The 56201-nt window shown below is 71.1% G+C and carries 51 protein-coding genes (1 of these 51 running past the window's edge); 19 read left to right on the plus strand and 32 right to left on the minus strand.

Translation table 11 applies throughout. From position 1 onward, the window contains the following. Positions 1–161 precede the first annotated feature (161 nt). A complete protein-coding gene (locus tag IF655_RS28690) occupies positions 162–1358 on the minus strand; it encodes an FAD-dependent monooxygenase (RefSeq protein WP_199588062.1) in 1197 nt (398 codons plus the stop codon). A 130-nt stretch (positions 1359–1488) separates the two neighbouring features. Here IF655_RS28690 and IF655_RS28695 point away from each other — a divergent pair, with 130 nt between their 5' ends. Continuing rightward, positions 1489–2016 carry a MarR family winged helix-turn-helix transcriptional regulator gene (locus tag IF655_RS28695; RefSeq protein ID WP_199588063.1) on the plus strand — a complete coding sequence of 176 codons (528 nt, stop codon included), beginning with the start codon at positions 1489–1491 and terminating at the stop codon, positions 2014–2016. Between the two features lie 78 nt (positions 2017–2094). Here IF655_RS28695 and IF655_RS28700 read toward each other — a convergent pair whose 3' ends face one another. From IF655_RS28700 to IF655_RS31840, 3 genes are read right to left on the minus strand one after another with little or no spacing between them, the layout of a single operon-like run. Then, a complete protein-coding gene (locus IF655_RS28700; protein WP_199588064.1) occupies positions 2095–3261 on the minus strand; it encodes a BN159_2729 family protein in 1167 nt (388 codons plus the stop codon). After that, the gene (locus tag IF655_RS28705) at positions 3258–3860 is read right to left on the minus strand and encodes an RNA polymerase sigma factor (RefSeq protein ID WP_199588065.1); all 603 of its coding nucleotides are present in this window, start codon (positions 3858–3860) and stop codon (positions 3258–3260) included. Before IF655_RS28705 ends, IF655_RS28700 begins: the two co-directional genes overlap by 4 nt. Then, positions 3775–4140, minus strand: a complete 366-nt coding sequence (locus IF655_RS31840; RefSeq protein ID WP_374100416.1) for a helix-turn-helix domain-containing protein — start codon at positions 4138–4140, stop codon at positions 3775–3777. Before IF655_RS31840 ends, IF655_RS28705 begins: the two co-directional genes overlap by 86 nt. 220 nt (positions 4141–4360) lie before the next feature. Here IF655_RS31840 and IF655_RS28715 point away from each other — a divergent pair, with 220 nt between their 5' ends. Continuing rightward, positions 4361–4948, plus strand: coding sequence for a transcriptional regulator (locus IF655_RS28715; RefSeq protein WP_199588067.1), 588 nt, complete (start codon positions 4361–4363; stop codon positions 4946–4948). Positions 4949–5011: 63 nt separating this feature from the next. On the opposite strand, the gene IF655_RS28720 is transcribed toward IF655_RS28715, so the two are convergent. From IF655_RS28720 to IF655_RS28730, 3 genes are all read right to left on the minus strand, one after another. Then, a complete protein-coding gene (locus tag IF655_RS28720) occupies positions 5012–6208 on the minus strand; it encodes a beta-1,3-glucanase family protein (RefSeq protein ID WP_199588068.1) in 1197 nt (398 codons plus the stop codon). 130 nt (positions 6209–6338) lie between these two features. Beyond that, positions 6339–7619 carry a glycoside hydrolase family 16 protein gene (locus tag IF655_RS28725; RefSeq protein WP_199588069.1) on the minus strand — a complete coding sequence of 427 codons (1281 nt, stop codon included), beginning with the start codon at positions 7617–7619 and terminating at the stop codon, positions 6339–6341. 388 nt (positions 7620–8007) lie between these two features. Next, positions 8008–8463 (minus strand): Lrp/AsnC family transcriptional regulator, encoded by a 456-nt coding sequence (locus IF655_RS28730; protein WP_199588070.1) that lies wholly within the window; start codon positions 8461–8463, stop codon positions 8008–8010. A gap of 93 nt (positions 8464–8556) precedes the next feature. Here IF655_RS28730 and IF655_RS28735 point away from each other — a divergent pair, with 93 nt between their 5' ends. Next, positions 8557–9030, plus strand: coding sequence for a rhodanese-like domain-containing protein (locus tag IF655_RS28735; protein ID WP_199588071.1), 474 nt, complete (start codon positions 8557–8559; stop codon positions 9028–9030). 289 nt (positions 9031–9319) lie between these two features. On the opposite strand, the gene IF655_RS28740 is transcribed toward IF655_RS28735, so the two are convergent. Next, the gene (locus IF655_RS28740) at positions 9320–9670 is read right to left on the minus strand and encodes a MerR family transcriptional regulator (protein ID WP_199588072.1); all 351 of its coding nucleotides are present in this window, start codon (positions 9668–9670) and stop codon (positions 9320–9322) included. 93 nt (positions 9671–9763) lie between these two features. Here IF655_RS28740 and IF655_RS28745 point away from each other — a divergent pair, with 93 nt between their 5' ends. Further along, entirely contained in the window at positions 9764–10546 is a 783-nt protein-coding gene (locus tag IF655_RS28745) for an amidohydrolase family protein (RefSeq protein WP_199588073.1), read from the plus strand. 83 nt (positions 10547–10629) lie between these two features. Here IF655_RS28745 and IF655_RS28750 read toward each other — a convergent pair whose 3' ends face one another. The 4 genes from IF655_RS28750 to IF655_RS28765 form a co-directional block, all read right to left on the minus strand. After that, positions 10630–11370, minus strand: coding sequence for a VOC family protein (locus IF655_RS28750; RefSeq protein WP_199588074.1), 741 nt, complete (start codon positions 11368–11370; stop codon positions 10630–10632). 82 nt (positions 11371–11452) lie between these two features. Beyond that, positions 11453–12823, minus strand: coding sequence for an SMI1/KNR4 family protein (locus tag IF655_RS28755; RefSeq protein ID WP_199588075.1), 1371 nt, complete (start codon positions 12821–12823; stop codon positions 11453–11455). A gap of 111 nt (positions 12824–12934) precedes the next feature. Further along, a complete protein-coding gene (locus IF655_RS28760) occupies positions 12935–15352 on the minus strand; it encodes an ABC transporter permease (protein WP_199588076.1) in 2418 nt (805 codons plus the stop codon). Beyond that, positions 15349–16041: an ABC transporter ATP-binding protein gene (locus tag IF655_RS28765; RefSeq protein WP_199588077.1), complete on the minus strand. Its 693-nt coding sequence runs from the start codon at positions 16039–16041 to the stop codon at positions 15349–15351. The genes IF655_RS28760 and IF655_RS28765 overlap by 4 nt, the downstream gene beginning before the upstream one ends. Positions 16042–16262: 221 nt before the next feature. On the opposite strand from IF655_RS28765, the gene IF655_RS28770 reads away from it, so the two are divergent. Beyond that, positions 16263–17561, plus strand: coding sequence for a sensor histidine kinase (locus IF655_RS28770; protein ID WP_199588078.1), 1299 nt, complete (start codon positions 16263–16265; stop codon positions 17559–17561). Then, on the plus strand, positions 17558–18253 hold the full coding sequence (locus IF655_RS28775) for a response regulator transcription factor (protein WP_199588079.1): 696 nt from the start codon (positions 17558–17560) through the stop codon (positions 18251–18253). Before IF655_RS28770 ends, IF655_RS28775 begins: the two co-directional genes overlap by 4 nt. A 137-nt stretch (positions 18254–18390) precedes the next feature. Here the strand turns inward: IF655_RS28775 and IF655_RS28780 are convergent, their stop codons facing one another. Further along, entirely contained in the window at positions 18391–19635 is a 1245-nt protein-coding gene (locus IF655_RS28780; RefSeq protein ID WP_242488975.1) for an MFS transporter, read from the minus strand. 121 nt (positions 19636–19756) lie between these two features. On the opposite strand from IF655_RS28780, the gene IF655_RS28785 reads away from it, so the two are divergent. Both IF655_RS28785 and IF655_RS28790 read left to right on the plus strand, forming a co-directional pair. After that, positions 19757–20131 carry a helix-turn-helix transcriptional regulator gene (locus IF655_RS28785; RefSeq protein WP_199588080.1) on the plus strand — a complete coding sequence of 125 codons (375 nt, stop codon included), beginning with the start codon at positions 19757–19759 and terminating at the stop codon, positions 20129–20131. A 78-nt stretch (positions 20132–20209) separates the two neighbouring features. Further along, the gene (locus tag IF655_RS28790; RefSeq protein ID WP_199588081.1) at positions 20210–21673 is read left to right on the plus strand and encodes a membrane-associated oxidoreductase; all 1464 of its coding nucleotides are present in this window, start codon (positions 20210–20212) and stop codon (positions 21671–21673) included. A gap of 24 nt (positions 21674–21697) precedes the next feature. On the opposite strand, the gene IF655_RS28795 is transcribed toward IF655_RS28790, so the two are convergent. Beyond that, on the minus strand, positions 21698–22660 hold the full coding sequence (locus IF655_RS28795) for a TIGR01777 family oxidoreductase (RefSeq protein ID WP_199588117.1): 963 nt from the start codon (positions 22658–22660) through the stop codon (positions 21698–21700). Positions 22661–23159: 499 nt separating this feature from the next. Here IF655_RS28795 and IF655_RS28800 point away from each other — a divergent pair, with 499 nt between their 5' ends. From IF655_RS28800 to IF655_RS28815, 4 genes are all read left to right on the plus strand, one after another. Next, entirely contained in the window at positions 23160–24188 is a 1029-nt protein-coding gene (locus IF655_RS28800) for a sugar ABC transporter substrate-binding protein (protein WP_199588082.1), read from the plus strand. 181 nt (positions 24189–24369) lie between these two features. Beyond that, the gene (locus IF655_RS28805; RefSeq protein ID WP_199588083.1) at positions 24370–25365 is read left to right on the plus strand and encodes an ABC transporter permease; all 996 of its coding nucleotides are present in this window, start codon (positions 24370–24372) and stop codon (positions 25363–25365) included. Continuing rightward, the gene (locus tag IF655_RS28810; RefSeq protein ID WP_199588084.1) at positions 25362–26210 is read left to right on the plus strand and encodes an ATP-binding cassette domain-containing protein; all 849 of its coding nucleotides are present in this window, start codon (positions 25362–25364) and stop codon (positions 26208–26210) included. The genes IF655_RS28805 and IF655_RS28810 overlap by 4 nt, the downstream gene beginning before the upstream one ends. Positions 26211–26357: 147 nt before the next feature. Then, positions 26358–27389, plus strand: a complete 1032-nt coding sequence (locus tag IF655_RS28815; RefSeq protein ID WP_199588085.1) for a LacI family DNA-binding transcriptional regulator — start codon at positions 26358–26360, stop codon at positions 27387–27389. A 169-nt stretch (positions 27390–27558) separates the two neighbouring features. Here IF655_RS28815 and IF655_RS28820 read toward each other — a convergent pair whose 3' ends face one another. The 3 genes from IF655_RS28820 to IF655_RS28830 all read right to left on the minus strand — a co-directional run bounded on the left by IF655_RS28820 (position 27559) and on the right by IF655_RS28830 (position 32235). After that, the gene (locus tag IF655_RS28820; RefSeq protein WP_199588086.1) at positions 27559–27981 is read right to left on the minus strand and encodes an Hsp20/alpha crystallin family protein; all 423 of its coding nucleotides are present in this window, start codon (positions 27979–27981) and stop codon (positions 27559–27561) included. Between the two features lie 116 nt (positions 27982–28097). Then, a complete protein-coding gene (locus tag IF655_RS28825; protein WP_199588087.1) occupies positions 28098–31397 on the minus strand; it encodes a TIM-barrel domain-containing protein in 3300 nt (1099 codons plus the stop codon). Positions 31398–31611: 214 nt separating this feature from the next. Next, positions 31612–32235 (minus strand): TetR/AcrR family transcriptional regulator, encoded by a 624-nt coding sequence (locus IF655_RS28830; protein ID WP_199588118.1) that lies wholly within the window; start codon positions 32233–32235, stop codon positions 31612–31614. 74 nt (positions 32236–32309) lie between these two features. Between IF655_RS28830 and IF655_RS28835 the strand changes: the two genes are divergently transcribed. Continuing rightward, a complete protein-coding gene (locus IF655_RS28835; protein WP_199588088.1) occupies positions 32310–32732 on the plus strand; it encodes a hypothetical protein in 423 nt (140 codons plus the stop codon). On the opposite strand, the gene IF655_RS28840 is transcribed toward IF655_RS28835, so the two are convergent. Then, positions 32710–33534 carry an SMI1/KNR4 family protein gene (locus IF655_RS28840; protein WP_242488976.1) on the minus strand — a complete coding sequence of 275 codons (825 nt, stop codon included), beginning with the start codon at positions 33532–33534 and terminating at the stop codon, positions 32710–32712. The two genes, IF655_RS28835 and IF655_RS28840, sit on opposite strands and share 23 nt — an antisense overlap. Before the next feature lie 201 nt (positions 33535–33735). Here IF655_RS28840 and IF655_RS28845 point away from each other — a divergent pair, with 201 nt between their 5' ends. Continuing rightward, entirely contained in the window at positions 33736–35580 is a 1845-nt protein-coding gene (locus IF655_RS28845; RefSeq protein WP_199588089.1) for a glycoside hydrolase family 76 protein, read from the plus strand. Positions 35581–35667: 87 nt separating this feature from the next. On the opposite strand, the gene IF655_RS28850 is transcribed toward IF655_RS28845, so the two are convergent. From IF655_RS28850 to IF655_RS28870, 5 genes are all read right to left on the minus strand, one after another. After that, positions 35668–36687, minus strand: coding sequence for an ABC transporter permease (locus IF655_RS28850; protein WP_199588090.1), 1020 nt, complete (start codon positions 36685–36687; stop codon positions 35668–35670). Beyond that, positions 36684–37649: an ABC transporter permease gene (locus IF655_RS28855; RefSeq protein WP_199588091.1), complete on the minus strand. Its 966-nt coding sequence runs from the start codon at positions 37647–37649 to the stop codon at positions 36684–36686. The genes IF655_RS28850 and IF655_RS28855 overlap by 4 nt, the downstream gene beginning before the upstream one ends. Then, positions 37642–39183, minus strand: a complete 1542-nt coding sequence (locus IF655_RS28860; protein WP_199588092.1) for a sugar ABC transporter ATP-binding protein — start codon at positions 39181–39183, stop codon at positions 37642–37644. The genes IF655_RS28855 and IF655_RS28860 overlap by 8 nt, the downstream gene beginning before the upstream one ends. A 144-nt stretch (positions 39184–39327) precedes the next feature. Then, entirely contained in the window at positions 39328–40410 is a 1083-nt protein-coding gene (locus IF655_RS28865) for an ABC transporter substrate-binding protein (protein WP_199588093.1), read from the minus strand. Between the two features lie 159 nt (positions 40411–40569). After that, positions 40570–41607, minus strand: a complete 1038-nt coding sequence (locus tag IF655_RS28870) for a LacI family DNA-binding transcriptional regulator (protein ID WP_199588094.1) — start codon at positions 41605–41607, stop codon at positions 40570–40572. A gap of 218 nt (positions 41608–41825) precedes the next feature. Here IF655_RS28870 and IF655_RS28875 point away from each other — a divergent pair, with 218 nt between their 5' ends. Continuing rightward, positions 41826–44405, plus strand: a complete 2580-nt coding sequence (locus IF655_RS28875; protein ID WP_199588119.1) for a PA14 domain-containing protein — start codon at positions 41826–41828, stop codon at positions 44403–44405. Positions 44406–44474: 69 nt separating this feature from the next. Further along, positions 44475–46871: a beta-L-arabinofuranosidase domain-containing protein gene (locus IF655_RS28880; protein ID WP_199588095.1), complete on the plus strand. Its 2397-nt coding sequence runs from the start codon at positions 44475–44477 to the stop codon at positions 46869–46871. 33 nt (positions 46872–46904) lie between these two features. On the opposite strand, the gene IF655_RS28885 is transcribed toward IF655_RS28880, so the two are convergent. Continuing rightward, positions 46905–47210 carry a hypothetical protein gene (locus IF655_RS28885; protein WP_199588096.1) on the minus strand — a complete coding sequence of 102 codons (306 nt, stop codon included), beginning with the start codon at positions 47208–47210 and terminating at the stop codon, positions 46905–46907. 424 nt (positions 47211–47634) lie between these two features. Between IF655_RS28885 and IF655_RS28890 the strand changes: the two genes are divergently transcribed. Further along, positions 47635–48906 carry a cation:proton antiporter gene (locus IF655_RS28890; RefSeq protein WP_307815095.1) on the plus strand — a complete coding sequence of 424 codons (1272 nt, stop codon included), beginning with the start codon at positions 47635–47637 and terminating at the stop codon, positions 48904–48906. Positions 48907–48914: 8 nt separating this feature from the next. On the opposite strand, the gene IF655_RS28895 is transcribed toward IF655_RS28890, so the two are convergent. From IF655_RS28895 to IF655_RS28925, 7 genes are all read right to left on the minus strand, one after another. Beyond that, a complete protein-coding gene (locus IF655_RS28895; RefSeq protein WP_199588097.1) occupies positions 48915–49574 on the minus strand; it encodes a response regulator transcription factor in 660 nt (219 codons plus the stop codon). Continuing rightward, complete coding sequence (locus tag IF655_RS28900; RefSeq protein ID WP_242488977.1) at positions 49571–50665, minus strand: HAMP domain-containing sensor histidine kinase; 1095 nt, start codon at positions 50663–50665, stop codon at positions 49571–49573. The genes IF655_RS28895 and IF655_RS28900 overlap by 4 nt, the downstream gene beginning before the upstream one ends. Positions 50666–51255: 590 nt before the next feature. Then, positions 51256–52146 (minus strand): YihY/virulence factor BrkB family protein, encoded by an 891-nt coding sequence (locus IF655_RS28905; protein WP_199588098.1) that lies wholly within the window; start codon positions 52144–52146, stop codon positions 51256–51258. Next, positions 52136–52705, minus strand: a complete 570-nt coding sequence (locus tag IF655_RS28910) for a hypothetical protein (protein WP_199588099.1) — start codon at positions 52703–52705, stop codon at positions 52136–52138. The genes IF655_RS28905 and IF655_RS28910 overlap by 11 nt, the downstream gene beginning before the upstream one ends. Continuing rightward, on the minus strand, positions 52705–53745 hold the full coding sequence (locus tag IF655_RS28915) for a DUF6286 domain-containing protein (RefSeq protein WP_199588100.1): 1041 nt from the start codon (positions 53743–53745) through the stop codon (positions 52705–52707). Before IF655_RS28915 ends, IF655_RS28910 begins: the two co-directional genes overlap by 1 nt. Then, a complete protein-coding gene (locus tag IF655_RS28920; RefSeq protein ID WP_199588124.1) occupies positions 53742–53927 on the minus strand; it encodes a hypothetical protein in 186 nt (61 codons plus the stop codon). The genes IF655_RS28915 and IF655_RS28920 overlap by 4 nt, the downstream gene beginning before the upstream one ends. A 90-nt stretch (positions 53928–54017) precedes the next feature. After that, the gene (locus IF655_RS28925) at positions 54018–54503 is read right to left on the minus strand and encodes an Asp23/Gls24 family envelope stress response protein (protein ID WP_199588101.1); all 486 of its coding nucleotides are present in this window, start codon (positions 54501–54503) and stop codon (positions 54018–54020) included. Between the two features lie 269 nt (positions 54504–54772). Between IF655_RS28925 and IF655_RS28930 the strand changes: the two genes are divergently transcribed. Together IF655_RS28930 and IF655_RS28935 are read left to right on the plus strand one after the other, a co-directional pair. Continuing rightward, complete coding sequence (locus IF655_RS28930) at positions 54773–55357, plus strand: sigma-70 family RNA polymerase sigma factor (RefSeq protein ID WP_199588102.1); 585 nt, start codon at positions 54773–54775, stop codon at positions 55355–55357. Beyond that, positions 55354–56106: an anti-sigma factor domain-containing protein gene (locus tag IF655_RS28935; RefSeq protein WP_199588103.1), complete on the plus strand. Its 753-nt coding sequence runs from the start codon at positions 55354–55356 to the stop codon at positions 56104–56106. The genes IF655_RS28930 and IF655_RS28935 overlap by 4 nt, the downstream gene beginning before the upstream one ends. A 90-nt stretch (positions 56107–56196) precedes the next feature. Here IF655_RS28935 and IF655_RS28940 read toward each other — a convergent pair whose 3' ends face one another. Then, positions 56197–56201, minus strand: partial view of a DUF1295 domain-containing protein gene (locus IF655_RS28940; protein WP_199588104.1) — the 3' portion only. 802 nt of this gene lie beyond the right edge of the window; the window shows 5 of its 807 coding nt (coding positions 803–807); its start codon lies beyond the right edge, outside the window; it ends in the stop codon at positions 56197–56199.

Consider the following 56201-nt stretch of genomic DNA (forward strand, 5'->3'; position numbering starts at 1 on the left):
TGCGTCGACTGGGGCGGCCAGATCCACAACATCTACATCCAGATCACCGGCTCCAACTGCGCCTCCCTGAAGGAACAGCGGGTCACCACCACCCGCTGAACACCACACACCAGGCCCCGGCAGATACGGTCTTCCCTAACCGCCGGGGCCCGACGCCGCCCTCAGCCCACCTCGGCGTACTCCGGCAACCGCATCGCCGTGTTCGCCGCGCGCCCCTCCGCGCCCGTGAGCGTCGCCGTGTCGCGGAGCGCCTCGTTGCGGGCGGCGAGCATTTCGGGGGTGCTGGGGGCGACGAAGGAGCCGCCCGTTGTCGCCAGGGCCTGGTTCTGCTCGACGAAGTTGCGGGTCAGGCGTTCGTACGCGGCGAACGCCTCGGTGTGGTCGGCGTGGCGGGCCAGTTCGCCTGCCAGGACGTAGGCGCCGACCAGGGAGACGCTGGAGCCTTGGCCTGACAGGAAGGACGTCGCGTGGGCGGCGTCGCCCGCGAGGGCCACCCGGCCGTGGGACCACGTGGGCATGTGGATCTGGCTGACGATGTCGAAGAACAGGTCCTCCGCCTCGCCCATCGCCTCCACCAGCCGGGGAAGGTGCCAGACGTGCTCCGGGAACGTCTTGGCCACCAGTTCGCGCTGCGCGCCGGGGTTGCGGAACGCCTCGTACGGCGGCACCGCCTGCGTGAAGGTGAGGAAGCCGTGCAGGCGGTCCGAAGGCTCGTGGGCGTACAGGACCGCCGCGCGGCCCGGGGTGTTCCAGATGACGCCCTCGTGGGCAAGTCCGAAGTCGTTGGGCAGGGTGAAACCGGCGAAGGTGTAGCCGAGGTAGCGGTGGAACCGCTCTTCCGGGCCGAAGACCAGGCTCCGGGTGTTGGAGTGCAGTCCGTCGGCACCGATGACCAGGTCGAACGTGCGGCGGATGCCGCTGTCGAAGACGACGTCCACCGCGTCGCCCCGGTCGTCCAGGGTCGCGATGGAGTCGCTGAAGACGAACTCGACCCGGTCGCGTATCGGGGTGTACAGCGCGTCGGCCAGGTCGCCTCGGCGTACCTCCAGGTCCAGCCCCTCCGCGCCGCCGGTCAGGGACTCGGGGCGCAGGGAGGCGATGGGGGCGCCGGTGGCGTCGACGAAGGACAGCTTGCGGGTGTCGACGTGCGCCTCGCGCAGGCGCGGCAGGAGACCCATGCGGGAGACGACCTCGCGGGCGGTGCCGCGGATGTCGATGGCGTAGCCGCCGCCCCGTACCGCGGGAGCCTTCTCCACGACGGTGACGTCGAAGCCGCAGCGGTCGAGCCAGTAGGCGAGGGCGGGCCCGGCAATGCTGGCGCCGGAGATGAGGACGGTGCGGTTCGCGGAGTGGTTCACTGCGGGGGTCCTTCCGGAACAGGCCAAAGATACGTACTTTAGGTATCCTTTTTGGGGGTGCAGGCACCCCTGGGACACCTTCGGACCCGAGCATATAGATACCTAAGTTAGGTATGCAAGTGGAGTTGATGTGAACGCCGAACCATCGGACACGCCGTCGGCGGACGTGCTCGCCGTCGTGCCACGGCTCGCGCAGTTGAGCAACGCCCTCAACCGCGGCCGCCTCGCGGAACGCGCGACCGCGGCCGCCGGGCTCTCGCTCGACCGGCCCGCCATGGGCGTGCTCGTCACCCTCCACATGGCCGACCGGCCGCTGCGCGTCGGGGAGATCGCCGAGCGGATGCAGGTCGTCGGCCCGCATGTCACCCGCCAGATCCAGGAGCTCGAGCGCCGGGGTCTCGTACGGCGCATCGCCGATCCCCACGACCGGCGCGCCAGCCTCATCGAGCCCACCTCCGACGGCGCCGACGCCGCCAACCGCTACGCCGCCTCCCTCGTCGGCTGGTTCTCCCAGGCCGTCGCGGACTGGTCCGAGCAGGACCGCAACGACCTCGCCCGCCTCCTCGGACGCCTTGTCGACGACGTCACCGCCCGGATGAACCGCATCGAGCAGGACGGCGGGGACGGCGGGGAGGGGGACCCTCCGGTGGGTCGCTGAGCTGGGGGCGTGACCTCCGTCTCGCCGCCCGGGCCCGGCTCCCCGGCACCGCTCGGGAGCCGGGCCCTCCGGCGCGCCTCAGGTCAGCGGGCCCCGCGTCGCCACCAGCGTGCCCAGCGGCATCGGCGGACCGTCCGTGCCCGACAGGGCCAGCAGGGGGGTGCCGTCCTCCCCGTCGCGGCCCAGATAGCGCCACGAGCGACCGTGGCGGTCGGTGAGGGAGCGGGCCAGGTCGTAGACGCGGCCGCCGAGGCGGTACGGGGTCACCAGCGTGCGGGACGCCTCGTCCAGCAGGCGGGGCACCTCGTGGGCGGTCAGGCGGACCTCTGTGCCCTCGATACGGCCCGTCACCACCTCCGTGTCGCCCACCCGCAGCGTCCGCACGTCCGGCGGCACACCGATCACCGCCAGCCAGTACTCCCAGTCCGCCAGGCCCAGCGCGTGGATGTGCACGCCCACTCGCTCCGCGTCCGCCGTGATCTGCGTGACCTCCAGACGGCCCGCGCTCTCCACCCTCAGCCGCCCCGCGAGCAGCATCGGACCGGCGGTCCCCTCCCCCGGCTCCGTCTCGGGTACCGCGAGCTGCACGTCCTCGTCGGCGGGCGTCGGCCGCTCCGGCAGCGGGCGCGGCACGGGGGCCGGGTCCTCGGGCGGCGCGGTGGGCGCGTGGCGGCGGGTGTGCGGGAGCGTGATCGCGCCCCGCAGCATCCCGGCGGGCGGCGTCGGCACCGGCTCCAGCCGCGCCGCCGGATCGGGCGGAGCCTCCGCGGCGAGCGCCGGGGACATCACCGGTACGGCGGGCTCCGGGACGGCCGCGAAGTCCGGCACCTCGGACGGCACTTGGACGGACGGGACCGCCGGGTCCGGTACGAACACGGCGTCGCGTCCCCCCGACATCAGCGGCGACGCCAACTCCGAAACAGCGGCGACCTCTTGGTCCGGCACATCGGACATACCCGGTGAGACCGCGTCGGAGACAAGGCGGACCTCCGAGGCAGACGCTCTCAAGTCGGCTTCAGATCCGACCCGTTGAAAATGCGCCGGACCCTGACGCGGCGTCAGCCGGACCACTCGCTCGGGCGGCCGGTCCAAACGACCGCCCTCCCCTCGCCCCGCGCTCCCAGGCTCCACCAACCGCCCCTCCGCCCGGAGTTCGGCCACGAACGCGCGCGCCACGCGAGCCAGCCGGTCCGCCAGCTCCCGCTCGATACCGGCCACGCCACTGAAGTCGAAGTCGTCCGTCATGCCGCCGCCCCCGTGTACGCCTTGCGCAGCGAGCCCAGGGCGCGCCACTGCAGCGTCTTGACCGCGCCGTCCGTCGTGCCCAGCGTGCGGGCCGTCTCGCTGATCGACATCTCGTCCAGGAACCGCAGCCGGATCACCGCCTGTTGGCGGGGGGTGATGCCCGCGAGGGCGTCGAGGAGGCCGTCCACGTCGAGCGTCGACAGGACGGTGTCCTCGGCGGTGCTGACCGGGACCGCCCAGGTGTCGCCGATGTGCGTGATCTGGTCCACGAAGGTCAGGCGGCGGGTCGCGGCGACCTTGAAGTGGTCGGCGACCACGTGGTGGGCGATGGTGCACAGCCAGGCGCGGATCGGGGTGCCCGTCCAGCGGAAGGTGGAGATCTTGGACCATGCCTTCACGAACACGTCGGAGGTGAGGTCCTCGGCCAGGGCGGGGTTGGATCTGACCCGGCGACCGATGAACGCGGCGACGACACCGCGGTGCGATCGGTACAGCTCGCCGAACGCCTCGGGGTCACCGTGCCGGGCGCGGGTGATGAGCGCCGGCTCCTTGGGGGTGAGGGAGGCGGGGGCGGGGCCGGTCTGGGGGGAAGTGGTCAAAGTCTGCTCCCGGGTCTGTCAGTTGGGTGGCCATCGCGGCCGGGGGTGCGCCGGGGGGCTCCTGCGACGGGTGCGGGTCGTCGTAGACGAGGGTGTCCATGCAGACGCCATAGACGCCGCGCAGCGTCCACAGCGTCGGCAGGCTCGGCTGTTTGGTGCCGGCCGCGAGGCGGTGGAGCGTCGACCTGCTGATGCCGGTGCGCCGTGCCACGTCGGCGACACTCGCGTCACCGAACTCCCCCGCCTTGTCGAGGAGTCTGGTCATATGGAGACGGAGCATGGTCAAACGACCCCCTCAGGGACGTGCGCCGCGCGGCTGGCCCCCGCGCACGCAACGTATGCAAGTTGCCCAACTCACGTGACGCAAGGGCATTCTGATTCGCACACAGATGCGAGATTGACCTTGTGGCCTGCGGAAATGTGGATCTAGGTGCTTGACCTGCGAAAGTGCACGCATGCAACTCACAGGGCCCGTAGCGCGCTCGCGCTACCCTCCCGACATGCGGAGCACGGAGGATCTCCACGGAAGCCGGGGCGGGCGTCAGGCCCAGGCGCGGCGGGTCGGCGCGTACCTCACCGCGGTCGCGACGGCGGCCGGGTACGACGTACGCCGACGGCAGGGCGGACGGGCGCAGTTGGCGGCCGTGACGGGGCTGAGCCTGACGACGATCAGCCGGACGCTGGACGGCAAGACCCTGCCGCTGCCCGCGCAGTTGGCGACCTGGGCGGCCGTACTCAACCTGGATCACGGCCGGATGCTGATGGAGAGCGGCATCATCCCCGCGCAGCGCGGGCCGAGGGAGGCCGAGCGCGGGGAGCGGCGGGCGGTGTCCCCCGTACGGGAGTCCCTCGTCGAGGAAACGCACGTCCACGCGCCCCACTTGCACGAGGGGCCCTGCATCGACCCGTTCTCCCCCACCGTGTTCTCCGCGCTGGCGTCCCTCTCCCCCGACGAGGCGATGAACGCGTGGGGGATCACCGATCCGGTCCTGCGCAGGACGCTGACCGGGAGCATCGTGCAGGCGGTGCAGTTGCAGCGGGAGCTGGACGCGGCGCTGGCCGGGGGGTTGTGGCACGAGGGCGAGTGACACGGGAGACGGCCGGAACCCCGGGTGCGGGGTTCCGGCCGTCGGGTGCGGCGGAGGGGACGGTCAGAAAGCCGTCAGGGTGAGGGTGAAGCCCGCCGGGGAGGTGTCCTGGATGAAGGACGCGAAGTCGGCGACGTCGTCGAAGGCGAAGCCGTACGCCTTGCCGTCCTTGGTGGCCTCGTGGATCGCCTTGGAGTAGTGGTTGGTCAGCTCGGCCTTGTAGAAGGCGGCCGCGTCGGTGCTGGGCTGCGCGGTGTCGGTGAGCAGCGTGGAGCGGTTGAACCCGGCGCCGAGGACGGCGGCGACGGGACCGGTGGTGCCGTCGTTCGGGGCGGCGAGCTTGCCGTCGCAGAAGAGGACGTCACGGGTGGAGGGCTTGTCGAAGGACACCGAGGCGGGTCCGTCGAAGGTGAACTTGTCGCCGCGCACCCGGCCGGTGAACGTACCGGCATTGGTGGTGATCTTGAGGTCCTTGCCAGTGAAGGTGGACCACACCTCGTCGATGTACGGCGCGAAGTAGTCCTTGGCGAAGATGCCCGCGTCCAGGCCGTGGCCGGGGGCGATGATGCGCTTGTCGTCCACGACGAGACCCGCGAAGTCCTCGACCTGCTTGACGGCGGCGAAGGCGGCGGCGCGGCCGCCGTCGCGGATGGCGCCCGTGGTCTGGTCCTTCTCGCCGGTGAGGCGGATGTTCATCGGCACGCTGAACATGTCGACCATGGTGGTGTTGCAGAACATGCCGCTCGCGTTGTACGTGAACTCGGCGCAGTCGTGCAGGATCCCGAAGTTGGGGTCGGACTTGACCCAGCCGGCCGGGAACTGGAGCGCGGCGTTGCCGTTGCCGTCGGTCACAGCCTTGAACTTGAGCTTGTCGCCCAGCGAGACGTAGATGCGGCCCGACATGAAGGGCAGGGACAGCTTGGTCTCGGTGCCCGAGAGCGAGATGGCGTAGTCGGTGAAGCCGTCGGCGCCGTTGTCGGAGACGGCGATGGGGGCGAGGGTGCCGTCCGGGGTGAGGCGGACCTGCTTGCCGTCCTGGTTGCCGACGACGTAGACGTGGATGTTGCCGTTGTCGAACGAGCCGGTGTTGTTGACGACGGTCACCGGGAGCGCGCCGGAAGCCGCCTTGGTCTTGTTGGCGGGCTGGTCCGCGAGCGCGAAGGGAGCGATGGCGGCAGCGGCGGGGATGGCGACGGCGGCACCGCCGAGGCCGATCATCAGCTTGCGACGGGTCAGGTTGCGCTGGTGACGAGGCGTCATGCGAGGGGCTCCTTGCGGTGGGGACCCGGGGTGGGGCCGGGTGCTCGGTGGGGGGAGGTGAAGTCGCTTGTTGCGCAGGCGGGTTGAGAGCCTGATCGGTACGGGATACGTCCCGCCGGGTCGGCTCGGTTCAGCCCACGGTCCACTTCTGGTTGGCGTTGCCGCCGCACGTCCAGATCTGCAGGCGGGTGCCGTCGGACGACGAACCGTCCTTGGCGTCAAGGCACTTGTCCGCGCCGACGTTGGTCAGGTCGCGGGCGGAGCTGTAGCCCCACTGCTGTGCCTTGCTGCCGTTGCAGCGGTAGAGCTGGACGGCGGCGCCGTTGTCGGTCGAACCGCCCTTGACGTCAAGGCACTTGCCGAGGGCGCGGACGGTGCCGTCGGTGCCCAGGGTCCACTTCTGGGCGTCGGCGCCGTTGCAGTCGTGCAACTGGATCGGGGTCGCGTCGGCGTCGGAGGCGCCCGCGACGTCCACGCACATGCCGCCGATGCCCTTGATGGCACCGGTGCGGGCGGTGCCGCTGCCGCCACCGGAGGTGGGCTGGTCCGAGGCGGAGACGTGGACGTAGTCGACGGTCATCGTCTGCGGGAAGGAGGTGCCGCCGTCGGGGCTGCCGGGCCAGTCACCGCCGACCGCGAGGTTGAGGATCATGAAGAACGGGTGGTCGTAGACCCACTTGTTGCCGTTCACGTCGGCCGGGGTGCGGGTCTCGTAGGCGTGGCCGTCAACGGACCAGGTGATGGCGTTGGGGCTCCAGTCGACCGCGAAGACGTGGAAGTCGTCGGCGAACGCCTTGCCGTCGGGCGCGTTGTAGGGGGCGCCGATGCCGTTCGCGCCGGAGTAGCCGGGACCGTGGATGGTGCCGTGCACCGTGCTCGGCTCGTTGCCGACGTTCTCCATGATGTCGATCTCGCCGCTGTCGGGCCAGCCGGCGCTGCCGAGGTTGTCGCCCAGCATCCAGAAGGCGGGCCACATGCCCTTGCCGCGCGGGATCTTGATGCGGGACTCGAAGTGGCCGTACTTCTGGGTGAAGGTCTGCGCGGTGTTGAGCCGGGCCGAGGTGAACTGGCAGGGTCCGTTCCAGCACTGCAGGCCCGAGTCGGTGTTCTTGCGGGCGGTGATGACGAGGTTGCCCTTGCCGTCGAGCGCCGCGTTGTCCGTGCTCTTCGTGTAGTACTGCAGCTCGTGGTTGCCGTTGCCGTTGCCGCCCGTCTCCAGCGTCCACTTGGACGAGTCGGGCGCCTTGCCGGCCGGGCCGTCGAAGTCGTCGGACCAGGTCAGGGCGGACGCGGCGTCGGCTCTGTGCGCGGCGGGACCGGTCGTGGTGTAGAGGACGGCCGAGGCGAGAGCGGCGGTGATCAGACACACCAGCCCTGCGAGTGACCATCGGCGTGCGCGATGAGCGGCCATGGCGGGAAACACCTTGTCTGTGGGGGGAGTTGCGGGTGGGGACTGTTTCGGGAAGTTGTTGGTCTGTCAGAGGTTGTGCACGGGGAGCCTGTCCGGGCTGCCCTGGGAGTGTGTGCGGCTTCGGGCGTCGTGCGGTGCACACCGGGCGCAGGGCGCTGGGGCCAACTGGGGCCTGAGAGCGCTCTCTTGTGTGCGGGGGCGCCCGCTGGTGGGCCCTGACCATACGCACGTTCAATTGCCCCGGCCAACCGTCGCGGCGGGGCCAAATCCCCCTGAGCTGCGGTTAGCTGGGCAATTGCGTGCGGCGCCCAAGAACGTTTAAGGGCCGATTAACCCGCGCTTAAGAAGGACCGGACCAGGTGGGGTCGGCACCCGCGCGGTGGCGTCGTCAGGAACTCGCCGCGGTGACCGGGCGGTTGGGCAGCGGGCTGGAGTAGACGACGCTGGTGGTGACGGAGCCGAGACCGGCGATGCGGCCGCTGGTCCGTTCCAGGTCGCGCATGGAGCGGGCGGCGACCTTCAGGACGAAGCAGTCCTCGCCGGTGACGTGGTGGGCTTCCAGGATCTCGGGGGTCGTGGCGAGGAGGTCCTCGAAAGGCTTGTAGTTGGCGTGCGGGTAGCGCAGCCGGACGAAGGCCAGGATGCCGAGGCCGAGGCGCTCGGGGTCCACGACCGCGGCGTACCCGCGTATCACGCCGCTCTCTTCGAGCCTGCGGACGCGTTCGGTGACGGCGCTGGGGGACATCGAGACGGCGCGCGCCAGCTCGGCGTAGCTGGCCCGTCCGTCGCGCTGGAGGACCGCCAGGATGCGCAGGTCGGTGTCGTCGAGGGATTCAACGGTCATGCGCGATTATCGCCACGGGATTCCCCGGTGGTGGTCTGTCACGCCGTGGATCTTCGGTTCCGGCCCGGCGGCGTGCTTCGTAGGGTCCTTCCCATGACCGACAGCGACACGAGCCCGGCGCTCCGGGTACCGCCCGCCTCCCCCGCCGAAGCCGCCGCCTTCTTCACCGCGCGTCTGACCTTCCAGGCGGACGTCTCCGACGTGCACGCCTCACTCGAATCCGGCGACCCGGGATTCGTCCTGGTCGACTCGCGTGGCGTCGAGGGCTGGGAACAGGGGCGGATTCCGGGGGCGGTGCATCTGCCCGGCGCCGAAATCCCCGCGCGCGCCGCCGAGTTGCTCAACCCCTCGGTGCCGGTCATCACCTACTGCTGGGGACCCGGGTGCGACGGAGCCACCCGCGCGGCGCTCGCGCTCGCCCGGCTCGGCTACCGGGTCAAGGAGATGATCGGGGGCGTCGAGTACTGGATCCGGGAGGGGTTCCCGGTGGAGACGGCGGCGGGTGTCGAACGGCACGCGGTCGACGGGCTGACGGGGCCGGTCGGGTCTGTGGCGTGCGGGTGCTGAGCGGGTCGCGCCGTCCGGCGTGATGCCTACGGCCGGAGCGGGGTCATGCTGACGGTCATATACCCCTCGTCGGGACCCGGGGCGCGGTTCCAGGGGCGGGTGCGGAAGCTGTGCAGGCGGCCGCGTTCTAGGGCGCACCGGTACCACCGACGCTCCACACCGTCACCGCCCGCCTGCCCCGGGACGCGTCGATGCCCGGCAGGACGAGGCGGCGTTCGCCGAGGTGTGCTACAGGGCTCGGCTCCAGGGCGAAGCTCCAGTGGGGACCGCCCGGCCGAGACGGTCACCGCTAGCGGCTCTCCGCTTCCGCGATGGTCTCCCGCAGGACCCTGCGGGCCGCTGCCAGCTCCTCGGCGCGTCGGTCGAGTGTGCGGAGTTGGTCGCGGAGGGCGTCGAGGATGCCGGGGCAGGGGTGTACGGCGGCGGTGCCGGTCGTGCAGGGCAGGACCTGGCGGATGATCCGCGTCGGCAGTCCGGCGGCGAGGAGGGCGCGGATGCGGTGGACGTCGGCGGGGGCTTCGGGGCCGTAGGAGCGGTAGCCGTTGGGGAGCCGGTCGGGGTGGAGCAGCCCCGCGCGTTCGTAGTGGCGCAGCAGGCGTTCGCCGGTGCCGGTCCGCTGGGCCAACTCTCCGATCAGCACGGGGCGTTCCTCTCGTTTGACCTTCTCATGGTGTCAAGGTCCCACACTGTCCCGGCCGCTCGGCGTTCCGGCAGTCCTCCTGGGAAGGTGCCCATGATCCTCGATGCCCACAGCCACGTCCACGACCCGCTCGGCCCGCATCTGTCCGCACTGGACGACGCCGGGGTGGACCGCACCGTCCTCTTCCTGACCCGTCCGCATCCGGAGCGGGCGACGGACGTGGCCTCGCTCCGGCGGGAGATGAGCGTGCTGGAAGGTGCGCTGAAGGGCGGGGCGGATGACGGATTCGCCGACGCCTGGAGGGAGTTCGACGCGGCGCTCGCCGCGCACCCCGATCGCTTCCTCGGGTTCGGATCCGTCCGGCTGGGGCGTCCAGTCGAAGAGACCCTGGCCGCCGTGGAGCGGGACGTGGTCGGGCGCGGGCTTTACGGCATCGGGGAGTTGACCCCTCCACCGGACCGCGCCGACCTCGTCGAACCGGTGCTCCAGGCGGCCCACGAACACGGCGGTCTCCCGGTGGTCGTGCACGGGTACGCACCCACGACGGCGGCGGACGTACGCACGTTGGCCGGGTTGGCGGCGCGCTATCCGCGAGTGCCGTTGGTCATCAGCCAGTTGGCCGGTGCGAACTGGCTGGAGGCGATCGAGCTGGCCCGGGACACACCCAATCTCCATCTCGAACTCTCCACCGCCCCGCTGGCTTTCGCCGTGCGGCTGGCGATCCGGGAGCTTCCGACGCGTACGTTCTTCGGTTCGGACGCGCCCTACGGCGATCCGGTGGTCGCCCGCACGACGGTGGAGCGGGTGACGCCGCGCGGGGAAGTGCGGGAGCGGGTGCTCGGGGGCAACCTGGCCGAACTGCTGGGTCTGCGCTGACCGTTGGGTCGCGGCGTGGCAGGGCGGGTGACTTCTCGGGCGTTCCCCTAGCGCCGACCTCCATCGCCACCGCGCCCTCCGCGTCAGGGGAGAGCGAGGACGCAGAACTCGTGCCCCTCCGGGTCGGCCAGGCACGTCCACGGAACGTCGCCCTGACCGACGTCGAGGTCGGTGGCGCCGAGGGCTCGGAGGCGGTCGACCTCCGCCGTCTTGTCGTCGCCGGGGTGCGGCAGCAGGTCGAGGTGGGTGCGGTCGGGCACGGTCTTCGCGCCGGGTGTGCGGAGGAATTCGAGGTACGGTCCGCCGCCTCCGGCGGAGCGCAACGCCGCCTTGTCGTCGGTCACTTCGTGCAGGGTCCAGTCCGTCGCCTCGCCCCAGAACCGGGCCATGGCCCGCGGGTCCGCGCAGTCGACCACCACTGCGGCGACGGGCCCGGTGTCGCGGTAGACCTCACGGGGTTCGAGCACGCAGAACTCGTTGCCCTCGGGGTCGGCGAGGACCGTCCACGGGACGTCGCCCTGTCCCACGTCGACGGGGGCGGCACCGAGAGCGCGGAGGCGTGCGACCAGCTCCGTCTGGTGGGTCACGGAGGTGGTGGCGAGGTCGAGGTGCAGCTGGTTCTTCGTCGCCGGCTTGGGCTCCGGGACGGGGACGATGTCGATCCCGAGGACGACCGGGTCGGGCCAGACAAGGCCGCCGGGCGGTCCGACGTAGGTGGTGACGCCGGGGGTGTAGGCGCTCCAGCCGAGCGCCTCGGACCAGAAGTGGCCGAGCGCCCGGGCGTCGACAGCCTTGATGTTCGTCTGCACGAGTCGCAGGGGCATGTCGGGGATTCTATGCGGCGTCCCTATTCAGCCGTTCTGTGTCGCTTTGTGACCGTCGCTTTGTGATCGAGCGGTCCAGTCGCTACAGCGTGCCGTCGATGACCGTCTCGGTGATCAGGGGACGGTCCCAGAGGGCGAGGATCTCGTTGGCCAGGGACATGATCACGCGAGGGTCCCGGTCGCCGTAAGCCCTGATCGCGGCGGCCGACAGCCCGCGCGGGACCGCACCGGCATCGAGCAGCACGCGCCAGTCCTCCGGCGGGAGTTCGAGGAACTCCAGCTCGGTCAGACCGGCGATCTGGAGCGGGTCGGCGAGCGTGCCGGGGTAGGCGGACAGGGTGCGCAGGCGGGGCAGCCCGACGACGGAAGCCAGGCTGAACGGCTCTCCGTCCCACACGCCGAGGCTCAGGACCTCCAGGTCGGGGTGGGCCGCGTCCTCGACGCTCCTGAGGCTCTGATGGTGTACCCGTGCCACGTAAGGGAGTTGGTCCCTGCTGCGGCCGGAGTACCAGTCCCGGCCCGGATGCAGCACCAGATCGGTGAGGGACTCGGCGTAGAGGTCGGCGCCGATGCTCTGCTCGTGGTCGAGCACGATGATCTGCCCGAGGTGGCCGCGCGGGCCCGGGGTCAGGTCGACGGCGATCCGGTCCCCTCCCCCGGTGTCGCCGATGACGATCCATCCGGGAGAGCCGACCAGGTCCTGCACGGCGGCTTCGGGCGCGGTGACGGCTGCCTGCAGAGCCCCGTGCTCCCAGCGGAAGTGCCGGTGCGGTACTTCCGCGACGTGGAGACCGTCCAGGGAGCCCAGCTCGAAGCCGACGGCGTCGAATACGCGTTCCACCTTCTCGTAATCGTCGTCCCAGTCCTCCCAGTTGGCGCGCGTCACCCGGTAGAGCGCCTTGATCTCCTCGGGGAGTGTCACGCCCAGACGTGCTTCCGTGGCGGCGATCTCCTCCTCGGTGGCACCGATCGCGTCGGGTATCCGCTCACGCAGCGTGTGCTCCAGCAACGCGGGGTCCGCGGACGGGGCCGACCGCGCCCTCGGGAAGTTCTCCGGCAGACGGCGCCACGGCTCGGGGACGGCGTCCTCGACCAGGAGCAGCGCGCCCGGGTGGGCGCTGCCGATGCCGGGGTCGGCGGCGGGACCGAGGTCGAACAGATGAAGCGCCGCCTTCCCGCTCGCGGAGATCTCCGCGACGAACGCGACGTCAGCCCTCCCGGCCTCGGTGAGCGCGGCCTGCACCCGCGTGACGGCGTCGAGTTCCTCCTGCATGTCCGACACCTGCATGGCACGGCCGGGCTGTGGAAGGCGCCGGGGCACGGGCACACTCCACGAGCCGTGGCTGATGCTTCCGGCCGCGTATCCGCCCGGCGCCGCGGGTGTCCGCGCGTCGGTGGTCGGCAGGAGCCGCAGCAGCGGCTCCCAGGTGGCGAAGTCGTGTAGCGAGGACAACAGCAGCCTCCGTCGATCCGATCCGATCCGATGATCATGATGGTGGTGGTGATGTCGTCTTGTCGACCTGTGTCCGGTCCTCGATTCGCTCGCGAGACGACCTGCCGGGCGCTACTCGGTGCGCAGTGCCGTCGCCGTACGCACCCTGACCGCCCAGCCCGCCGGGATCAGCGCGCCCAGTACCGCGATCACGACCCCGCCCAGCCCCAGCAGGAGCAGCTCAACGGGCCCGTACACATCGAGGATCGACGGCGGCATTCCAGTGCCCACGGCGTGCCCCATCACCGGCATGACGACACGGTGCAGCAGACAGCCCGCCGGTACGCCCAGCAGACCGCCGAGCGCGCCGATCGCGGTGACGGAGGCGAGCACGAGACTCAGGGTCTGCCGGGGCGACATGCCGATCGCCTTGCAGACGCCCAGGTCGTGGACGCGTTCCCGGGTGTCCAGGACGACGGAGTTGAGCACGCCGAGACCGGCCACGCACAGCAGCATGAGGGTGAGCAGCACCGCGATCGCGTCCATGACGAGGAGAGTTCCCTTCTGATCCGGGGGCGGGGCGGTTGTGGCGTCACCGCCCAACGGCCGTACAACAGACGCTAGTTCGCGGGCGAACGCGTCGGCCGAGACGCCCGGCTTCACCCGGACGAGAAACGAACTGGGCTCGGCCGACGGGAAGTCGGCGATGTTCGCGTGGATCGCCGGATCGTTGCCGGAGGTGTCGAAGGACTCCCCCACGATCCGCAGGTCGGCGCTGTCCTTCTCGTAGGTCACCCGCACCGTGTCACCGACGTGGGTGCTGGTCCGCTCCAAGAAGCGTGCGGGTACGACGACTTGCCCCCTGCCGGTGATCCAGTGCCCGGAGAGCAGGTCGTAGCTGCCGGAGGCGGCGTCGCCTTCGTACAGTTCGGCCCGGACCGGCCCGGAGACACCGGCGACGGCGACCTCGGTCCGGAGCTTGCCGTAGTACGACTCCAGCCCCGCCCGGGACTTGACGGCGGCCCGCACCTTCGCCGGGTCGGCGGCCTTCGGCCGGGACGTGCCGGTCGTGCTGGTGCGGACGGGGGCGGAGCCGGTCGCGCCGTCCCCCACGGGAGGCGGTGGCGGAGGGGCGATGTTGTCCAGCCCGACCGTCGTGACCGTGACCGCGGCGCGGCTCTCGGGGTCCTGCGAGGCGCCCACCGCGCTCAGGGACGAGGTCAGTCCGACCGCGAAGGTCGCCGCGACCGTGCCGGACGCCACCGCGAGCAGCAGCGCGAGGGCACGGACCGGATGGGTGAAGGGGGTGGCGAGGCCGTAGGTCACCGGCCGGGGCAGCGGCAGCCGTCCCAGCGCCCGGTGCGCCCACTGCCCGCGTCCCGTGCGCGGCGCCCGGCCGACCGCGAGGGCTTCGACCGTGTGCAGCCGCCCGGCGCGCAGGGCCGGAACCAGCGCCGCGAGTGCGACGACGAGCAGTGCGGCGGCAGGTACCACCGCGTCCACCCACCAGGCCACCGAGAGCGAGGCCATGCCGTACACCGACGCCGTGTCCGCGAGCAACGGCACCGCCAGGAGGTTGCCGAGCGCCACGCCCGCGGCGATGCCGGCTCCGGCCGGAATCAGCGCCTGGGCCACGTAGGCGCGGACGACCTCACGCGGAGTGAACCCGATCGCCTTGAGAATGCCGATCCTGCGCAGACTGGTGCCGACCGCGCCGCTGATCACACTGCTGACGATGATCACCGACATCACGATGCCGAGCACGCCGAAAGCCATCACGAACGGGACGGTCGCCGCAGCGCCCTGGTCCGCGGCACGCTTGGTGTCCAGCCAGGACTGCGTACCCAGCAATGCCCCCGGCTCCACGGAGGCGGCGAGCTTCGCCCGGCCGGCGAGGATCTGCTCCTTCGTGTTCGCGGAGTGGAAGCGGTAGAGCATCTGAAGCGTGACAGGGCTGCCGAGTGCCGCCAGCGTGTGGACCTGCGCCGGGGTCGCCCAGGCGTCGGCGGACGCACCTGCCGACACGGCGAAGCCGACGACCGTGAGAGCGGGGGCGTCGGCGGTGTCCGACGCCTTGAGGGTGGAGCCGATCTCGGCGGAGGGCCCCTCGAAGGACGCGCCGAGCACGATCTCGCCCGGCTTCCGCGCCCACCGGCCCGACTTCAGTTCCACCCGGTCCACGTCGGCGTCCGGGCCGGACCGCCCGGCCAGGGTGAGCGTCGGCAGAGGGAAGCCGGTCCGGTCCACCGGGCGGAACGTCGTGGCGGGGTACGGTCCCGCGCTCGCGGTGACGCCGGTCTGCTTTCCGGTCGCTGCCAGCGTGGCCGCACTCGCCTTGGCGGGATCGTACTGAGCGGTGAGGTGCGCGCCCTGCTGCTTCGCGAACGCGTGGTCGAAGGGTGCGGCCGCGGCGACCATCAGCGCCCCGGCGACCACGGCCGAGGCCACGGCCATCATCGCGGCCACGGCGATCACCACCGTCTGCACCCGCCGCCGTCCCAGCCCGGAGCGTACGACCCGGCCGAGCGCGCCGGTACCGGACAGGCTCATCGGACGGCCTGCACAGGAGTGTCGAGAGCCACGTGACCGTCGACCAGGTGGATCGTGCGGGTCGCGCACTCCCGCGCCAGTGCCAGGTCGTGTGTCACCAGCACGATGGTCTGTCCGGCGCGGTTCAGCTCCAGCAGCAGATCGCGGACGTCCTGACCCGAGGCGGTGTCGAGCGCTCCGGTGGGTTCGTCGGCGAGCAGCAGCGCGGGCCGGTTGACCAACGCGCGGGCGACCGCGACCCGTTGGCGTTCGCCTCCGGACAGCCGACCGGGGTAGGCGCGGGCGTGCTTCTGGATGCCCAGCATCTCCATGAGCTGACCCGCGCGGGCCGCGGCATCGCGCCGACTTGCGCCGGTCAGCCGGGCCGGAAGCTGGATGTTGTCGGTGACGGTGAGGTCGTCGAGAAGGTTGAAGAACTGGAAGGCCATGCCGATGTGTTCGCGACGGAACTTCGCGAGGGCGTGCTCGCTCAACCGGTCGATCCGTCGCCCGGCCACGGTCACGGCGCCCTCGGTCGGCTTGTCCAGGCCCGCGACGAGGTTCAACAGCGTGGACTTGCCGCTGCCCGACGGGCCCGTCACGGCGAGGGACTCGCCCTTCGCGACGTCGAGCGTGAGCGGTCCGAGCGCCGGTCTGCCAGAGCCGTCGTAGCGCTTCGCCACGCGCTCCAGTTCGATCACTTGCTGCATATGAGTCGTCCGTCCTCACGTTCGCGGGAGACACCCGCCGTTGCCGGTCCTCGGAACGTAGAGCGACCGCGTGTGGGGGCGCGTCGGCCGCGGAACCCCCATCCGGCCCTCCCTGCGGAGGAATTGGCCGCGGACTCGTCCTTGAGGAGTAGTCCCGTGGGCCAATGCCCTGGTCGGGAAGGCGGATGCGGGCCGGGCGGAGTGCGCAGCACAATGCACGGATGGTGACGGAAGACCGGTGCGGCCGGACTCGGCAGCTCGTGGACGCGCTGCGCCCGGAGGCGAAGGGCGCCCCGCTGTCCCGGCGCGCGGTGTGGGCCGATGTGGTGCTCGCCGTCCTGCTGACCGTCGTCGCTCTGTTCGTGGCGGTGCGCTGTCCCGGCGGCGGGCCGGTGGACGTCAATCCGCCTGTGGTGGACGTCGGGACGGGGATTCCGGCGCCGCCTCCGCCGCCCGGCCCTGATCAGGTGCCGGTGGAGGAGGAGCCCGCCTCCGTGCCGTGGGCCCTGGTCGTCCTGTCGACGCTGCCGCTGGCGGCCCGGCGCCGGTATCCGCTGACCTCGTTCGTGGTGGTGCTGGGCGCGGCGCTGGCCATCGGCGGTTCCGTCTCCTGGATCACCGTGCTGGCCTGTGTCGTCGGGGCCTACGGCGCCGTCGTGTACAGCCGTTACCGGACGGCGGCGATCGCCGTGCTGGTGCTCGCCGCCACGCTGTCCGGTTTCGCCTTCCGCCATGCGGAGCCCCTGCTCCCCGCATGGTCCAGCCCGGGATTCGTGCTGCTGGTGGCGGGGATGCTGGCCAGTCTCGTCCGCTTTCTGCATCTGCGGCTGGCGTCCAGCCGGGACCGGGTGGCGGAGCTGCAGGCCGCTCAGGAGGAGGCCACGCGCCGCGCCGTCGAGGAGGAGCGGGCGCGCATCGCCGCCGAACTGCACGACGTGGTGACCCACAATGTGAGTGTGATGGTGATCCAGGCGGGCGCGGCTCGCAAGGTGATGGACATGGCGCCCGAGCAGTCCAAGGAGGCGCTGCTGGCCGTCGAGGCGGGCGGCCGGGCCGCGATGGCCGAACTCCGGCATGTGATGGGACTGTTGGTGGCTCCGGATCACGAGCGGCCCGACGGTCTGGAACCACAGCCGGGGCTCGCGCAGCTCGACGCGCTCGTCGCCCGTGTGCGCGCCGCCGGTACGCCGGTGAGCGTCGGGGTGTCGCTGCCGCGGGATCCGCTGCCGCCGGGGGTGGACCTCGCGGCTTACCGCGTCGTACAGGAGGCGCTGACCAACACGATCAAGCATGCGCGTGGTGCGCAGGCGTCCGTCGTGATCGGTCACACCGACGCCCGTCTGGAGATCGAGATCACGGACACCGGTGGCGCCGGGGATGCTCCCCCGGTGCCGGGCAACGGCCGTGGCCACCTGGGGCTGCGCGAGCGACTGGCCGTTTACCGGGGCGAGTTGACGGCCGGACCGACCCGGTCGGGCGGCTACCGGGTGACGGCCCTCATCCCACGGAGCGCGGAATGACCGCGGACCGGGCGCCACTGCGCGCCGTCATCGCCGACGACCAGGCCCTCGTCCGTACCGGCTTCAAGATGATCCTGGCCGCGGACGGCATCGAAGTGACGGCCGAGGCCGCCGACGGCGCCGAGGCGGTCGCTGCGGTGCGGCGTACGCGGCCCGACGTCGTCCTCATGGACATCCGGATGCCGGAGATGGACGGCATCGAGGCCACCCGGCGCATCCTCGCCGACGCCGCCCCGGACGGAACCCGGGTCGTCATCCTCACCACGTACGACCTCGACCACTACGTCTACGCCGCGCTCACGGCCGGAGCCAGCGGCTTCCTGCTCAAGGACGTCAGCCCCGAGCATCTGGTCTCCGCCCTGCGCCTGGTGCGGACCGGCGACGCCCTCCTCGCGCCCGCCATCACCCGTCGGCTGATCGAGCGCTTCGCCCCTCGCACCGAACCGCAGACCATCGCCCCGCACCGTGACGTGTCCGGTCTGACCCCGCGCGAACTCGAGGTGCTCCGTCTCCTCGCGACGGGCCTCAGCAACGCCGAACTCGCCTCCCGGCTGTTCCTCAGCCCCACCACGGTCAAGAGCCACGTCGGCCGCATCCTGTCGAAACTGGACCTCCGCGACCGTGTCCAGGCCGTCGTCTTCGCCTACGAGACGGGGCTGATCGCGCCGGGGCAGGGTTGCCTGGACGACTGACTCCGGGCGGGGCTGTGCGACATCAGCGTCTACGCGCCGTGCCGCCATCGGGGACGACGTGGCAGCCATCGCCCTGTATCGACGCCATGGCCGCCGCGCGTTGTCGATCTACCTGGCCAAGCAGGGTCAGCGACAGGTCAGTTGAGGCGCCGCTTCGCCCGGCGTCCGCCCGCGAGCACTATCCCGCCGCCCGCCATCGCCAGCCCGAGCAGTACTGCCCCGAACGCCGTCGTCCCGGTCGTCAGCCCGACCGCGTCGCTGAGGTAGCCCGCCAGGACCGGGAGGATGCCGGCCATGAGGTAACCGCCCACGTTCAGCGCGGCGTTGGCTTCCGCCAGGCGTGCCGGTGGCACGGCGGAGTTGAGCAGGGAGAGGCCGCCGAGCTGACCCATTCCCTGGCCCGCGCCCGCGAGCAGCGCCGCGAGGACGAATGCGACGACCGATGCCGTACCGACCGCCGTGATCAGCGCCGTCATGGCCAGCGCGGTCGCCGTGGCGCCCAACAGCAGTACCGTGCGCCGGTCCAGGCGCTGGACGGCGAACTGCACGCCGGTCGCGGCGAGGAACATCACGAAGGCCAGGGCGCCCGCGACGACACGGCTGGTGGCGTGCAGCAGACCGGTCAGGAGCGACGGGCCGAGCGACAGCACGAACGAGGTGGCGGTGATGCCGGGGGCGAATACGGCGATGCCCCGCGCGAGTTGGCGCCCGCTGCCCGTCGGCACGCCGGGTACCCGGATCCAGACGCCATGGGCGGGCACCGCAGGGCGCTTCAACGGCATCCGCAGCACGGCGAGCACCGCCGTGAGCAACAGGACTGCCTCCACCGCGAAGACCGTCACCGTGGGCGCGGGCAGCGTCTCGGAGAGCACCCCGGCCAGGAGCGGGCCGAGACCCGCGCCGAAGACCATCGCGCAGGAGGCGAGCAGGGCACCGGCCCGCTTGCGGTCGGGTCCGGCCACGTCGCTCACGGCGGCCATCCCGGCGGAGACCACGGCGCCCACCGCGATGCCGGTGAACAGCCGGGCCGCGATCAGTGCGGCGACGCTCGTCGCGGTGGCGAAGATCAGGCACGCGGCCAGGGCGAGTCCCAGCGCGGGAAGCAGCACGGGTTTGCGGCCCAGCCGGTCGGAGACCACGCCGCACACCAGCAGGGACCCGAGCAGTCCGACGATGTAGAACGCGAAGACCACGGTCAGCGTGCCCTGGGAGAAGCCGATGTCGCGCTGCCAGAGCACATAGAGCGGGGTCGCCGCGTTCGAGAGGACGAAGACCGCTGTGACCGGCCACGCGGCGAGCCACACCCACCACAGCGGAGCCGCGCTCGCCCCGCCCCTCTCTGTCGACACCGCGCTGACCTGCGCCGTTCGTTGTCCGGGCATGACCGTTCCTCCCGACACCCCTTGTACGAGTCAAGTCGAACTTAGCAGGTAGTACGATAGAACTCGTACAAGGAATTCGATCCCGCCCGAGGAAGCCGGGTCGCGTCACGAGGAGCCGCGCATGTCCGTCGCCGCAGGAACCGCCGCCACTCCCCCGCTGCCGGAGCCGCCCGGTCTTCCCGAGCCGCTGCCCGAGCCCGCGGTGGAGGACTTGCGTCTGGAGACCGTGCTCGCCGCGCTCAGCGATCCGCTGCGGCTCACGATCGTGCGCAAACTGCTGCTGGAGTCCGAGCGGTTCGACCACCCCTGCGGATGGTTCGGCCTCGACCGGCCCAAGTCGTCCCTCACGCACCACTTCAAAGCCCTGCGCGAGGCGGGCGTCACGCGTCAGCGGCAGTACGGACTCGAACGCCGCAGCCATGTGCGGGTCGAGGACCTCAACTCCCGCTTTCCCGGACTGCTGGACCTCGTCACGGCGTGGCAGCCGCACGCGTGACACGGAGCCGGGACGTTCACAAGTGGAGTGCGCCGCACCGCGGTTGACAGCTCCGAGGGGGCCCGTCAGAGTCCCGGCGTGAGCGAGACCATCGAGCTGACACCGGCCGAGACGCGTGTGTGGCAAGCCTTTCCGCGCGGCGAGTCCGTGGACTTCCGCGCCGAGGACGAGGACCCGGCACTCGACATCACACACGGCGCCGAACGCACCTTACGGGCAACGGTGTTGCGGGCTCTTTTGCTCAAGGCTCCACGGGAAGAGGGCGAGATCGCCGCACTGAGAATCACCGGGGCGCGGATCACCGGCGTGCTGGACCTGAAGTACGCCTCGATCGACGCCGCCATCCGGTTGAGCCACTGCCGGTTCGACAGCGTTCCCGATCTCTACGGTGCCCATCTGCGACAGCTCGATCTGAGGAACTCCGTTCTGCCGGGCCTGACTGCCGGGACCTTGCGGGTCGACGGGGTACTGCGGATGACGGACTGCCGTATGAGCGGGCTGGTTCGACTCGCAGGGGCACAGATCTCCGGGGCGCTGTTCATGGAGCGGGCGGAGTTCACGGCGGCGGACGGCTCCGAGCCGGTGCTGCTGCTCAACCAGGCAGAAATCGGGGATGACTTGTCGGCGCCGGAGCTGCGCGCGTACGGACAGGTACGGCTCACCGGAGCCTCCGTCGCCGGGCGAATCATTATTCAGGACGCCGAGTTCGACAACCCGGGCGGCATCGCACTGGACGCCCAGAACCTCACCGTGCAGGGGCACATACGGGCGCGGTGCTTACGCGCACGCGGGCGGATCGAACTCCGGGGCGCCCACATACCGGGCCGCCTCGATCTGTTCCACGCCCGCCTGTCGAACCCGGGCGGCACGGCGCTGCGGGCGAGCAGTTGTGTCATCGGCGAGCTGTGGATAAGCCATGGTGACCGCATCAAAGGCACCCTGAACCTGCGCCGCTCCCACATCGAGATCCTGACCCTCGAACCGGATATGATCCCCGAACGGGTGCTCCTCAGCAATCTCCGGTACACAGTGCTCACCCCGCACGAACCCGCCGAGCGCCGCCTCCCCATGCTGGAACGCGACGGCGGACCGTACGAACCCCATTCCTACGAGCAGTTGATGGCGGCGTACCGCCATGTCGGTGACGACGACGCGGCCCGGCTCGTCCAACTCGCCAAACTGCGCCGCCGACGCGCCACGCTCGTCTGGTACGGGCGGCTGTGGGGGTACGTCCAGGACGCCACCGTCGGCTACGGCTTCCGCCCGTTGCGCGCGGCCGTCTGGCTGCTGTCGGTCATGGCCGTGGGGTCGATCGCGTTCGGCCTGCATCACCCGCGCCCCGTCAAGGCGGGCGAAGCCCCTGACTTCAACCCGGTGTTCTACACCCTCGACCTGCTCCTGCCGGTCATCGACTTCGGCCAGGAGTCGGCGTTCGCGCCGCGGGGCTGGTACCAGTGGCTGTCGTACGTCCTGATCATCACGGGCTGGATCCTGGCGACGACGATCGTGACGGGCGTGACCCGTACGGTCAGCCGTCAGTGACCTTGTGCAGTCCGTACGGGCCGTCTACGCAACATGGCCCACTTCACGCATCAGCCTGGCCCGCTGGACAAGGGACGCAGCCGCCTTCTCCCACTCGGGAAAGGCGAAAGTGAACCCCGCCGCGCCCAGTCGCCCCGGCACCACCCTGCGGCTTTTGAGCAGCAGCTCCGTGTCCGAGCGCAGTACGAACGCGCCCAGCTCGGCCATCCAGCGCGTCGCGGGCAAGCCCAGCGGGACGCCCCAGGCAGTGCGCAGCGCTCGCATGAAGTCGCGGTGCGGAAGGGGACCGGGCGAGGAGAGGTTGACCGGTCCGTCGAGGTCGTCGTGGGCGATCAGGAACTCCACCGCTCGTACGAAGTCCTCTTCGTGGATCCAGGACACGTACTGCGCGCCGCCTGCCACCGGACCGCCGAGTCCGAGGCGCACCAGTCGTGAGAGTACGTCGAACACCCCGCCCCGGTCCGGGCTCATGACCATCGCCGCGCGCAGCGCCACCTTGCGGGTCGTGGGAGTCGGCGCCTCGGACTGTGCGCGTTCCCAGTTCTTCGCGATCTGGACGCTGTAGGACCAGTAGTCCGGCACGCCGTCCTCGGAGCCTCCGATCACTCCGGTCGCCTCGTCGTTCGCCGCGTCGAAACGGTGGGCGTAGACCGTCGCCGTACTCATCTGCAGCCAGACGCGCGGTGGCCGCGCGGCGGCGGCGATCGCCTCGCCGATGACCCGGGCGGAGTCGACTCGGGAGTCCATCATGGCTCGCAGGTTCTCGGCGGTGTAGCGGCAGGAGACGCTGCGTCCGGCCAGGTTGATCACGACGTCGCAGCCGTCGACCGCCGCTGCCCAGGGGCCGAGAGTGGTCCCGTCCCATGCGATGTCGTGCGCCCGCGCGGGGCGCCGGGTCAGCACCGTGACCTCGTGGCCTGCCGCCGTCAGCGCACGGTCGAGAATCGCGCCCACCTGTCCGGTTCCCCCGGGCAGCACTACCTTCATCGAATCCCCCTCGGCTTCGCTCGACATGAGCCTAGCCCTTCTTTTTGAACGCGTTCAACTCGAAGGGTGGATGCAGGGCAGGACGACGCGAGGCAGTGCCCATGGGGTCAGAAGATGGTCCGCTCGATCACGGAGCGGGTGGCGTCGTCGCGATTTCCGCCGGTCGGCAGCACGGCAAGCGGAATGCGACCCGGCACCGGCGGCACGCATCAGAGCCTCGCCGGGGACGGGCAGGTGCACCGATGATGCGTCACCGCTCCGGGGGCGTCAACGGTTCGGCGGAGACTGGTTCTTGATGTGTGCGAGGCGGATTCGGCGCGGGTGACGGCGAACTCGTGCGTTGCCGATTTGTGACAAGTACAAGCCATTGACGTTGCCGGGAGCGGGCGTCCATCATCCTCGCCATGCCGTGTCAACGATGACATAAGTCAACGATGACACCTCGGGACGGCATGCACCGATGCCGGCCGCGCCGCTCGCAATCCCGCAGGAGTCGTTCATGTCTCGCATCACCCGCCAGCGTTCGACCGTCCTCAGAGCCGCCGCGTGTCTGGGTGTCGCGGCGCTCACCCTCACCGCCTGCGGTTCCGGCTCCGGTTCGGGTTCGGGGTCCGCGGGCTCCGGCTCGGGCGGGGTCAAGGTGGGGCTGATCACCAAGACCGACACCAACCCGTTCTTCGTGAAGATGAAGGAGGGCGCGGAGCGGGCAGCCAAGCAGAACCACGCCCAACTGCTGACCGCGGCGGGCAAGTTCGACGGGGACAACGCCGGGCAGGTCACCGCCATCGAGAACATGGTCGCCTCCGGGGTGAAGGGCATCCTGATCACGCCGAGCGACTCCAAGGCGATCGTGCCCGCGATCCAGAAGGCGCAGGCCAAGGGGGTCCTGGTCATCGCGCTGGACACGCCGACCGAGCCGCAGAGCGCGGTCGACGCGCTGTTCGCGACGGACAACCTCAAGGCGGGCGAGCTGATCGGGCAGTACGCCAAGGCGGCGATGAAGGGCAAGAAGGCGAAGATCGCCACACTCGACCTCGCGCCCGGTGTCTCGGTCGGCGTCCAGCGGCACGACGGCTTCCTCAAGGGCTTCGGTGTCGGTGCCAAGGACCCGTCGGTCGTCTGCTCGCAGGACACCGCGGGCGACCAGGCCAAGGGGCAGACCGCGATGGAGAACTGCCTCCAGAAGGAACCCGGCATCAACCTCGTCTACACCATCAACGAGCCCGCCGCGCTGGGTGCTTACACCGCGCTGAAGGCGAAGGGACGCGAGAAGGACGTGCTGATCGTCTCCGTGGACGGCGGCTGCACCGGCACCAAGGCTGTCAAGAGCGGGCAGATCGCGGCGACCGCTCAGCAGTACCCGCTGAAGATGGCTGCCGAGGGCGTCAAGGCCGTGGTCTCGTACGCCAAGGGCGGTAAGAAGGCGTCCGGTTACACCGACACCGGCGTCAACCTGATCACCGACAAGCCGCAGTCCGGGGTCACCTCGAAGGACACCGCGTACGGCCTGGACAACTGCTGGGGCTGATCCGCCCCGAGGCCGCACGCCACCGACCGGGGCGGCCGTCCCTACTCCCCTGAGGGACGGCCGCCCCTCCCTTCCTCAACACCCGCCCGTGCTCACGCACTTCACAGCCGAGGCACCCCGGCGATTCCCGGAATCCCCGCCCCCGAAGTCCTCCCGCAAGACCCCTCGACAAGGACTCCGCATGACAGCCACGACCACGCCGTACGCCGATCTCTCGGCGCCCGGTACGGCGCGCCGACTGCTCACGGCGCCGACCACCGGCCCGTTGGCCGCGCTTCTGATCGCCTGTGTCTTCTTCTCGCTCTCCACCGACCAGTTCCTGACCGGCGGGAACTTCTCGCTGATCGTGCAGCAGGTCATGGTCGTGGGGACGCTCGCCATCGGGCAGACCCTGATCATCCTCACCGCCGGCATCGATCTGTCGTGCGGCGCGGTGATGGCGTTCGGCAGCATCATGATGGCCAGGATGGCCGCCGAGGGCACGCTGCCGCCGGTGCTCGCGATCGGGCTCGGGCTGCTGGTGTGCGCCGGATTCGGGCTGCTGAACGGGGTGTTGACGGAGAAGATCCCGCTACCGCCGTTCATCGTGACGCTCGGGATGCTCAACGTGGCGTTCGCGCTGACCCACATCTACTCGAAGGAGCAGACGGTCACCCAACTGCCCGGGATGCTGACGGGACTTGGGCAGACCTTCCCGCTCGGACACACCGACATCACCTACGGCTCGCTGGTGACCATCGCCCTGTTCCTGCTGTTCGCCTACGCGTTGAGCAGCACCGGCTGGGGCCGTCACGTCTACGCGCTGGGCAACAGCGTGGAGGCGGCGCGGCTGAACGGCGTACGCACCTCGCGGCTGACCATCGGTGTGTACACCGTCGCCGGGCTGCTGTACGGCGTGGCGGCGCTACTGCTCATCTCCCGTACGGGGGTGGGCGATCCGCAGGCGGGGCAGACCGACAACCTGGACTCGATCACCGCCGTGGTCATCGGCGGGACGAGTCTGTTCGGCGGGCGCGGTTCGGTGCTGGGCACGTTCATCGGTGTCCTGATCGTCGGCGTCTTCCGCAACGGGCTCCAGTTGATGGGCGTCGCGTCCATCTATCAGACGCTGATCACCGGAATCCTGGTGATCCTCGCGGTGACCGTCGACCAGTTCTCCCGGAAGAAGGCCCGATGAGCGCCGCCGACTCCCCCACCTCTTCCCCCACCCCCATCCTCCAGGCGCGTGGTCTGGTCAAGCGGTACGGGCAGGTCACCGCGATCGACGGCGCCGATTTCGATCTGCTGCCCGGTGAGGTCCTGGCCGTCATCGGGGACAACGGCGCGGGCAAGACCAGTCTGATCAAGGCGCTGACCGGGGCGCTGACGCCGGACGCGGGCGAGATCCGGCTGAACGGGGAGCCGATCCGGTTCTCGGGTCCGCAGAGCGCGCGGGCGCACGGGATCGAGACGGTGCATCAGGATCTGGCGGTCGCCGCGTCGATGGACATCGCGTCGAACATGTTCCTCGGCCGTGAGCTGCGGCGTCCCGGGGTGCTCGGCAGTGTCTTCCGGATGCTGGACAAGAAGCGGATGCGGCAGGAGGCGGCGGGGCACATGGCCGATCTGAAGATCGGGCTGCGCTCGCTCACCCAGGCCGTGGAGACGCTGTCCGGCGGGCAGCGGCAGGCTGTCGCGGTGGCGCGGTCGGTCGCGTGGGCGCGCAGTGTCGTGGTGATGGACGAGCCGACCGCCGCGCTCGGTGTGAAGGAGTCGGGGCAGGTCCTCGACCTGATCCGGCGGGTGAAGGACCGGGGGCTGCCCGTCGTCCTGATCAGCCACAACATGCCGCATGTCTTCGAGATCGCGGACCGTGTCCATGTGCACCGGCTCGGGAAGCGGGCGGCGGTGATCAAGCCGTCGGACTACTCGATGGCGGAGGTGGTCGCGATCATGACCGGCGCGCTGACCGTGGACGAGAGCGGGGATACTGTCGTCGCCGACTCCGAGGCCGTGAAGGCCGCCGGGGTCGAGACCCCCTGACACCCGGGTCGCGACCCCTTCGACGCCCGGGGTCGGGACCCCTCTGACACCCGGGGTCGGCGCCTACGCCGGCCCGGCGCGTCAGCACTCACGCGTCTCCGGCCGAGGCCGCGGCCGGAGCCGACGAGCACAGGAGACGTGTGCCCCATGGCAGCGAACCGCCGCCCCACCCTGGCCGACGTCGCACGCGAGGTCGGTGTCAGCGCCAAGACGGTCTCCCGCGTCCTCAACGAGGACGGGCCCGCCTCGGCGGGGACCAGGGAGCGGGTGCTCGCCGCCGTCGCCCGCCTCGGCTTCCAGCCGAACCTGATGGCCCGCAACATCCGCGTCGGCGGTCCTGACACCACCATCGGGCTCGTGGTGCCCGATCTGGGCAACCCGTTCTTCGGCGCGGTGGCCGGGAGCATCGAGGACAGTGTCCGCGAGCGGGGGCTGACCCTGCTGATGGGTTCCTCGGCGGACGACGCGGGTCGCGAGCGGGCGTTGACGGACAAGTTCCTGGCGCGCCGGGTCAGCATCCTCATGGTGGTGCCGTCCGTGGGCGCCGACCACTCCCATCTCAAGCCGCATCGCGCGGCGGGGCTCCCGGTGGTCTTCGTCGACCGGCCGGGCGCGGGGCTGTCGACGGACAGCGTGGTCAGTTCCAATCGCGAGGGTGCGCGCGCGGGCGTGGCGCATCTGATCGCCCACGGACATCGCCGGATCGGTTTCGTGGGTGACCTGCCGACCAGGCTCTACACGCGTCGCGAACGGCTCGCCGGGTACCGCGAGGCGCTGCGGGAGGCGGGGTTGCCGGACGACCGGTTGCTGGTGGCGAGCGCCCACGACCAGCGCGGTGCCGGTGAGGCGACGGCGCGACTGCTCGCGCTGCCCGATCCGCCGACGGCGCTGTTCGCGGGGAACAACATCGTCGCCGTCGGGGTCGTCGCCCGCCTCGCCCGCGACCGGCGCAAGGACGTGGCCGTGGTCGCCTTCGACGACGTCGCCCTCGCGGACGCCCTCGAACCGGCACTCACGGTGGTCGCCCAGAACCCCGAGGAGATTGGCCGCACGGCGGCCGTCACGGCTCTCGCCCGGCTGGACGGCGACCGCAGCCGGGTCCGTACGGTCACGGTGCCGACGCGGTTGATCGCGCGGGGGTCGGGGGAACAGGGAGCACGCGACGCCGCCCACGGATGAGGGACGGCCGCCGAACGCGAACCCGGTTGCCTGTCAGGTGGTGTTCCTTGGGCCCGCCATGGCGATCGCCCTCGGGCGGCGCGCGGTTCCGTGGGGATCGACGCGTGGGCGACGCCCCGGTCCGGTCGGCGTGGCCGTCCGGGACCGGGGCGCGTGGACCGTCCGACGGTCAGCTACTGATCTCCTTGCGGGTGTCGCCGCCGCTGATCGCGATCTTGCGGGGCTTGGCCTGGTCCGCGACCGGAATCCGCAGCCTGAGCACACCCGCCTCGTAGGAGGCGTCGATCCGTTCGCTGTCCAGGGTCTCGCCGAGGAACAGTTGCCTGCTGAACGTTCCGGCCGGACGCTCGGTGATCACCGTCTCGGCGTTCTCGCCGTAGGCGGGACGGCGGTCGGCCCTGACGGTCAGGACGTTCCGCTCGACGTCGAGGTCGATCGACTCCGGGGTGACGCCGGGCAGGTCCAGTTCCACGACGAACGTGTCGCCCTCGCGCCAGGCGTCCATCGGCATCCCCGCCGGTCGTGCGGCGGTTCCCCAGACCCGGTCGACGATCCGGTCGAGCTCCCGAAAGGGATCGGTACGCATCAGCATCTGGCTCCCTCCTTCGACATCTGCCTGCCTGATGCTGCTCTACTTCCTATATATACTCACCACCCGAAAGCTTGACAAGCCTTCGCTCAACTTGGCGCATGGCTGGCCAACTTGGCTCACGGCTGCCGGTACTCGACCGTCACCCCGGTCCGGACCGAGACGGCGGGCAGGGTGACCCGGAGGGAGCCGGTGTCCGCGTCCCACTTCCAGGCGGAGCGGGCCAGTTGCCTGCCGCCGACTGTCATCCGCGTCGGCGCGTGGTCCGCGCCCTGGAAGGTGACCGTCCAGGAGCGGCGGGAGACCTGACCGTGGAAGGAGCCCTTGGCCGGGTCGATGCGGAGGGTGTGGCGTCCGGAGTGCTCGGTGTAGTGGAGGCGGGTGGTGGCCGCGTGGTGGCGCGAAGGGGTGCTCACGCCGTCGTCCTCGTAGAGGGTGAAGGAGCCGGGCGCGCCGGTCGCGACCGAGACGGCGACCTTGTCGAGCGGGGTCCCGGCGTCGTGGTCCACGTCGGTGGCCCGGGTGGTGACGATGCCGCCCGCGCGGACGAAGACCGGCATGGTGTCGAGGGTGGTCGTCACGTCGTACGTGGCGCCGCCGGTGCCCGCGCTGTAGGTGCGGCCGGTGAAGTAGTCGGTCCACTGGCCGGGCGGGAACCACACCGAGGTGGTGGTGCTGGTGCCGGGAGTGGTGACGGGTGCGACGAGCATGTCGGGTCCGTAGAGGTACTCGTCGCCCGCCTTGCCGTAGGCGTTCTCCTCCTCGGGGTAGTCAAGGTAGAGCGGTCGGGTGATCGGGACGCCGGTGGTGTTCGCCTGCTGGGCGAGTGTGTACGTGTACGGCACGAGGGACTCGCGCAGGTTGAGGAACTTGCTCGCGGAGTCGCGCGCGGCGTCGCCGTACTGCCAGGGGAGCCGGTCGCTGTGGTTGCTGTGCAGGCGGTCGACGGGCTGGAAGGTGCCGAACTGCACCCAGCGGGCGTACAGATCGTCGGGCAGCTTGGTGGTGCGGTGGCTCTGGCCGTCGTCGGTGGTGTAGGTCTCGGCGCCGGGGATGCCGTGGCCGTCGTTGTGGCCGCCGATGTCGTGGCTGACGGCCGCCATGCCGGTGGCGACGGACTCGCCGGGGGTGTAGCCGACCTCGGCGCGCAGGGTGCCCCAGGTGGAGGAGGTGTCGCCGGTGAAGTGCAGCGTGCTGCGCTTGTCGGCCCAGGGACCGGTGGGCAGACCGACGCCGCCGCTGTAGCCGCCCGCCTGGAGGGAGCCGTAGGCCCGCGAGAGGACGAAGCCCCGCTCACTGGTCTCGGCGGTCAGGTTGGCGTACTTCTGGTTGATCCAGGCGTCCGGGGTGACACCGGGCTGCGAGGAACGGGAGGCGTCGCAGCACCAGTCGAGCCACCAGAAGTCGTTCCCTGCCCGGTCGAAGGGGCGGTGCAGATCGAGGTACGCCTTGAGCTGGTCCGGGTCGCCGAAGTCGAACGTACGGCACGCCGAGCCCGCACTGGCGGCGCAACCGCCCTTGGCCAGCTTGTTCTTGGCGGTCGCCATCGCCTTCGCGTACTGCGGGTCGGACTCCAGGATGCTCGGGTGCACGTTGAGCGTGTTGTGCAGACCCTCGGCGGTCGACCAGTCGAAGAAGCCCTTGGGATCGGGGTACTTGGCCGGGTCGAAGTTCCAGCCGCTCCAGGTGTTGGGCGACTTGAAGTCGGTGTCCGTGACCAGCACGTCCAGCGGGACGCCCGCCTTGCGGAACGCGGGCAGGATGGTCTTCTCGTAGTCGTCGGCCGTGCGGTCGATGTACTCCGAGTACCAGACGCCGTACGCCCAGCGGGGCAGCAACTGCGGCGGACCGGTCAGGGTGGCGAGGTCGGTGAGGCCCTGTTTGTAGTCGTGGCCGTAGCCGAAGAGGTAGCCGTCCTGGTAGGGACCGGCGCCGTGGGAGGGGCGCGGGACGGCCTTCTCGGTGCGGGTGTCGTACGTCGCGGAGGCGGTGTCGTCGAGCAGGTACCAGCCGTCGCGGTGCAACAGACCAGGTGTGGTGCGGGGGTTGGGGTCGTTGTCCCCGTTGAGTCCGTCGAGGCTGCGCCGGTAGCCGCCGAGGGCGAGGTGCGGCTGCGGGGCCGGGTCCGTGCGGGCGGTCACCGCGAGGGTGTCCGCGTTGACGTGACAGCTCGTGGCGTCGGGGCAGTTGAGCGTGACGTCGTTGGTCCCCGCCTTCAACTCCACCGGTACGGACGCCGACTTCCAGGTGTCCCAGTTGTCGGTCGCCGGGAGAGTGAGGGTGGCGTCGGTGCCGGTTCCGGTGCCGACACGCACCTCGCGTGCCTGGTGCAGACCGTCGCCGCCGGTGCCGTTGGCGTAGCGCAACTGGAGGAGGTAGGTGCCGTCGGCGGGCACGTCGGTGACGTGGGCGGTGAGCCGGGCGTCCTTGTTCAGCTCGGCGGCGAAACCGTCGCCGGAGTAGCCCTGGTGGTCGGTGGCGAGGACGGCGGAACCGGCGAGCAGGGCGTCCTCTGCCTCGCAGCTCGTGCCGAAGTGGCAGCCGGGCAGGGCGGTTGAGGCTTTGCCCGGGTAGGCGGCGCCGGTGGCGAGCAGGGCCGCGCTGTCGATGTTGACGGCGCCGGAGTCGGTGGCGGTGCGACGCAGCCGTACGGTGTGGTGCCCGGCGCCCAGCGTGAGCGGGACGCGGGCCACGCCCCAGGCGTTCCAGTCGGCGGTCGCGGGGAGGCTGAACGTACGGTCCGCTCCCCCGTCGACGCTGAGGCTGAGGGTGCGGGTCTCGTGGCGGCTGTCGGAGCCGGTGCCGTTGGCGTAGCGGACGGCGTAGTCGTAGGTGCCGGACTTGTCCGAACGCACGTCCGTGGTCAGGGAGTTGTTGGTCACCTCGAAGCCCGCGAGGAAGCCCTTGCCGGTGAACCCGGCGTGGTCGGCGGCGAGTCCGGGTCCGTCGTGGAGCTGGTCCTCGGCCTCGCACAGCGCGCCGACCGCGCAGTCCGGGTGCTGCCAGGGCGCGGCGAGCACCTGGTCCTGGCCCGCCTTCAGCCGGACGGTCAGGTTGTCGGCGGAGAAGGGACCGGAGCCGACCTCGTAGCGCAGGGTCAGGGCGCTGGTGGTGATGGTCAGGACGCCGTCCTTGACGGTCGAGGTGTACGCGGGCGGTGTGAAGCCGTCTCTGCCGATCGCGTTGAACGTCGCGCCGTCCTCGAAGCGGTTGTCCCCGGCGTACTCCGTGCGGATCAGGGTCGGGGACAGCACCTGGAATCTGGCGTTCTGGACGGACACGGTGGCCTTGCGGACGGGCTTGGCCGCCGGGCTCGCGGTCGCCGGATCGGCGCAGGTCAGCCCGAGGGCAGCCGTCGCGCAGACGAGGGCGATCCGGGTGAGCCGTCCGCGGGGTGAACGGGACAGGGGTGGTCGCACGGCACGCTCCATGGGGGGCAACGGCGCTCTCGCGAGCGCGGTGGACGTACGGAGACGACGAGTGCACTGGACTACCGGTCTGACCGGCGCTGCTACAACGTTGTAAAGCCGGTCCTCAGGCATGAGAACATGCCGCCCCTGCGGTGTCCACAGGTGTAACTGGCCTCTTTGGCAACGGGGTTCAGGGGGGCGGACCGGGCGGACGGCGCGTCGGTCACGAGGCGTCCGCGTCGCCCCCGACCAGGGACAGCTCGGACACCAGCGCGCGGGCGGTGTCGGCGAAGTACTGCTCGTCCGCGTCGGGGGCGAGGCCGAGGGTGACACCCTGACCGAGGCCGACGAAGAGGGCCCGGAGTGCGGTGGTGAGACGCTGCGCCTGACGCGGCGTCACGATGCTGCCGTTGTGCGATCGTCCGGCGAACAGCGCGACCAGGTGACTCTCCTGCGCCCGGACGGACGTGGCGAGTTGGGCTCCCAGCTCCGGGTCGTGCAGGGCCATGTCCAGCAAGGTGATCTGGAGCGACAGTCCGGCTTTCGCGTCGGGGGCGTCGCAACCGCGCCGGTAGTGCCGGGCGAAGGCGTCGACCGCGTCGACCAGATCCAGCCCGGCCGGCACCGCCTGCTCGATCTCCTCGTAGTACGGCCGCAGATGATCGGCGACGAGGGCGACGATCAAGCCGTTCTTGCTCCCGAACAGCGAGTAGACGGCGCCGGTGGTCAGCTCGGCACGCTCGACGATCTCCTCGAGCCTCGCGCGGTACCCGTCCCGGGAAACGACCTCGAACGCGGCGTCCAGCAGGGCGCGGCGGTTGCGTTCCTTGGCTTCGGCCCTCGTCATTCTCATAGTTCGATTATTACCGTAATCTCTTTACGGACCAGTCCAGTTGGCACGAGCTTCGAGGGGGAACGCTCATGACCCAGGTCGCGACACCGTTGGTGACCCGCCGCACGGCCGGTGCCCTCGCGGACGGCATCTTCAAGGTGCTGCTCGCCGCCGCGTGCCTCGCCGCCGCCGCCCCGCTCGGGCGACTGCTCGGCGTACCCGTCTGGCTGCTGCTTGTCTCGGGCGTTGCCCTGCTGATCTGCGGCGGCATCGAACTGGGCTGCACACGCAGCCGGTCGATGCGCACGTACACACGGCTCATGATCGCCTACGACACGGGCTGGGTGCTGACGGCTCTTGTCGGCTTCCTGGTGGCGTGGCGGGGTGGCAGCGCGGGGGGTGAGGTGTGGGTGGGGTACCAGACGGTCGCGCCTCTCGCGTTCGCCGTGCGGCTGCTCGCGTCCGCTCCGACGAGAACGGCCCCGGACGTCACGGAGAGCCCTGCCCGCTGACGAGGGACCTCATCGCCACCGGTACTGCCGCAGGGGTCGGCTCGTGGTCGTAGGTCCGGCCGCCGGTGGGCTCCGCGTACCCCAGTGACCAGCGTGCCGGTACGGTCGCGCAGATCTCGTCCAGATCCGCCCGCGTCCTGCCCCGGACGTGCAGCCAACTGTGCGTGCCGAGTCCGTCCTGGCGCAGCAGCTTGCCGGGGGCGGAGTACCAGTGCACGGGGGACTCGTCCGGTCCGGTCCACATGGGATAGTCCGGCAGCCCGACGCGGCGGAAGTGGACGGGGAACGTGCCGAGGAGTTCCGCGGGCAGCTCGCACGCGTTGTAGAGCCGTCCCCCTCCACCGAACAGCGCCTCGCTCAGGACGATTTCGACGCAGGCGAGGGATACCCGGTCGAAGCACGGCGCCCAGCCGTGCCCCGCGTCGAGCAGCACCGGCGGATCGTCCAGGTGGAGGTCCGAGAGCCGCACGCCCCAGAAGGCGCAGCCCTGGTTCTCGTTGCGGAACACCAGGACGCCCTCGCATTCGTCGTCCACGAAGATCTCGTCCGGGGGCAGCAATGAGTCCTGGTTGGCGACGAGGTCGGGCCGGGCTCCCACGAGCCCGTGGAACTCGCGCAGCGCGGTCGGCAGCGGGTGGCCGAGCAGCGCCTCCGCGCGGGCGAGTTCCGCCGGGGGCGTTCCGTCGTCCTCGGTCAGCGGTTCGGTCCAGGCGGCGGCGAAGTCACGGATGAAGGTCCAGGCCCGCTGCCGGTCGGCGATCCCGCCGTCCAGCGCTTGCGCCACGTCGAAGCCGCTGATCATGCGGCGACGGTAACGGAAGCCGTGGCACCTGTGCCCGGCAGGGGCGGGGACGCGTTCCGGCCGAGTGCGTTCCGGGGCTGGACAGACCCTCCTCACGGTGCTGTCGTGCACATGACCGGAGTGGTTCAACGTTGGAAAGTTTCGGATCACTCGGATGCTCGGCCCCTTGGACGAACGGACGACCGACAGGACGGACGCGCCATGCCGACTCGCAGACATCGCCTCCTTGGCGGACTTCTCGCACTGGCCCTCGCGTTGGGCGGGCTTCTCGCGCTGCCCACGTCGTCCGTCGCGGCGACGGCGGTGTGCGCGCTGGCCTGTGACACGCTCGATCCGTCGAAGGCGAAGCAGGAGAGCTTTCCGGTGGGCGACCGGAACATCAACGGGCGGGTACTGCGGCTGCACGTGTCCGAGGCGGACGACATGGTGTGGGCGAGCATCGACCAGGGGGTGCAGGGGGATTCCGTCTGGCTGGACCGGAGTTGGGACCGAGGATCCACCTGGGACGGGCTGCTGGGCAAGGCGAGCATCCCGGGGTCGTGGACCGGTACGCGGACGCTGATGTACAACGTGACCGACCCGGTCGGACACCGGCGCGGCTGGGTGCGGGCGTGCGGGGACGCCGGGGCGGTGACCTGCACGGACTGGTTCCGGCCACAGGTGTGCGACGGCTCGGCCTGTGACGGCGCCGATCCGGCGACCGCGGCGGGCGACACGCGCCCCGTGCCCGCGACCACGCTGTACGGCCGCACGATCAGCCTCCACATGGACCCGACCAACGGGACCGCCTGGGGTGTCGTCGAGAACGGCGGCGCCGGGGACGAGATCTGGCTCGACCGGTCCTGGGACGAGGGCGGGAGCTGGCCGGAGGGATCGTCGCTGGGGCGTATCTCCGTGACGTCCGGGGCGAGTTCGGCGCGTACCAAGATGTTCGCCACCCGTGATCCGCGCGGTCTGCTGTACGGCGGCGCCGTGCGGGCGTGCGGCCGGGAGGCGTCGCACCAGGACGGCAGTTGCACGGCGTGGGCACGTCCGGTGCCGACCCGGGCGCGTGCCGCGGCGGACGCGCTCGTGGCGTCGTACCAGGTCAACGAGGGCTGGTGGCGCAGTAGTTGGTGGAACTCGGCGGTGGCGCTCACCTCGCTGATCGACTTCGCGCGCGCCGGCGGACGGCACGACTACGACTGGGTGATCGCCCGGACCTTCGAGCAGAACAACGGCGTCTTCCCGGCGGGCGCCCGCAGTTCGGACGCGATCGAGGGGCACTTCATCAGCCGTGCCATCGACGACGCGGCGTGGTGGGCGGTGGCGTGGGTGGACGCGTACGACTACACGCACGAGAAGCGGTATCTGGACGAGGCGGTCACCATCACGAACTACGTGCAGCAGTACTGGGACACGGGCACCTGCGGCGGCGGGGTGTGGTGGAACCGGGAGCGCACGTACAAGAACGCGGTGACCAACGGGCTGTATCTCTGGCTGGTGACCGCGCTGCACCAGCGGGTGTCCGGCGACACGACGTGGGGCGCGCGGGCGACGACGGCGGCGGACTGGTACCTCAACAGCGGGATGATCAACGCGTCGGGTCTGGTGAACGACGGGCTGAACGCGTCGTGCGCGAACAACGGCCAGACGGTGTGGAGTTACAACCAGGGGCTGGCGATCGGCGCGTTCACCGAGCTGTGGCGGTCGACCGGGCAGAGCCGTTATCTCGACACCGCCCGGCGGCTCGCGGACGCGGCGACGACCTCCTCGCAGCTCACGCGGAACGGTGTGCTGACCGAGTCCTGCGACATCGGGTCCGCGTCGTGCGACGACAACCAGAATCAGTTCAAGGGCGTGTTCGTAAGGCATCTCGCGGATCTCGCGGATGCCACCGGATCGTCGGCCTACCGCACGTATCTCACCCGGCAGGCCGACTCGGTGTGGGGCACCGACCGGGACGCGCTGAACCGGCTGGGCGCGCGCTGGGCGGGGTCGACGCCGAACCCGGTGGACTGGCGTACCCAGGCGAGCGCACTGGAGGCGTTGACGGCGGCGGGCTGAGAACCCGCCGCCGTGAACGCGAGCCGCGCGTGCTGAACGCCACGAGCCGCGCGTGCCGTCAAGCGCGAGTGCCGTGAAGCTCCGTCCTCACCCCACCCGCCGCCGCCTCGCCAGCCACGTCTGGGCGATGACGACCAGGACGAGGAACGCCCCGCTGGCGACCTGCTGGTAGGCGGAGTCCAGGGAGCCGATCTGGTTGATGACGTTCTGGATGACCTTGAGCAGGAGCACGCCGACGAGGGAGCCGCTGACGTAGCCGAGTCCGCCGGTGAGGAGGGTGCCGCCGATGACGACGGCGGCGATGGCGTCCAGCTCCATGCCGTAGCCGAGGATGGTGACGCCGGAGGCGAGGTAGGCGGCGCTGAGGGCTCCCGCGAGTCCGGCGAGGAGACCGGAGAGAGTGTAGACGGCGATCTTGGTGCGGGCGACGGGGGCGCCCATGAGGGCAGCGGCCTGTTCGTTGCCGCCGATGGCGTAGACCCGCTGCCCGAAGGCGGTGCGGCGCAGCAGGACGCCGCCCGCCAGATACAGAACGGCGGTGATCCATACGGGTGTTGCCACGCCGAGCAGCTTGCTCTGGCCGAGGGTGGCGAAGAAGGAGCCCTTGGCGACGAGGTAGGTGTCGGCGCCCTCGTCGGTGATGGCGAGCATGATGCCACGGGCGGCGAGCATCGAGGCGAGGGTGACGATGAACGGCGCGAGTCCGGTGCGGGCCACGAGAAGCCCGTTGACCAGCCCTATCACCGCGCAGACGGTGAGCGGCAGCAGGAGGGCGACGACCGTGCCGTACTGCGAGCCCCAGGCGGCGAGGACCCCGCCGAGGACGAAGACGGAGCCGACCGAGAGGTCGATGCCGCCGCTGACGATGACGAAGGTCATGCCGAGCGCCACGGTGGCGAGGAACGCGGAGTTGACCGCGATGTTGCCGAGGTTGTCGCCGGTGGCGAAGGAGTCGAAGGACAGGGAGGCGACGGCGGCGAGGACGACAAGCGCCACCAGGGCGCCGTGCCGCTGGGCGAGGGCGGCGATGCGGTCGCCGCGCCGGGTGCTGTCCTCGGGGGGTGCCGCCTGCGGGGCGGTCGTGGGGTGTTCCTTGGTGCTGGTCACCGCTTGCCCCTCTCCCGTGCCGCGTACACCGCGAGCACGATGACCAGTGCCTGGGCGATCTGCGTCCAGGACGTGGGCAGATCGTGTTTGATGAGCGTGGCCGTCAGGAGCTGGATGAGGACGGCTCCGGCCACCGTGCCGCCGATCCTCACGCGTCCGCCGGTCAGCGGGGTGCCGCCGACCACGACGGCGGTGATGGCGGACAGTTCCATGAGGTTGCCGAGCGAGCTGGGGTCGCTCGCCTGGAGGCGGGCCGTGGCGAGGAACCCGGCGATGGCCGCGAGGACGCCCGAGCAGACGTAGACGGCGATCAGCACGCCGCGCACCGGCAGTCCGGCGAGCTGGGCGGCGGGCCGGCTGTCGCCGACGGCGAGGAGGCGGCGGCCGAAGATGGTGCGGCGCACGACGAAGCCGACGATCACGGCCAGGGCGGCGGCGATCAGCGCCAGGTAGGGGATGCCGAGGACGCTTCCCGAGCCGAGCGAGGCCATGGTGGGGTCGCGCACGTCCTTGAGCTGGGGCAGCAGCACGAGCGCGATGCCGCGCCCGCCGACCATGAGCGCGAGGGTGGCGACGATGGGCTGCACGCCGACGTACGCGACGAGGGAGCCGTTGGCGAGTCCGACGACGGCGCCGCCGACCATGGCGATGAGCAGCGCGAGCCAGGGACCGTACCCGAGGTAGAGCGAGGTGACGGAGGTGGCCAGCGCCATCACCGCGCCCACCGACAGGTCGATGCCCTCGGTGCCGATGGCCAGCGCCATACCGAGCGCGACGATCAGGACGGGGGCGACCTGGACGGCCTGGGTGCGGAAGTTCTCCCCGGAGACGAAGTGGTCGGTGAAGAGCACGTTGAACAGCAGCAGGACGACGAGTCCGAGATAGACGCCGTAGTTCTGGAGCCAGGCGACCACCGCGGTCCGGTCGGGGAAAGCCCTTCTGTCGAGGGCGAGTTCAGTCATGGCGGGGCTCCTCCTCGGCCGCCTCGGCGATGGCCCGCATCAACTGGTCCTCGCTCACGTCGTCGCCGGTCAGCTCGCCGACGACGGCGCCGTCCCGGAGGACGACCACGCGGTCGGAGCCCTCGACCAGCTCCTCCACGTCGGAGGAGATCAGCAGGACGCCGAGGCCGTCCTCGGCCAGTTCGTCGATGAGTTTCTGCACCTCGGCCTTGGCGCCCACGTCGATGCCCCGGGTGGGTTCGTCCAGGAGCAGCACCTTGGGCTGCATGGCGAGCCAGCGGGCGAGGAGCACCTTCTGCTGGTTGCCGCCGGAGAGTTCGCCGACCTTCTGGTGCGGACTCGCCGCCTTGATCCGCAGGCGTTTCATGAAGGTGTCGACCACGCGGTCCACGCTCGCCTCGGAGACCAGTCCGAAGCGGGACATGCGGGGCAGCGCGGCGAGCGCGATGTTCTCCCGGACGGACAGACCCGGCACGATCCCCTCGGTCTTGCGGTCCTCGGGCAGCAGGCTGATCCCGGCGCGGATCGCGGCGCCGGTGGAGCCGGTGTGCACGGGCTGTCCGGCCACGGTGACCCGGCCGCCCGCGAGCGCGAGGGCGCCCGCGATGGCCTTGGCGGTCTCGGTACGCCCCGAGCCGAGCAGTCCGCCGAGTCCGACGACCTCGCCGGGGCGGATGTCCACGGAGACGTCGTGCAGCAGGTGCCGCCTGCTCAACTTCTCCGCCCTGAGCACCGGTTCGGTGACCGCGTCGTGGCTTCCGGCGAACTTGGTGACGCCCTCCGCGCTGACCTCGCTCGTCTCCCGGCCGAGCATGAGCGAGACGAGCTGGAGGCGACCGGTCTCGGCGAGCGGTCCGGTGTGCACCAGTTGGCCGTCGCGCAGCACGGTGACCGTGTCGCAGACGGCGTACAGCTCGTCCATGCGGTGGCTGACGTAGAGCACGGCGATGCCCTGGGACCGCAGCCGCCGGATGACGCCGAACAGCGTTTCCACCTCGCGGGGTTCGAGCGAGGAGGTGGGTTCGTCCATGACGACGACGCGGGCGTCCACGGAGACGGCGCGGGCGAGCGCGACCATCTGCTGGGCGCCGACGCCGAGTTCGCGCAAGGGGCGGCGGACGTCGACGTGGACGCCGTACTCGGCCATCGTCTCCGCCGCCTCGCGATGCATCCGGGCGAAGTCGATCAGTCCGAGCCGGGTGCGCGGTTCGCGGCCGAGGCAGAGGTTGCGGGCCACGCTCATCAGGGGGATGAGGTTGACCTCCTGGTAGATCGTGGAGATCCCGGCGTGCTGCGCGGCGAGCGGCGTGGAGAAGGCGGCCGGCTCGCCGCGGTAGCGCAGTTCGCCCTCGTCGGGGCGGTAGACGCCGGTGAGGACCTTGATCAGGGTGGACTTGCCCGCGCCGTTCTCGCCGACCAGGGCGTGTGTCTCGCCGGCCCGGAGGGTGAACGTGACCCCGTCCAGGGCCAGTACACCGGGGAAGCGCTTGGTCAGGTCGCGTACGGCGAGTACTTCGTCGGGAGGTGCGGTCACGGCTGCTCTCCATGGGGGTCATGGGCGACGTGCCTGCTCGGGGCGCCGGGAGCGGTGGTTCCCCCGGCGCCTCACGATGTCGAGCCGTCGGCAAGCCCTGTCGAACTCAACGGGTCGTGCGGGGCTCGCGGTTGCCTTGCGGGCTCAGAAAGCCTTGTCGAGGTCGGCCTTGGCGTTGGCGCTCGTGTACTGGCTGTCCTTGATGACGATGTCCTCGCCGACCGGCTTGCCCTGGGTGAAGGAGTCGAGCGTCGAGAACGCGAGCGGTCCGAAGCGCGGGTTGGACTCGATGACGGCGCTGATCCAGCCGTCCGCGATGCCCTGGACGGCGTTGCGGGTGCCGTCGATGGTCACGATCTTCACCGCGCCGGGCTTCTTGCCCGCGCCCTTGAGGGCGTTGACGGCGCCGAGGCCCATCTCGTCGTTCTCGGCGTAGATCGCCTTGATGCCCGGCTTGGACTGGATGAGCTGCTCGGTGACCGACTGGCCCTTTTCACGGGTGAACTCGCCGGTCTGCTTGAAGACGACCTTGAGTCCGGGAGCCTTGGCCTTGATCTGCTCCTCGAAGCCCTTGGTGCGCTCGGTGGTGACGTTGTTGCCCGCCGCGCCGAGCAGGATCGCGATCTCGCCCTTGCCGCCGGTCGCCTCGATGAGCTGGTCGGCGGCGCGGCGGCCCTGCTGGACGAAGTCGGAGCCGATGAAGCTCACGTAGTCCTTGCAGGGGGTGGCGTTGATCTGGCGGTCGATCGTGATGATCGGGATCTTCTTGGCGCGGGCGGACTGGAGCACCGGGTCCCAGCCGTCGGAGTTGAGCGGGGCGATGACGAGGAGCTTGGCGCCCTTGGCGATGAGGTCCTGGACGTCGCTGATCTGCTTGGAGAACTGCGACTGGGCGTTGGCGGTGAGCAGTTTGACGCCGCGCTTCTTGGCCTCGGCCTTGATGGAGGCGGTCTCCGCGATGCGGAAGGGGTTGGCCTCCTTCTCGGACTGCGAGAAGCCGACGACCGTCTTGGAGAGGTCCAGCTTGTCGGCGCCGTAGTCGCCGATCACGCAGGTCTTGCCGCCGCTGCCCTCTGCGACCTGCTTCCCCGCGTCGTTGTTCACGGCGGTGCTGCCCGAAGAGGCTTTGTCGTCCTCGGACTTGGTGCAGGCGGCGACGAGCGCCAGGCTGGCGGTGAGACCCACGGCGAGGATGGTTCTGGTGGTGCTGCGGGAGTGCGGCTTCATGCGGATTACCCCACTTCGGGACTGCGGAAGGCCGGTCCGGCGGTGACCAGATCAGGATGCTTTTTACATCGTTGCAAGGGCCGTGTAAACACCTCGGACAGCACGTCATCCAACCGCAATCCGGGCCAACTCACCCTTGCCGCACGGTATTTGTGCTGGTCAGTCGGTACGGACGCGCCGCCCGAGGGTGCTCTCCCGCTCCACGAGCGTGAAGCCGGGCTGGAGTTGGCGGGCCGGTCGGGGCGCCTCGTGGTTGTGCTCACCCTTGAGGCGGCCGACCACGGACTCGACGGCGAGGCGGGCGATGGCCACCTTGTCCGGGGAGACGGTGGTGAGCGTGACGGCGCCGTAGCGCGACTCGGTGATGTCGTCGAAGCCGACCACCGCCACGTCCTCGGGGATGCGCAGCCCGCGCTCGAACAGTACGCGCATGGCGCCGAGCGCGATCAGGTCGTTGTAGGCGAACACCCCGTCGGGCTGCTCCCCCGCGTCGAGCAGCGCGGCCATGGCGCGCGCGCCGTCCTCGTGCCCCCAGCCCCGGGTGGTGGCGACCAGGCGTTCGTCGGCGACGAGCCCGGAGGCGGCCAGTTCCGCCTGCCAGCCGATGAACCGCAGGTGGGCGGGCTGGTGGAGGCGGTCCTGGCGGGCGCCGAGGAAGGCGATGCGGCGCCGTCCGAGGGAGAGCAGATGGCGCACGGCGGCGCGGGCGGCGGCGATGTTGTCGATGACGATGTGGTCGTAGGGCAGGTCGTAGCGGCGCTCGCCGAGCAGGACGAGGGGCGCGTCGTCGCGGCGGGCGGCGAGGTCCTCGGTCTCCAGCTCCAGCGGGCTGAGGATCAGTCCGTCCATGACCCGGGCGCGGAAGCCCTGGCAGACCAGGATCTCCTGTTCGCGCAGTCCCTGGGTGTGGTCGAGCAGCACGGTGTACTCGTGCTGGGCTGCGGCGTCGATGACGGCGCCGGCCAGCTCCGCGAAGTAGGAGTTGCCGAGTTCGGGCACGGCCAGGCCGATGATTCCGGTTCGCCCCTTGCGCAGGTGACGGGCGGTCAGATTCGGCCGGTAGCCGAGTTCGTCGATGGCCTGCTGGACGCGGGCCCGCATGGCCGGTGTGACGTGCGGATAGTCGTTGACCACATTGGAGACGGTCTTCACGGAGACCCCCGCACGTTCGGCCACGTCCTTCAGGCTCACGCGCATCTGCTGTCCTCCCACGCCTCGTGTCAGACACCTGGACAGAGCGCAGGAGGCGTGTTCTCATGCCAACTGCCCTTGTTTCCAACGTTATACAAGATGTTCCGAAGCACGGGCAGAGCACGCACCCGCAACTCCGTTTCCCACCGGAGGTACACGTGCATCCCTCCTTCCCCCACCGCAGATTCCGTCCCGGCCGCTGGCTGGCCTCCGCCTTCACCGCCATGGCGCTGGTGCTGGCCGGTGCGGTCGGCTCCAAGGCCGCCCCCGCGGAGCCCCGGGCGGCCGACACGGCCGCCGAGTCCGCCACGGCCCACGGGCTCAAGGGCGAGTACTACACCCAATCCGCCCCCGGCGCCTTCGACTTCGCCACCCTGAAGGCGACCACCTTCGACCCCGGCCTCGACTTCCCCGACCTCGAACCGCGCCTGAAGGCGCGCACCGGGCAGCAGGACGACGTGAGCGTGCGCTGGACCGGCAAGCTCACGCCCACCACGAGCGGCGCGCACGTCTTCTCGATCACCGGTGACAACGGCTTCCGGCTCTGGATCGACGGCAAGTCCGTGATCGACCACTGGGTCGACGACTGGGACAAGGAGCAGACCTCGGCTCCCGTCACCCTGGAGGCGGGCCACGCCTACGACTTCAAGGTCGAGTACTTCGAGCACTACGGCGGCTCGAACCTGCATGTGCGCTGGACGCCGCCCGGCGGCAGCAAGCAGGCGATCCCGCAGTCGGCGTTCACGCTGCCCGACGGTTTCACCTACAACGGCCCCAACAGCGCGGCCATCCAGCCCGACGGCAAGACCCTCGTGCTGAACTTCGACCGCCCGCTCGCCGCTCCCCCGGCCGGGTTCGACGGACACCTCGACATCGATGTCGGCGGCTCGGCGTGGCCGCGCGGCACCGCCCGTCTGGACGCCTCCGACCCGTCCAAGCTGGTCGTCCCGCTCAGCGAGCCGGTCGTCGGCGGGCACGGCGGTTACGCGGACCTGCGCTACGACGGCAAGGGCGGTCTGACCGAGGCCGACGGCACCGCCGTGAGCGACTTCTGGAGCACCGGCACCAACAACTCGACCTACCAGCTCCGCACCAAGTGGGCGGACAAGGTGAGCGCGAAGAACGCCCACCCGGAGTACCCGCGCCCGCAGTTGACCCGTGACGCGTGGAAGAACCTCAACGGCACCTGGGAGTTCGCCGGTGCCAAGGCGGGCGAGCAGCCGCCCACGGGCAAGAAGCTGGCCGAGAAGATCCTCGTGCCGTACCCGGTGGAGTCCCAGCTCTCCGGGGTCGAACGGCACGAGGACCGCATGTGGTACAAGCGGACTTTCACCGTGCCGTCCGACTGGCGTGCGCACGGGCAGCGGCTCCAGCTCAACTTCGACGCCGTGGACTGGCAGGCCGTGGTGTACGTCAACGGCCGCAAGGTCGGTGAGCACAAGGGCGGTTACGACCGGTTCAGCGTCGACGTGACGGACGCGCTGAAGAAGTCCGGCTCGCAGGAGCTGATCGTCGGCGTCTACGACCCGACCGACGCGGCCAGCGGCGAGAACCCGCCGATCGGCAAGCAGCGCCTCGACCCCAGCGGCATCTGGTACACGCCGAGTTCGGGCATCTGGCAGACGGTGTGGATGGAACCGGTCGCCCGCGACCACGCCGCCGACGTGAAGACCACCCCGGATCTCGCCAAGCGCTCGGTCGCGGTGGACGTGCGCGGGGTGCGGGACGGTGTGCCGGTCACGGCGGTCGCCTACGACGGCAGCCGCGAGGTGGGCCGGGCGCACGGCACCACCGGTACGGCGCTGAAGGTTCCGGTGCCGCATCCGCACGCCTGGACACCGGACGACCCGCATCTGTACAAGCTCAAGGTCACCGTGGGCAGGGGCGGTTCCGTCGACCGGGTGGGCAGCTACTTCGGTATGCGTTCCATCGAGGTCAAGACGGTGAACGGCAAGCAGCGCACGCTGCTCAACGGCAAGCCGGTCTACATGATGGCCACGCTCGACCAGGGCTTCTGGCCCGACGGTCTCTACACGGCCCCGACCGACGACGCCCTCGCCTACGACCTCAAGGTCCACAAGCAGCTCGGCTACAACTCGGTGCGCAAGCACATCAAGGTCGAGCCCGACCGCTGGTACTACTGGGCGGACAAGCTGGGTCTGCTGGTCTGGCAGGACATGCCGGCGATGAACACGGTCAACCCGTCGGCGTCCGCCCGCACCGAGTACGAGCACGAGCTCAAGCAGATGATCCAGCAGCACGACAGCCACCCCTCGGTGATCATGTGGGTCACCTTCAACGAGGGCTGGGGGCAGTACGACCAGGCCCGGATCGCGGACTACGCCAAGTCCCTCGACCCGACCCGCCTGATCAACAACATGAGCGGTCTCAACTGCTGCGGCGCAGTGGACGGCGGCAACGGCGACATCGCCGACGCCCACGGCTATCCGAGCCCGCAACTCCCGGCGGCCGACGGCAAACGGGCCCTGGTCAGCGGCGAGTACGGCGGTCTCGGCCTGGGTGTCCCCGGACACGCCTTCCCGGTCCAGATGACCTATGTGGGCGTCACCCCGGAGACCTACACCGATGTGTACCTCGACCGCCTGAAGGAGGTCGAGCAGCTCGCTGCCTGCAAGGGCGGCAACGGCGCCGTGTACACCCAGATCACGGACGTCGAGGGCGAGTTGAACGGGTTGATGACCTACGACCGCAAGGTCCTCAAGCCCGACGCGAAGCGGCTGCACGCCGCACACGAGGCGCTGATCAAGGGCGCCGAGAACGGCACGCTCACCTGCACCTCCTGACCCGCACGGCCCGCCTCGCCTCCCCGGGGCGGGCCGCGCGTTTCTTCCCCCACTCCTCAGGAGCGCCGTATGCCTCTCGCTCGACGTCATTTCCTCACCGGCGGCGCCCTGGCGCTGAGTTCGGCCGCGTTGTCGGTCCGCCTCGCCCCTCCTGCCGTCGCCGCGGGCCGCTCACCCCGCGCGCTCGCCCCCGCCGCCTTCACCCGGCTGCGCCCCGGCAGCATCACGGCACGCGGCTGGCTCGCGGGCCAACTCCAGTCGCTGCTCGACGGGTTGTTCGGCCGCTACGAGCAGCGCTCGCACTTCCTCGACTTCGCCTCCACCGGCTGGGTGCACCCGGAGAACGCCGGGTGGGAGGAACTGCCGTACTGGCTGCGGGGGTACGTCCCGCTCGCCGTCGCCACCGGTGACGACCACGCGCTGGCGAACTCCCGGCGCTGGATCGACGCGGTCCTGGCCACCCAGCAGTCCGACGGTTTCTTCGGTCCCCGCGCGCTGCGCACCTCCCTTGACGGCGGTCCCGACTTCTGGCCGTTCCTGCCGCTGCTGATGGCGCTGCGCACCTGGGAGGAGTACAGCGGCGACGCGCGGATCGTGCCCTTCCTGACCCGCTTCCTGACCTTCATGAACGCGCAGGGCAAGGGCGCGTTCGACCACAGTTGGGTCTCCTACCGCTGGGGCGACGGCCTGGACATCGCCCTGTGGCTGTACGACCGCACGGGCGACGCCTTCCTCCTCGACCTCGCCGACAAGATGCACGGCTACGGCGCCGACTGGACGGCCGCGCTGCCCACCCCGCACAACGTCAACATCGCGCAGGGCTTCCGCGAGGGCGCCCAGTACGCCCGCCGCTCCGGCTCGACGTCCGACACCAGAGCCGCGTACGAGGTCTACGACCAGGTGATGGGCTCCTACGGGCAGTTCCCCGGCGGCGGCTTCGCGGGCGACGAGAACCTCCGCCCCGGCTTCGGCGACCCCCGGCAGGGCTTCGAGACCTGCGGCATCGTGGAGTTCATGGCCAGTCACGAGCTGCTGACCCGGATCACGGGCGATCCGGTGTGGGCGGACCGCTGCGAGGAGCTGGCCTTCAACCTGCTGCCCGCCGCACTCGACCCGGCCGGCCGCGCGGTGCACTACATCACCAGCGCGAACAGCGTCGACCTCGACAACAGGACCAAGACACAAGGGCAGTTCCAGAACGGCTTCGCCATGCAGTCCTTCCAGCCCGGCGTCGACCAGTACCGCTGCTGCCCCCACAACTACGGCATGGGATGGCCGTACTTCAGCGAGGAGCTGTGGCTCGCGGCGCCCGGTGGCGGACTGGCCGCCGCCCTCTACTCCCCCTGCGCGGTGCGCGCGACGGTGGCGGGCGGCACCGAGGTCACGATCACCGAGGACACCGACTACCCGTTCGGGGAGACCGTCCGCCTCACGCTCTCGACCCCGCGCGCGGTGCGCTTCCCGCTCCATCTGCGGGTGCCGGGGTGGTGCGCCGATCCCCAACTCACCGTGAACGGCAAGGCTTACGCGGCGACACCGGGTCCCTCCTTCACCGTGGTGGACCGCCAGTGGTCGAGCGGCGACACGGTGACGCTACGTCTCCCCCAGCGCACCGTGCTGCGCACCTGGAGCGCGGGGCAGGACGCGGTGAGCGTCGAGCACGGCCCCCTCACCTACGCCCTGCGCATCGGCGAGAACTATGTGCGCTACGCGGGTGACGACGCCTTCCCCGAGTACGAGGTGCACGCCACCACGCCCTGGAACTACGGTCTGGTGCCCGGCAGTACGCCGGAGTTCACCCGCAGCGGAGGTCCCGTCGCGGCGAACCCCTTCGCCCAGGACGGCACGCCGGTGCGCATGACGGCGCGGGCCCGCCGTGTCGCCGAGTGGGTCGCGGACGACGAGCACGTGGTCGCCCCGCTCCAGCGCAGCCCCGCCCGCTCCGACTCCCCGGTGGAGAGCGTCACGCTCGTCCCGATGGGCGCGGCCCGGCTCCGTATCAGCGGCTTCCCGACCGCCGCGCCGGACGGCCGCCCCTGGACGCCGGAACCGCCCTTCCGGCGCGTCCAGAACAAGCACAGCGGCAAGGTGCTCGCCGTGGACAACATGTCCACCGCGAACAGCGCGCGGGTGGTGCAGTACGACAACACGCCCACCGGCGATCACGCCTGGCAGTTCGTCGACCGGGGTGACGGCTGGTTCCTCGTCCGCAACGGGCACAGCGGCAAGGTGCTGGGCGTGGACGGCATGTCCACGGCCGACAGCGCGATCGTCGTCCAGTACGAGGACAACGGCACCGACGACCACCTGTGGCGGCAGGTGGACAAGGGCGACGGCTGGTTCCTCCTGCTCAACAGGCACAGCGGGAAGGTGCTCGGCGTGTCGGGGATGTCCACCGCGAACAGCGCGCAGGTGGTGCAGTTCGCGGACAACGGCACGGACGACCATCTGTGGCGGTTGCTGTAGCCGGTGCCGGACGGCGGCGGAGTCCCGGCTGAGTCAGCGGGACTCCTCCAGCACGTCGCACTCCAGGAAGGACGGCGGGCGGGTGCACAGCGCCGCCATGCGCTCGGCGAACTCGCGGGCCTCGGGGTTCTGGCGGCTGCGCGCGGCCTCGTCGAAGGAGTCGAACTGGAGGACCTCGTAGTAGCGGTTCTCCTGGTTGCGGTCCTTGAGGACAGCCTGGTAGCTGGGGCCCTGTTCCTTGCTGCCGAAACGTTCCTCGATCTTCATGGCCAGGGTGCGCATCTCGTCGATGCGGTCGGTCTCGAAGGCGATGATCTGGACGAATTTCTGCGCTGCCACGGTTCCTCCAGCCGGCCGTGCGCCCCCGGGCGGGGATCGCTCAGCACCCAACGAAACACGGGCGGCACGGGTCGGCAATTCGTCGCGGGGCGTTCGCCGGGCGGCGCGCGGGAGTTGCGGGGGCGGCCGGGTGGGGCGTTCGGCCGGACGGGTGGCGCGGCGCTCCGCCGGAACGGGCACCGGGTTTGTCCGCGGGGAGGGGTGTCGCACCCTCCCGGGGATGGGTGTCGTCCCTCGCCGTGGATGGGTGTCGTCCCTCGCCGTGGATGGGTGTCGTCACCGATGGTGGGCGCCGCGCGGCCCGTGCGACCGTGTCATGACACGTGACCTCGATGTCGTGCGGGGTGGCCTCGACGTCACGCACGTGACCTCGACCGACGGCGGCACGTGATCTCGACCGACGGCCAGGGGAAGGCGGTGGCCCGTGGGACACGCTGACGCCCTGCTCGCCATGGGCGGCGCCTTCCTGGCCGCCGCGTTCCTCGCCCGCCTCGGCGCCCGGATCGGCGTGCCGACCATCCCGCTGTTCATGCTGGCCGGTCTGCTGCTCGGCCCCCACACCCCCGGTCTGGTCCTGGTGTCGGACCCGCACGACTTCGAGATGCTGTCCGCGCTGGGGCTGGTGCTGCTGCTGTTCTACCTGGGGCTGGAGTTCCAGTTGAAAGACCTGCGCCGGGGTGGCAGACGGCTGCTCACGGCGGGCGGGATCTATCTGCTGCTGAACGTCGGGGCGGGTCTCGGCTTCGGGTTCGCGCTCGACTGGGGCGCGCGGGAGGCACTGGTGCTGGCCGGGGTGCTCGGCATCTCCTCGTCCGCGATCGTCACCAAGATCCTCATCGATCTGGGCCGGATCAGCCGCCCGGAGACCCGGCTGATCCTCGGCGTGATCGTGGTCGAGGACCTGTTCCTCGCGCTGTATCTCGCCGCGCTCCAGCCGGTCATCGGCGGTGCCGAGGGTGTCACGGAGACGCTCCTCCAGGCGGCGAAGGCGTTCGCGTTCCTGCTGGTGCTGGCGGTCGCCGCCCGCTACGGCACCCGGCTGGTCGGACGGCTGATCCGGGTCCGGGACAACGAACTGCTCGTGATCAGCTTCCTCGGCGCGGCCGTCCTGGTCGCCGGGGTCTCCGAGCTGCTGGGGGTCGCGGACGCCATCGGCGCGTTCATGGTGGGCCTGATCCTGGCCGGCACCTCCTCCGGTCCGCGCATCCGGCAGTTGGTGCATCCGCTGCGCGACGCGTTCGCGGCCATCTTCTTCTTCGCCTTCGGACTCGCCCTGGACCCCGGCCGACTGGCCTCCGTGGCCGGTCCGGTCGCCGCGGCGGCGGCGCTGACCATCGTCATGAACGTGATCGCCGGACTGCTCGTCGCCCGCTCCTACGGCTACGGCCCCGAGCACGCCGCCGACATCGCGACGACCCTGGTGGCGCGCGGGGAGTTCGCGCTGATCCTGGCCGCCATGGCGGTGGGCGCGGGTCTCGACGGGCGGCTGCCGTCGTTCATCGCCGGGTATGTCCTGGTGCTGGCCGTACTGGGACCGGTGATCGCGGCGCGGGCGCATCTGCTGGCGCGGGTGCTGGGCGCGCTGGGTTTCGTACGACCTGCGGAGCCCGATGGTCCGGTGAAGGCGGACGACACGGGCGCGCACGACGAAAGGCGGGCTCCGCCGGAGACGGTGGGCGCCGACGCGGAGCGTTAGGCGTGGCGTCAGGGTTCGATCAGTCCGACACGGATGGCGTAGCGGGTGAGTTCCAGGCGGTCCTTGAGACCGAGTTTCTGGAGCAGGTTGGCGCGGTGGCGCTCGACGGTCTTCGGGCTGATGACGAGCAGTTCGGCGATCTGCTGCGAGGTGTGGCCCTCGGCGACGAGCTTGAGGATCTCCTCCTCGCGTCCGGTGATCACGCGGGACGGCAGCGTGTGCCCGTCGCGCACCCGGTCGAGGTAGTCGCGGATGAGGGCGTTGACGGCGCCGGGGTAGAGGAACGGTTCGCCCCGCATGGTGGCGCGGCAGGCTTCGACCAGGTCGCGGTCGGCCACGGATTTGAGGACGTAGCCGGAGGCACCGGCGGCGAGGGCTTCGAAGAAGAACTGCTCGTTGTCGTACATCGTCAGGATGAGGATGCGGGTCTCCGGCTGCGTGCGGGACAGCTCGCGGGCTGCCTGGAGACCGGTCAGACGGGGCATGGCGATGTCGAGGACGGCCAGGTCGGGCCGGAGTCCGCGAGCCTGGGTCAGCGCCTCCGCGCCGTCGTCCGCCTCTGCCACGACGGTGAGGTCGGGCTCGCCCTCCAGGATGAGGCGGACCCCGCGGCGTACCAGCGCGTGGTCGTCGGCGAGGAGGATGCGGGTGGGGGCGGGGGCTGTCATGGCGGCGGCTCCGGGCGGGGTGGGGGCTCCGGGCTGGGTGGTGACTGGGGGTGGGACGGTGGGTCGGAGTGGGGCGGTGGGTCGGAGTGGGGCGGTGACTCGGGGTGAGGTGGTAGCTCGGCGTGGGGCGGTGGCTCGGGGTGGGTTCGGGGGCTTCGGACCGGGACGGTGAGGAGGACTTCGGTGCCGATGCCGTCCGGGCCCGGGCGTACGGCGAGGTCGGCGCCGATGAGCAGCGCGCGCTCCCGCATCCCGCGCAGGCCCGCCCCTTCGGGCGCGTCGCCGGTGCCCCGGCCGTCGTCGCGGACGCGCAGCTCGACCCCGGCGGGGATGTGCCGGAGGGTGAGTTCGGCGTGGTGGGCGCGGGCGTGCCGGGCGACGTTGGTGAGCCCTTCCTGGGCGACGCGGTAGAGGACGAGTTCGCTCTCGTGGCCGAGCGGGGGCAGGTCGGTGCCTAGCTGGTGGCGGACGGTGAGTCCGGAGCCGGAGAACTCGGTGGCGAGTGCCTTGAGGGCGCTGGTCAGACCGAGTTCGTCGAGGACGCCTGGGCGCAGTCGGCGGGCGATGCGGCGGACCTCGTCGAGTCCGGCGCGGGTGGTCTCCTGCACCTGCTGGAGTTCCTCGCGCAGTCCGGGCGGGGCCTGGCGGGCGGCGCGGTTGAGTTCGAGCAGGACGGCGGTGAGGGTCTGGCCGACCTCGTCGTGCAGCTCCTGGGCGACGCGATGGCGTTCGGCCTCCTGGGCGGAGAGGGCGCGGGCGCTGCTGGTGGCCCGCTCGTCCTCCAGGCGGTCGAGCATGGCGTTGAAGACGGTGATCAGCTCGGCGATCTCGCCGTGCCCGCCGACCGGCGGCCGCACGCCGGGGCGCAACAGATCGGCCGTGGTCATGGCGCGGGAGAGGCGTTGCAGCGGGGCGAGGTTGATCCGCAGCAGCACGGCGTTGGCGACGAGCATGGCCGCGAGTCCGGCGGTGAGGATCGCGGCCTCGGTGAACAGGACGGGGGTGGAGACGGTGACGGGGCCGAGCAGGAGGGCGGCGGCCGCGACGAGGACGGCGGCGTTGAGCAGGAAGATCCGCCAGAACAGGGGCATCGCGGGGCACCTCCTCCGGGGCGCGCGGTCGGGGGCGGTCCGGGTTTCTCGGGGTTCGGTCTCAGGGTTGCTCGGGGTCGCGGTCGGCCGCTGATGGGGGGCCTCACCGTCCAGCCTGGGTGCGGGCCGGACGGGCCGCCATCCGTGGCAGCCCCCATCCGGGGGATCGGGGGTGGCTCCGCCGACTGTCCCCCACACGAGTGGCCACCCCGAGCCGCGACCCCTAGACGGTGAGGGGCGGCCTCCGGGACGAATGGGGGTCGTACCCGATGGTGGCGGAGGGCGGGTGGGGCGAATCCTGGTGGTGCGCGGAGATCCGCGTACGGGACCGGTCGGCAGGCGTGAGGCGAGGAGGAGTCATGACCCCGTACGACGACGAGGTGCTGCTCGGCCGTGCCGCTCCCCGGTTCTCGGCCGGCGCGCGTGTCCGCCGTCCGCGACACCGTGCGCGGTACTGGTGGGTGCTGCTGATCGGCGGTGTTCTGCTGGCGGTGGGGATCGTGCTGGCGGAGGGGCTGCTGATAGCGGCAGGGCTGGTCCTCGGCGGCGTCGCGGGGCATCTGCTCGATCCAGGCCGCAGACGCCCGCGCTCAGTCGACCGGTCCCGGTTCGGTCTTGTTCAGTTCGGCGGTGAACTGCGCGCCGGTGAGCAGCGCCAGGTTGGACAGCCACAGCCAGATGAGGAAGACCACGGACCCGGCGAGCGAGCCGTACAGACGGCTGTAGGCGCCGAGAGCGGAGGCGTACAGGGCGAATCCGCCCGAGGCGGTGAGCCAGAGGGCGGCCGCAAGGAGACCGCCGGGCAGCGAGTTCCTGCGCGTGCGGGCGGGGGCGGGCCCGGTACGGAAGACGACCACGACGAGGACGACGGCCAGGCACAGCAGCAGCGGCCAGCGCAGCAGCTTCCAGACGAAGGCGGCCGTGGAGCCGAGACCGAGGAAGGAACCGACGGCCTCCGCGCCGGGTCCGGTGAGCAGCAGCACCAGCGGGCCCGCGACGAGCACGCCGAGCAGGGCCAGCGCGGTCAGGACGATGCGGTGCGCGCGCCGCCAGGGCGAACGCCGGTCCTCCATGCGGTACATCCGGTGCAGGGCGCGCCGGAAGACCGCCAGATAGCTGGTGGCGGACCACAGGGCGCTGGCGGTTCCGGTGACGAGCAGGGGCCAGGCAGCCGAGTCGGTGCGCAGCATCCGGGCCAGCGTCTCGTGGAGTTGGCCGCCGGACTCGGCGGGGGCGTAGGCCGTGACCTGGGTGATGAACCGCTCGGCCGTGCCGGGGCTGATCAGCGTGGTGGCGATGACCGTGACGAGCATGGCGGGCAGCACGGTCAGGATCGCGTAGTAGGTCAGCGCGGCGGCGTGGTCGGACACGTCGTCCCGCCACATGGCCACCGGGGTGCGGCGCAGCGCTGCTCCCCAGGTCGCGGCCCGGGGAGCGGAGGTGGTGCGGGAGGCGTCGGGCGCCTGGGGTTCAACGGACATGCGGTACCCGGTGGGAGAGGTGGCTGAGCCGGACTCGGCTACGGACGGTACAGGGGGTGGTGGCGGATTCGGCGCGCCCGATCAACCGGGTCAGACCCGGCAGTACGGCGGCGGGGGCGGTCCCCGGCTGGAGCCACAGATGCAGCCGGACCGAGAGCCGCCCGCGCGAGAAGAACACCCGGGTACGGCAGCGGGCGACGCCCTCCAACGCCACCGCGTCCAGGTTGAGCGCGTCCTCCAGGGCGCGGGTACGGACGGTGCCGCCGGTGCCGGGCAGCGGCAGCAGCGAGCTGCCGCCGACCCGGAACTGCCGGGCGCACCACAGCGCGCACAGCGCGGTGGCGGCGAACGACCCCGCCATGACACCGGGCGCCCACCAGCCCTGCGCCCGCAGCGCGGTGAGGGCGGCGCCGGTCAGGAACGCGTGGTGGGCGGGCGGCACGGGCAGCCGGTCGGCGGTCCGAGTACCGCTCAGCGCGAGCGCGGAACCGCCGACCAGCAGGGTCACGCCGGTGAGGGCGAGGACGGTGCGGTTGAGGAGGGAGCGGAAGGTCTGCATCAGAGGTCGCCTCCGGCGAGGGCGTGGGTCGCCGAGGGGGCGAGAGCCGGGGCCGCTGCGGGTGCCGGGTTTGATGCGGACGCCGGGATTGGAGCGGGCGCGGGGCTCGGAGCAGGCGCCGGGGTCCACCCCCGCCGGGGCCGGATCGTGACCCGCAGCCGAAGCGGACGGCGCAACCCGCACTCGGCCAGGGCGCTCGCGGCGGCCTGGGTGATCCGGCGTTCGGCGGCGGCCCGGTCACCGGAGGTCACGTCGCCGGAGGTCAGGTCGGCGCGTACGGTCGCGCGGCGCCGCCGGACGCGGGTCCTCGCGGCGGTGACGCCGTCGGTTCCGGTGGCGGCGGCGTGGAGCAGGGCGGCCACGGCGGGGCGGTCGATCGCGATGTCGGTGCCAGGGGCGGGTGAGGACGCGGTGAGGAGGTCGCGGCGGCCGGGGGTGACGGCGAGGAGGAGCAGACCGGCGCCGAGGAGGGCGCAGCAGATGCCCGCGGCGGTGACGAGCGGTTCGCCGGGGCCGTGGCCGTACAGCCAGTGCAGGGTGCCGGTGCGCCAGGCGGCGGCTGGGCGGTGTCCTGTGTGGACGAGGATCAGGTCGGCGGCGAGCGAGCCGAAGGCCACGGTGGCGAGGAGGGTGAGGATGCCCAGGGGAAAGCGACGCTGCGCCCACCAGCGGCGGGGCGGCCGGGAGCCGGGCGAGGCTGCCTCGGCCGGAACGGGTGCGGAGCCGGGCGGCACCGGTCCGCTGGGCGCCGGGGTGAGCGTGGTGACCCCGACGCGTACCCGGGACACGTCGAGCCCGGTGAGTTCGGCGGTGCGGGTGGTCACCCGGTCCTGGATACGGCGGACCAGCGGGGCCAGGGGCTCCGGGTAGGGCAGGGCGACGTCGAGGGCGATCTCGGTGCGGCGTCCGCGGACGGTGGCCGCGGTGCCGGTGGTGCGTACGGTGCCGTCGGGGTGTGCCTCGGTGGCCGCCCGGCCGGCGATCCGGCGGACGGCCTGTTCCGAGACCGCGGCGGTGCCGCGGGGGTGGGGCTCGGTCATCGACGGCCCCGCTGGAAGGTGTCCCGCAGGTCACGGGCGCGCCCGCCGCCGTCGACCCAGTGGCCCACCGCCCAGCCGAGGGCGCCGAGCGCGGCCACGAGCACGAACGCGCCGAAGCCGCCGAACCAGCCCGCGAACGCCAGCGCCAGGCCGGCGATCATTCCCGTCAGCGCTCTGTCCATCTTCCGTCTCCTCTTCGTCCGGCCGGTCGTCGCCGTCCGGGGCGGTCGTCCCCACCGGCGACCGCTCGGTCCGCCGGGGCCGGTGCCGGGTCACGCCACACGCGGCGTGCTCTCCGGCTCGGGTTCGTCGTCCTCGGGGAGGTGCACGTCGTTGACGGCGATGTTCACCTCGACGACCTCCAGTCCCGTGATGCGTTCCACCGCGTGGATCACGTTTTCGCGGACGTCGCGGGCCACCTCGTCGATCGGTACGCCGTACTCCACGACCAGGTCGAGGTCGATGGCGGTCTGCTTCTCGCCGACCTCGACCTTGACGCCCCGGCCGACGCTGGATCCGCCGCCGGGCACCCGGTCGCGGACCGCGCCGATGGTGCGGGACAGACCGCCGCCCATGGCGTGCACGCCCGGTATCTCGCGTGCGGCCGTACCGGCGACCTTGACGACGACGACGTCCGCGATGGAGGTCCTGCCGCGCGTGGCGGCCGGTTCACCGATGCCGGTGTTGCCGGCGGTGAGGTCGGTGGCCGCCCGCTGCGGCTCGCCGGGGCGGCCCGTCTCTGCGTTGGGGATGCTCATGACCAGGTCCTCTCGGTGGTCCGGTGTGTCCTGTGCTCCATAGGACGTGTTCCCTCGGACCCGGCCGGGCCACAGGTGTGAGGCAGATTCCCTGAATTCGTCCGCTGATGCGTCCTCCTGCGGGGTGACGTGGGCGGGGCCGTCCGGCGGGGTGCATCCACGGCGCGTGCGGGGGCGAAGTAGGGGCAGAGGCGGAAAGGCCCGAGCCCGCCGGGAAGCACTCGTCACGCACGACGAGTCGGGCCCCGTCGTGCTCTGGGAGGACCGTTGTGAAGGAAGCCGTGTACATCGGCGGGAACCCGGCTGCCGAGCCCGATCTGGAGCGGCTGCTGCACGAGGTGGCGCTGGGCGACCAGGAGGCGTTCGCCTCGGTCTACGACACGGTCGCCGGGCCGGTGCTCGGGGTGGTCCGCGCGGTGCTGCGCGACCGGGCGCAGTCGGAGGAGGTCGCGCAGGACGTGCTGGTGGAGGTGTGGCGCACCGCCCCGCGTTACCGGCCCGAGCGGGGCACCGCCATCAACTGGATCCTCACCCTCGCCCATCGGCGCGCGGTCGACCGGGTGCGCTCGGTCGAGGCGGCGGCCGCCCGCGACACCCGGGCCGCGCTACTGGACCGCACGCCGGAGTACGACGAGGTGACCGAGCAGGTGGAGACGCGGCTGGAGCAGGAGCAGGTGCGGCGGTGTCTGCGGACGCTGACGGAACTCCAGCGGCAGTCGCTGACCCTCGCCTACTACCGGGGGCTGACCTACCGCCAGGTCGCGGAGGCGCTCGCGCTGCCGCTCGGCACGGTGAAGACGCGGCTGCGCGACGGGCTCATCCGGATGCGCGACTGCCTGGGAGTGTCCGCGTGACCGTGGCCGACCCGCACGACCTCACCGGCGCCTACGCGCTCGACGCCCTGGACGAGGACGAGCGCGCCGGTGTCGAACGGCATCTGGCCCACTGTGCGTCCTGCGCGCTGGAGGTCGCGGAGTTCGAGGCGACGGCGGCGCGGCTGGGGCTCGCCGCGACGGTTCCGGTACGGCCCGGGCTGCGCGCGGAGGTGCTGCGCCGGATCGCGTCGGTGCGTCAGGTGGCGCCCGGTACCGCGATGGACGCGCGGCTCCGTCCTGCCGTGCGGCGGCGGGCGCGGGGGCCATTGGCGTGGGCGCTGGCCGCGTCCGTTGCCGTGGCGGCGGCGTTCGGGGGTGTGGCGCTGTGGCAGTACGAGCGTGCCCAGGACGCCGCGACGCGCGCCGCCGTGGCGGAGGGGCGGGCCGACGCGGTGGCGGGGGTGCTCGCCGCGCCCGACGCCAAGTCGGCCACGGTGCGCGTCGCCGGTGGCACGGGCACCGTGGTGGTGTCGGCGGAGCGGGACCGGGCGGTGTTCATGGCCTCGGGGATGCCCGCGCCGCCGGACGGCAGGGTGTACCAGTTGTGGTTCGACGACGGCGGGGCGATGCGGTCGGCCGGGCTGATGGACCCGGCGCTGCGCAGCCAGACCGTGCTGATGCGGGGTCCGGTGGCCGGGGCGTCGGGGGTCGGCGTCACGGTGGAACCGGCGGGCGGCTCACCCCGGCCGACCAGCGCGCCCGTCACCCTGCTGAGCCTTCCCACGTAGAGCCGCCGAGTCCGTGCCCCTGGAAGGGCGCCGTCCGTGACCCCGGCAGGCGAATGCCCCCGCCCGCGCGAAGGTCCCGAGCGCCCGCCTCTACC

The sequence above is a fragment of the Streptomyces sp. DSM 110735 genome, assembly GCF_016482685.1.
GTDB lineage: Bacteria > Actinomycetota > Actinomycetes > Streptomycetales > Streptomycetaceae > Streptomyces.

What these genes read in the sequence shown, in the direction of transcription:
- IF655_RS28715 (WP_199588067.1), top strand. Translation starts at nt 4,361, where the DNA reads ATGCGGAGCACGGAGGATCTCCACGGAAGCCGGGGCGGGCGTCAGGCC.
- IF655_RS28915 (WP_199588100.1), bottom strand. Translation starts at nt 53,745, where the DNA reads ATGACCGAGCCCCACCCCCGCGGCACCGCCGCGGTCTCGGAACAGGCC.
- IF655_RS28895 (WP_199588097.1), bottom strand. Translation starts at nt 49,574, where the DNA reads ATGACAGCCCCCGCCCCCACCCGCATCCTCCTCGCCGACGACCACGCG.
- IF655_RS28840 (WP_242488976.1), bottom strand. Translation starts at nt 33,534, where the DNA reads ATGATCAGCGGCTTCGACGTGGCGCAAGCGCTGGACGGCGGGATCGCC.
- IF655_RS28865 (WP_199588093.1), bottom strand. Translation starts at nt 40,410, where the DNA reads ATGAAGCCGCACTCCCGCAGCACCACCAGAACCATCCTCGCCGTGGGT.
- IF655_RS28845 (WP_199588089.1), top strand. Translation starts at nt 33,736, where the DNA reads ATGCCGACTCGCAGACATCGCCTCCTTGGCGGACTTCTCGCACTGGCC.
- IF655_RS28835 (WP_199588088.1), top strand. Translation starts at nt 32,310, where the DNA reads ATGACCCAGGTCGCGACACCGTTGGTGACCCGCCGCACGGCCGGTGCC.
- IF655_RS28785 (WP_199588080.1), top strand. Translation starts at nt 19,757, where the DNA reads ATGTCCGTCGCCGCAGGAACCGCCGCCACTCCCCCGCTGCCGGAGCCG.
- IF655_RS28875 (WP_199588119.1), top strand. Translation starts at nt 41,826, where the DNA reads ATGGCGCTGGTGCTGGCCGGTGCGGTCGGCTCCAAGGCCGCCCCCGCG.
- IF655_RS28900 (WP_242488977.1), bottom strand. Translation starts at nt 50,665, where the DNA reads ATGCCCCTGTTCTGGCGGATCTTCCTGCTCAACGCCGCCGTCCTCGTC.
- IF655_RS28820 (WP_199588086.1), bottom strand. Translation starts at nt 27,981, where the DNA reads ATGCTGATGCGTACCGATCCCTTTCGGGAGCTCGACCGGATCGTCGAC.
- IF655_RS28750 (WP_199588074.1), bottom strand. Translation starts at nt 11,370, where the DNA reads ATGCCCCTGCGACTCGTGCAGACGAACATCAAGGCTGTCGACGCCCGG.
- IF655_RS28830 (WP_199588118.1), bottom strand. Translation starts at nt 32,235, where the DNA reads ATGACGAGGGCCGAAGCCAAGGAACGCAACCGCCGCGCCCTGCTGGAC.
- IF655_RS28745 (WP_199588073.1), top strand. Translation starts at nt 9,764, where the DNA reads ATGATCCTCGATGCCCACAGCCACGTCCACGACCCGCTCGGCCCGCAT.
- IF655_RS28905 (WP_199588098.1), bottom strand. Translation starts at nt 52,146, where the DNA reads ATGTCCGTTGAACCCCAGGCGCCCGACGCCTCCCGCACCACCTCCGCT.
- IF655_RS28800 (WP_199588082.1), top strand. Translation starts at nt 23,160, where the DNA reads ATGTCTCGCATCACCCGCCAGCGTTCGACCGTCCTCAGAGCCGCCGCG.
- IF655_RS31840 (WP_374100416.1), bottom strand. Translation starts at nt 4,140, where the DNA reads ATGCTCCGTCTCCATATGACCAGACTCCTCGACAAGGCGGGGGAGTTC.
- IF655_RS28735 (WP_199588071.1), top strand. Translation starts at nt 8,557, where the DNA reads ATGACCGACAGCGACACGAGCCCGGCGCTCCGGGTACCGCCCGCCTCC.
- IF655_RS28910 (WP_199588099.1), bottom strand. Translation starts at nt 52,705, where the DNA reads ATGCAGACCTTCCGCTCCCTCCTCAACCGCACCGTCCTCGCCCTCACC.
- IF655_RS28810 (WP_199588084.1), top strand. Translation starts at nt 25,362, where the DNA reads ATGAGCGCCGCCGACTCCCCCACCTCTTCCCCCACCCCCATCCTCCAG.
- IF655_RS28775 (WP_199588079.1), top strand. Translation starts at nt 17,558, where the DNA reads ATGACCGCGGACCGGGCGCCACTGCGCGCCGTCATCGCCGACGACCAG.
- IF655_RS28880 (WP_199588095.1), top strand. Translation starts at nt 44,475, where the DNA reads ATGCCTCTCGCTCGACGTCATTTCCTCACCGGCGGCGCCCTGGCGCTG.
- IF655_RS28700 (WP_199588064.1), bottom strand. Translation starts at nt 3,261, where the DNA reads ATGACGGACGACTTCGACTTCAGTGGCGTGGCCGGTATCGAGCGGGAG.
- IF655_RS28725 (WP_199588069.1), bottom strand. Translation starts at nt 7,619, where the DNA reads ATGGCCGCTCATCGCGCACGCCGATGGTCACTCGCAGGGCTGGTGTGT.
- IF655_RS28815 (WP_199588085.1), top strand. Translation starts at nt 26,358, where the DNA reads ATGGCAGCGAACCGCCGCCCCACCCTGGCCGACGTCGCACGCGAGGTC.
- IF655_RS28795 (WP_199588117.1), bottom strand. Translation starts at nt 22,660, where the DNA reads ATGAAGGTAGTGCTGCCCGGGGGAACCGGACAGGTGGGCGCGATTCTC.
- IF655_RS28855 (WP_199588091.1), bottom strand. Translation starts at nt 37,649, where the DNA reads ATGACTGAACTCGCCCTCGACAGAAGGGCTTTCCCCGACCGGACCGCG.
- IF655_RS28730 (WP_199588070.1), bottom strand. Translation starts at nt 8,463, where the DNA reads ATGACCGTTGAATCCCTCGACGACACCGACCTGCGCATCCTGGCGGTC.
- IF655_RS28720 (WP_199588068.1), bottom strand. Translation starts at nt 6,208, where the DNA reads ATGACGCCTCGTCACCAGCGCAACCTGACCCGTCGCAAGCTGATGATC.
- IF655_RS28805 (WP_199588083.1), top strand. Translation starts at nt 24,370, where the DNA reads ATGACAGCCACGACCACGCCGTACGCCGATCTCTCGGCGCCCGGTACG.
- IF655_RS28925 (WP_199588101.1), bottom strand. Translation starts at nt 54,503, where the DNA reads ATGAGCATCCCCAACGCAGAGACGGGCCGCCCCGGCGAGCCGCAGCGG.
- IF655_RS28920 (WP_199588124.1), bottom strand. Translation starts at nt 53,927, where the DNA reads ATGGACAGAGCGCTGACGGGAATGATCGCCGGCCTGGCGCTGGCGTTC.
- IF655_RS28760 (WP_199588076.1), bottom strand. Translation starts at nt 15,352, where the DNA reads ATGAGCCTGTCCGGTACCGGCGCGCTCGGCCGGGTCGTACGCTCCGGG.
- IF655_RS28870 (WP_199588094.1), bottom strand. Translation starts at nt 41,607, where the DNA reads ATGCGCGTGAGCCTGAAGGACGTGGCCGAACGTGCGGGGGTCTCCGTG.
- IF655_RS28780 (WP_242488975.1), bottom strand. Translation starts at nt 19,635, where the DNA reads ATGCCCGGACAACGAACGGCGCAGGTCAGCGCGGTGTCGACAGAGAGG.
- IF655_RS28770 (WP_199588078.1), top strand. Translation starts at nt 16,263, where the DNA reads ATGGTGACGGAAGACCGGTGCGGCCGGACTCGGCAGCTCGTGGACGCG.
- IF655_RS28765 (WP_199588077.1), bottom strand. Translation starts at nt 16,041, where the DNA reads ATGCAGCAAGTGATCGAACTGGAGCGCGTGGCGAAGCGCTACGACGGC.